The following is a 57,671-nucleotide window of genomic DNA, read 5'->3' as shown; positions in this document are numbered from 1 at the left end:
GCAAGTCCACGCTGTCCCCGGGCGTCCTCACCGTGAAGGCGCTCGGCACCACCACGACCTGCACCCCGGCCAAGACCCAGGTGTCCCTCGAACTCGACACGTCGGCGCAGCCGGGCGGCGCGTCCGGCGGCTCGTCGGGCAGCGGCACGGCGGGCGGCTCCGGTACGGCGGGCGGCTCCGCCTCCGGCTCGGCGGGCGGCGCGGCGGCGTCGGGCGGCGGCCTCGCCGACACCGGCGCCGAGGACAACGGGGCGCTGCGGGCGCTCGGCCTGGTCGCGGGCACGGCGATCCTGCTCGGCGGCGCGGTGTTCACGTTCCTGCCGCGTGGGCGCCGCAGGTGGCTGCGCTGAGCGGGGGCCGCTGGGCCAGGCTGAGCCGGGGCGGCTGAGCTACGGCTGTGGGCTGCGGGCGCCCGAGTGCGCCCGCAGCCACGCCAGTACGTCCCTGGCGAGCCCGGGCGCCTTCAGGAGCGGGCCGCCGTGGGCGGAGCCCGGCAGGGTCCGCACCGTCACGTCCCCGAGGCCCGCCCGGCGCTGGGCGGTAGCGAGTTCGGCGGAGTGCGCGGGCGGGACGAAGTCGCCGGCCGAGTGCACCAGGTACAGGGGTGCGTCCCGGGCGCCCGACGCGTGCGAGGCCGCGGCCAGGTCGCCCCAGCGCGCCCAGCAGCGCTGCCCCGACGTGTCCGGGTCGCATCCGGCGAGACGTTTCGCCGCCTGCCGCAGCGCCCGCTGCCGGGCCGGGGCGCCGGGGCGGGCCCCGTCCTGCCAGGCCCGGTAGGGCGAGGCGACGGGGGAGAGGGCGGCGACCCCGCGCACGTACGTGAGGCCGTCCCGGTACGCGCCCACGCTCACCGCGAGGTGCCCGCCCGCCGACGAGCCGAGCAGCAGCGGCCGGGGCGCGCCGGGGCCCTCGCGGCGGGCGATCCAGCGCAGGGCGGCGAGGACGTCGGTGCGCTGGGCGGGCCAGACGGCGTCCGACGAGAGCCGGTAGTCGGTCTCGTACACGGTGAAGCCCCGCGCCGCGAACCACCGCGACCAGCCGCTCCAGTCGGTGTCCCGGGCCCACGACCCGCCGTGCAGGACGACGAGGGACGGCTTCTTGCCGCCGCCGGACGGGCCGCCGTACACGGTCACCGTCTGGCGCGCGTGCTCGCCGTAGGAGAAGACGCGGCCGGGCGGGGGAGCCTCGGGCGAGGCCTCGGCGGCGACGCTCGCGGAAAGCAGCGTGCCGCACAGGGACAGGGTCAGGAGCGCGCGGCGCAGGTTCGCGGAGCGGTGGCGCGGGGCCGGACGGCGGTGGCGCGCGGTCGGGCGGCGATGGCGCACGGTCATGGGGCGATGGTCCACCGGGGCCCTCCGGCGCGCCCCGGGAAACGCCAAGGGCCACCGCACCGGGTGGTGCGGCGGCCCTCAGTTCGTACGAACGGCCTCAGGCGGGTGTCAGTTGACCTCGCCCATGAGTGCCTTGACCTTCTTGCGGTACATGTACACCGCGATACCCGCGACGACCGCGAGGGTGGCCTCCATCGCGACCACGCCGGTCTTGTTCAGGTCGACGCCGGCCGTGGACAGCAGGCCGGTGGTGCAGTCGCCCGCCGTGACGGCGAGGAACCAGACGCCGAGCATCTGCGAGGCGTACTTCGCCGGGGCCATCTTCGTCGTGACCGACAGGCCGACCGGGGAGACGCACAGCTCGCCGACGGTGTGCATGAAGTAGATCGCGACCATCCAGTACGCGCCGACCTTCTCGCCGTCGCCCGCCATGGACAGCGGCAGCAGGAAGACGAAGAATGAGGCACCGGTGATGACCAGGCCGATCGCGAACTTCACGACCGTGGTCGGCTCCTTGTCACGGCGGTTCAGCGCCATCCACAGGAAGGCGGCGACCGGCGCGAGGGCCATGATCAGGACCGGGTTGACCGACTGGTACCAGGAGACCGGGAAGTCGAAGCCGAAGATCGAGGTGTCCGTGGAGTTCTTGCCGAACAGGGCCACGGTGGAGGCGCCCTGGTCGTAGATCATCCAGAAGACCGCGGCGGCCACGAAGAACCAGATGTACGCCGTCATCCGGGACTGCTCGACGTCGGTGAGCTCCTTGTCCCGCTTGATCTTGGCGAGCACCCAGATCGGGATGACCAGGCCCGCGACGGTGATCGGGACGATGGCCCAGTTCAGGGTGTAGACGCCGGTGGCGATCGTGACGCCGTAGAAGACGACGGCGGCGATGATCCACAGCATCGCCTTGCGCAGCAGGCTCATCAGCTCCGGCCGCTCGACCGGCTTCGGGACGACGCTGCTGCGCTCGCTCAGGTGGCGGCCGCCGAGCAGGAACTGGGCGAGGCCGAGCGCCATGCCGAAGGCGGCGAGGGCGAAGCCCAGGTGCCAGTTGACCTTCTCGCCGACGGTGCCGATGGCCAGCGGGGCGAAGAAGGCACCCAGGTTGATGCCGATGTAGAAGACGGTGAAGCCGCCGTCGCGGCGCGGGTCGTCCGGGCCGTCGTAGAGGTGGCCGACCATCGTGGAGATGTTGGCCTTCAGGAGGCCGGAGCCCATGGCCACCAGGACCAGACCGAGGAAGAACACCGCCTTGCCGGGCAGGGCCAGGGTGATGTGCCCTGCCATGATCACCAGGGCGGCGATCGTGATCGTCTTGCGCGGGCCCCAGAGGCGGTCCGCGAACCAGCCGCCCGGCATGGCGAGCAGGTACACCATCGCCATGTAGATCGAGAAGATCGCCGTCGCCGTGGCGGCGTCCATGTCCATGCCGCCGGGGGCGACCAGATACAGGGGGAGCAGGGCCTTCATGCCGTAGAAGCTGAAGCGCTCCCACATCTCGGTCATGAAGAGAGTGGCCAGGCCGCGGGGGTGGCCGAAGAAGGTCTTCTCGGAACCAGGAGTGCTGGCCGAGTCCTTCGTCAGGCTGGACGCCATGGGTCGATCCTCGTGGTTCGGGACGCGGTGCGGCGGGGGACCGCGGGCGCGCCCGGTGGGGGGCGGTCGGCACCGGTGTCCTGCCGCTCACCCCGCACGCCTGAGGAGGGGTTGGTGCCACGGTGTCCGTGGAACACGAGGGACGGTGACACCGAGATCCACACCCCGGGACGCATCATCGCGTGCGGGGCCCGACCACAGGTCATTCCTTTCGAAGGCCGGTGAAGACAGCACCGGCCCACACACAAAAGCGACCCTTGGCGCGCAATAGCGGGCCAAAGGTCCTTGAGTAGTGCTACAGGCGTCTCGCCACCATACGCCACGACAGAGCGGGATTTGGAAGGACTTGAGACATGGATCACAGGTGACTCAGGAACCAACAGCCCACATTCCAAGGTGTACGCGAGACCAACCCAAGGATCTCACGTAGTGGACCCTGGAACGTGTTCCTCCGTTCCTGGGGGAGCGCGGGTGCGGACAGGGGCGCGGGGTCGTCCGGCGATCACCCTGCTGCGCTGGTCCGACGCGGACTACCATCACCCCATGACCCGTGTACTGCTCGCCGAGGACGACGCGTCCATCTCGGAGCCACTGGCCCGCGCACTGCGCCGCGAGGGCTACGAGGTCGAAGTGCGCGAGGACGGTCCCACCGCCCTCGACGCCGGGCTGCAGGGCAGCGTGGACCTGGTCGTGCTCGACCTGGGCCTGCCCGGCATGGACGGCCTCGAGGTCGCCCGCCGGCTCCGCGCCGAGGGCCACACGGTGCCGATCCTCATCCTCACCGCCCGCGCCGACGAGGTGGACACCGTCGTCGGGCTCGACGCCGGCGCCGACGACTACGTCACCAAGCCGTTCCGCCTCGCCGAACTGCTCGCCCGCGTCCGGGCCCTGCTCCGGCGCGGCGCCACCGAACCGGCCCAGCCGCCCGCCACCCACGGCGTCCGCATCGACGTCGAGTCCCACCGCGCCTGGATGGGCGAGGAGGAACTCCAGCTCACCGCCAAGGAGTTCGACCTCCTGCGCGTCCTCGTCCGCGACGCAGGACGCGTCGTCACCCGCGACCAGCTGATGCGCGAGGTCTGGGACACGACCTGGTGGTCCTCCACCAAGACCCTCGACATGCACATCTCCTGGCTCCGCAAGAAGCTGGGCGACGACGCGGCGAACCCTCGGTACATCGCTACGGTTCGGGGGGTCGGGTTCCGCTTCGAGAAGAGCTGAGCCTGGCCGGGGGGCCTGCACCATCGGGGCCCGCCCCGGTCGGCCGGGGCCCGCGGTGGCCCGGCCGACGGCAGGTGAGGGGCACACTGGGGTGGTCCGTCCCCCTGCCCGGCCGGAGGGCCCCGTGCGTCGTCGCCTCATCAACTCGACCCTCGCCGTAGTACTCGTGGTGATCGCCGTCTTCGGCGTCTCCCTGGTGATCGTCGAGACCCGCACGATCAGCAACAGCGCCCAGGAACGGGTGGACTCGGAGGCCCTGCGCCTCGCGGGCATCGTGGACAGCCGGCTGCTGAGCGACGAGCGGGTCAGCGGGGAGGTGCTGCGCAAGCAGGTCGACACCGACCGCTACGCCCGCATCGAGATCCCGGGCCGCGCCCCCATCGAGGTCGGCACCCGCCCCACGGGCGACGTGATCCGCGCCACCCGGGACGGGGAGGAGGGCGAGAAGGTCACGGTCGAGGAGCCCCGGACGGCCGTCACCCAGGAGGTCGGCCGGACCCTCCTCATCATCGGCGGCGTCGCCCTCCTCGCCATCGTCGCCGCGGTCCTCCTCGCCGTACGCCAGGCCAACCGCCTGACCTCCCCCCTCACCGACCTCGCGGAGACCGCGGAGCGCCTCGGCTCCGGCGACCCCCGCCCCCGCCACCGCCGCTACGGCGTCCCCGAGCTGGACCGCGTGGCCGACGTCCTGGACGGCAGCGCCGAACGCATCGCCCGCATGCTCACCGCGGAGCGGCGCCTCGCGGCCGACGCGTCGCACCAGCTCCGTACGCCCTTGACCGCCCTCTCCATGCGCCTGGAGGAGATCACCCTCACCGACGACCTGGACACGGTGAAGGAGGAGGCCACGGTCGCGCTCACGCAGGTCGAGCGCCTCACGGACGTCGTGGAGCGGCTGCTCACCAACTCCCGCGACCCCAGCACCGGCTCCGCCGTCACCTTCGACCTGGACGAGGTGATCAAGCAGCAGCTGGAGGAGTGGCGCCCCGCCTACCGCAGCGCGGGCCGCGCCATCGTCAGCTCCGGCAAACGCCATCTGCACGCCGTCGGCACTCCGGGCGCGGTCGCCCAGGTCCTGGCCGCGCTGATCGAGAACTCCCTGATGCACGGCGGCGGCACCGTCGCCCTGCGCACCCGTGTCACCGGCAACCAGGCCGTCGTGGAGGTCACGGACAGCGGCCCGGGCGTGCCCGCCGACCTCGGCGCGCGGATCTTCGAGCGGGCCATCAGTGGTCGCAATTCGACAGGAATCGGCCTCGCGGTGGCCCGGGATCTGGCCGAAGCGGACGGCGGCCGTCTGGAGATGCTCCAGGGCAAGCCGCCGGTGTTCGCGCTCTTCCTGTCCCGTACGCCGTCATACCGGGAGGGCAAGGAGGGCAGGGACGGTAAGGACGGCAGGGATGGCAGGGACGGTAAGCATCACGAAGCTTCGGACGCTTCCGGGGGCACGGTGCGCTGAGCCGACCCGAGCCCGGCCCCGCCGCTAGCGTCCGGCCCCGCCGCCCCGAGCCCCCGACGCCGTGCTCGGCCGCCCGTCGTCGCTTCCCGGCTCCCGCTCCTCCAGGAACGATTCCGCATGCGCCACGGCCTCGCGGGCGGGCAGGGTCCGGAACACCCAGGTGCGGTACGACCAGAAGCGGAACAGCGTCGCTATGCCCATGCCGACGAACTTGAAGACGTTGGACTGGAGCCTGCTGTCCCAGTCGAAGCCGTACGTCGCGACGTACAGGACGCCGTTCTCGATGACCAGGCCGACCGCGCTGAACAGCAGGAAGAGCGTCAGCTCCTTGGTGCGGCCGCTCTTGTCGCGGTCACGGTAGGTGAAGTACCGGAACCCCACGTAGTTGAAGGCGATGGCGACGACGGTCGCGATGACGCTCGCGCGCACCACCTGGAGGTCCGTGAGGTGCCGCACCAGGTTGAACACGGCGAAGTTGACCAGCGTTCCGACCGCCCCCACGGCCCCGAACTTGGCCACTTCACGTGCGAGTCGGTCGAACCGCACCCTCAGTGCGCCGCGCTCCGTCATGGTTGGTCGCCCCAGCCCCCGTCGATTGCGTGTGGTCCGTCGACGGGATCGAAGTCGAGCGGGTGGTGTGCGTGCGCATCGCCGGTCTGTTTCCCCAGTCGATCCGTCGTCTCTCCCGGTCGATCCGTCATTTCGTTCGCGTCAACCCAGCCATGCTAACCAGCGACCTCCGTCGGCGCTCGTGGACGACGTCACTCCGGTGCACCCCTGTGACGCCGGTGCACGGGATCGGGCCGCTCCCGGATGGCCGATACCCTGTGGGTGTGACGTTCCCGGTAGTCGGCATGGTCGGCGGGGGGCAGCTCGCTCGTATGACACACGAGGCGGGCATCCCGCTCGGCATCAGGTTCAAGCTCCTCAGTGACACCCCGCAGGATTCCGCGGCGCAGGTCGTCAGCGATGTCGTCATCGGCGACTATCGCGACCTCGACACGCTGCGTGACTTCGCGCGGGGCTGCGACGTGATCACCTTCGATCACGAACACGTACCCACCGAGCATCTACGGGCCCTGGAGGCGGACGGCATCCCCGTGCGCCCTGGGCCCGACGCGTTGGTGCACGCCCAGGACAAGGGGGTGATGCGCGCGAAGCTGGACGAGCTCGGGGTGCCCTGCCCCCGCCACCGCATCGTGAAGGACCCGGCGGACGTCGTGGCCTTCGCGGCCGAGGGGGCCACGGAGGGTGACGGCTTCCCGGTCGTCCTCAAGACCGTGCGCGGCGGGTACGACGGCAAGGGCGTGTGGGTGGTGCGCTCCGCGGACGAGGCCGCCGAGCCGTTCCGCGCGGGCGTCCCGGTCCTCGCCGAGGAGAAGGTCGCCTTCGTACGGGAGCTGGCGGCGAACGTCGTCCGGTCCCCGCACGGGCAGGCCGTGGCGTACCCCGTCGTGGAGTCCCGGCAGGTCGACGGCGTGTGCGACACGGTGATCGCGCCCGCGCCCGGGCTGAGCGAGGAGCTCGCCGGGCAGGCCCAGGAGCTGGCGCTGCGCGTGGCCAAGGAGCTGGGCGTGGTCGGGCACCTCGCGGTCGAGCTGTTCGAGACCGCCGACGGCCGTGTCCTGGTCAACGAACTGGCGATGCGACCGCACAATTCCGGCCACTGGAGCCAGGACGGCGCGGTCACCTCCCAGTTCGCCAACCACGTCCGCGCGGTCCTCGACCTGCCGCTCGGCGACCCCCGCCCGCGCGCGAAGTGGACGGTCATGGCGAACGTCCTCGGCGGCGACTACCCCGACATGTACACCGCGTACCTGCACTGCATGGCGCGCGACCCGCAGCTGAAGATCCACATGTACGGCAAGGACGTGAAGCCCGGCCGCAAGGTCGGTCACGTCAACACCTACGGCGACGACCTTGACGACGTGCTCGAGCGCGCCCGTCACGCGGCCGGCTACCTCAGAGGAACGATCACCGAATGACCGCACCTGTCGTTGGCATCGTCATGGGCTCCGACTCCGACTGGCCCGTGATGGAGGCCGCCGCGAAGGCCCTCGACGAGTTCGAGGTCCCCTACGAGGTCGACGTCGTCTCCGCGCACCGCATGCCGCGCGAGATGGTCGCGTACGGCGAGCAGGCCGCCGACCGCGGCCTGAAGGCGATCATCGCGGGCGCGGGCGGCGCCGCCCATCTGCCCGGCATGCTCGCCTCGGTCACGCCGCTGCCCGTCATCGGCGTCCCGGTGCCGCTGAAGTACCTGGACGGCATGGACTCCCTCCTGTCCATCGTGCAGATGCCCGCGGGCGTGCCCGTCGCCACGGTCTCGGTGGGCGGCGCCCGCAACGCCGGCCTGCTCGCGGCCCGCATGCTCGCCGCGCACGACGAGGAACTCCTCGGCCGGATGCGGGAGTTCCAGCAGGAGCTGAACGACCAGGCGACGGAGAAGGGCAAGCGCCTTCGCGCCAAGGTCGAGGGCGCGGGTTCCGGATTCGGCTTCGGCTCGGGAAAGTGAGCGCATGACCACGCTGCCCGAATCCCTGGCCGAAGCCCGTTCCCTGCTGGCGGAGTTCCCCGTCGTCGACGGTCACAACGACCTGCCGTGGGCGCTGCGCGAGAAGGCCGGGTACGACATCGACCGCCTGGACATCGCCGCCGACCAGACGGGCCGCCTGCACACGGACATCGGGCGGCTGCGGGCGGGCGGCGTCGGCGCGCAGTTCTGGTCGGTGTACGTCCGCACGGACATGGCGGGCGACACGGCGGTCAGCGCGACGCTCGAACAGATCGACTGCGTACGGCAGTTGCTCGCCCGCCACCCCGGGGACCTGCGCGCCGCGCTCACCGCCGCCGACATGGAGGCGGCCAGGAGCGAGGGCCGCATCGCCTCCCTGATGGGCGCCGAGGGCGGCCACTCCATCAACAACTCCCTGGCCACCCTGCGGGCGCTGCACACGCTCGGCGTGCGCTACATGACGCTCACGCACAACGACAACATCGCCTGGGCGGACTCGGCGACGGACGAGCCCGGCGTCGGCGGGCTCTCCCCGTTCGGCCACGAGGTGGTCCGGGAGATGAACCGCGTCGGCATGCTCGTGGACCTCTCGCACGTCGCGGCGACGACGATGCGGGCGGCCCTGGACACCTCGGTGGCGCCGGTGATCTTCTCGCACTCCTCCGCCCGCGCGGTGTGCGACCACCCGCGCAACATCCCGGACGACGTCCTGGAGCGGCTGCCCGCGAACGGCGGCGTGGCGATGGCGACCTTCGTGCCGAAGTTCGTGCTCCAGGCGGCGGTCGACTGGACCCTCGCGGCCGACGAGGACATGCGCGCGCACGGCTTCCACCACCTCGACACCACCCCCGAGGCGATGAAGGTGCACGCGGCCTTCGAGGAGTCCACCCCGCGCCCGGTCGCCACCGCCGCCACGGTCGCCGACCACCTCGACCACATGCGCGAGGTCGCGGGCATCGACCACATCGGCATCGGCGGCGACTACGACGGCACGGCCTTCACTCCGTCCGGCCTCGACGACGTCGCGGGCTATCCGAACCTGATCGCGGAACTGCTCACCCGCGGCTGGTCGAGGCCCGACCTCGCCAAGCTGACCTGGCAGAACGCCGTCCGGGTGCTCGGCGCGGCGGAGGACGTGGCCCGCGACGAGCAGTCCCGGCGCGGCCCGTCGATCGCGACGCTGGAGCGCCTTGACGGCTGACGCGGTCTCAGCTTGCTTGCGGGGCGCGGCCGTTGGGGCCGCGCCCCGCTCTCGTAGCGAGTTCTGGACTGATTGATCCAAATGGGTTAGCGTGGTCCGGGCCGAAGGGGGAGCGGGCATCCGCTCGCCCCGGTAATGGAACGCAGAGTCCATAACTCGACTGGGGGAGAACACCCATGACGACCGACGCACGACCGACGGACGCCGACCTCGCCCGCTCCCTGGCGGGCGGCTTCACCAGCGCGCACGCCGACGTGAACGGCACCACGCTGCACTACGTCACCGGCGGCAGCGGCGAACCCCTTGTACTGCTCGGCGGCTGGCCGCAGACCTGGTGGCAGTTCCACAAGATCATGCCGGAGCTGGCCCGCCGCCACCGCGTCATCGCCGTGGACCTGCGCGGCATGGGCGGCTCGGCGAAGCCGGAGGGCGGCTACGACAAGAAGACGATGGCCCGGGACGTCCACGAACTGATCCGCCACCTCGGCCACGACAGCGCCCACCTCGTCGGGCACGACATCGGCGCCATGGTCGCGTACGCCCACGCCGCCAACCACCCCGAGGCCACCCGCAAGGTGGCGCTCCTGGACGTGGCCCACCCCGACGAGAACATCCGGAAGTTCTCCCTGCTCCCCGCGGCCGAGGCCGGCACCGACTGGGAGACCGCCCCCGGCATCTACCTCTGGTGGTTCGCCTTCAACCAGGTCAAGGGCCTCCCGGAGCGACTGCTCGACGGCCGCGTGGACCTCCTCAACGACTGGCTGTTCGGCTACCTGCTCAAGGACCAGTCCTCGATCGACGACCACTCCCGCGCCGTGTACGCGGCGGCGTACGGCACACCGGACGCCGTCCGCGCGGGCAACGCCTGGTACCAGGCCTTCCGCCAGGACATCACCGACTTCGCGACGTACGAGCGGGTGGCGGCGCCGATCCTCGGCCTCGCCGGCGACCGCAACCTCGACTACCTGCGCGAGACCCTCGCCCGCCACGGCACGCACACGACGGTGCGCGCCGTGCCGGACTCCGGCCACTACCTGCCGGAGGAGCAGCCGGAGCGGGTCACGAAGGAACTCACGGAGTTCTTCGCCTGAAAGCCGTGCGCCGCCGGCCCGCGCCGGTGGTACGGCATTTCATTGAATACGCGACCTTCCTCGCAACTGTGGTCGAACAGTACGAGCCGTACTCGGCTTGGCCATATCTGCGCCTGTGCGCCGGCCCCCGCTGCCGTGATCGTGGGAGGTCTGTGCCGGGTGGCACCGATCAGCGGCTGATCGGTGCCACCCGGCCGTCCCGCTACGCGCTCCGTGAGAGAGGAAGTCCGTACATGGCTCCGATCCCGGTCAAGCCCGGCAAGTACAAGGTCCACGCCCACATCATCGGCCCGACGAGTCTGCTGACGGCGACCGAGTACGCCGTCAAGCACGGCGCCCCCGTCATCACCGACCGTTTCAACCCGCTCCCGATCGAGCAGGAGTGGATCATTGATCTCCCCGAGTCCGGCCAGGAGTCCGTGCCCGGGTCGCCGTACGTGATCCACCTCGCCTACCACCCCGCCGCGGGCCTCGTCGTGCCCGAGGACAAGCTCTTCGTGAACAGCGTGCCGCGCGCCGAGTGGGCGAAGTTCACCTTCGAGCGCGTCATCGGCGGCGTCAAGATCCTCTCGGACAAGGGCCTCGCCCTGCGCGCCGGGCACCGCGGTGCCCAGATCAACCTCGTGCCGCCCAAGCCCGAGTTCCAGGAGACGTGGACCCTGGAGTACGTCGGCCCGATCCCCTCCGAGGAGGAGTAGCGGGGGAGCGCGGGGTGGCCGTCGGCCACCCCGCCCATCCGCCTACGGCAGGTTGCGCGCCATCACGATGCGCTGAACCTGGTTCGTGCCCTCGTAGATCTGCGTGATCTTCGCGTCGCGCATCATGCGCTCGACCGGGTAGTCACGGGTGTAGCCGTAGCCGCCGAGGAGCTGGACGGCGTCCGTGGTGGCCTCCATGGCGATGTCGGAGGCGAAGCACTTGGCGGCGGCGCCGAGGTAGGTGAGGTCGGCGTCGCCGCGCTCGGAGGCGGCGGCGGCCTGGTACGTCAGGGCGCGGGCCGCGGAGATCTTCATGGCCATGTCCGCGAGCATGAACTGCACGCCCTGGAAGTCGCCGATCGGCTTGCCGAACTGCTTGCGCTCCTGGACGTAGCCCTTGGCGTAGTCGAGGGCGCCCTGCGCGATGCCGAGGGCCTGGGCCGCGATGGTGATGCGGGTGTGGTCCAGGGTCTTCATGGCGGTGGCGAAGCCGGTGCCCTCCTCGCCGATCATGCGGTCGGCGGGGATGCGGACGTTGTCGAGGTAGACCTCGCGGGTGGGGGAGCCCTTGATGCCGAGCTTCTTCTCCGGGGCGCCGAAGGACACGCCCTCGTCGCCCTTCTCGACGACGAAGGCCGAGATGCCCTTGGAGCGCTTCTCGGGGTCGGTCACGGCCATCACCGTGTAGTACTCGGAGACGCCCGCGTTGGTGATCCAGCGCTTCACGCCGTTCAGGACGTAGGAGTCGCCGTCGCGGACGGCCCGCGTCTTCATGCCCGCCGCGTCCGAACCGGCGTCCGGCTCGGAGAGGCAGTACGAGAACATGGCGTCGCCCTTGGCCAGCGGCGTCATGTACTTCTTCTTCAGGTCCTCGGAGCCGGAGAGGATCACGGGGAGCGAGCCGAGCTTGTTCACGGCCGGGATGAGGGAGGACGAGGCGCAGACGCGGGCCACCTCCTCGATCACGATGACCGTGGCGAGGGCGTCGGCGCCCGCGCCGCCGTAGCTCTCCGGTACGTGCACGGCGTGCAGGTCGGAGGAGACCAGGGCGTCGAGGGCCTCCTGCGGGAAGCGGGCCTCCTCGTCCACCGCGGCGGCGAACGGGGCGATCTTCGCCTCCGCCAGGGAACGGATCGCGTCGCGGAGCATGTCGTGCTCCTCGGACGGGCGGTACAGGTCGAAATCAGCCGATCCGGCCAAGGTATCTCACGCTCCAAGCACGCTGAGGACGCTAATTACCGTTAAGTAACCCAAATTTTAGGGGTCTGCTCACGCGAGGGATACGTGAGCTTGACGACAGCGGAAGATGTGCCCGGTGGGAGCCCCTGTTACGCCAGGACTATGCTCGGGCACCGCGCAGCCGTCGTACCCGATCCACTGGAGCACCGCATGGCCCTCAAGATCACCGTGATCGGCACCGGCTACCTCGGTGCCACCCACGCCGCGGCCATGGCCGAGCTCGGCTTCGAGGTCATCGGGCTCGACGTGGTGCCGGAGAAGATCGAGACGCTGCGCCGGGGCGAGGTCCCGATGTACGAGCCCGGCCTCGACGAGCTGCTTCGCAAGCACGTCGCGGGCATCGAGGGCTCCACCGGCCGGCTGCGCTTCACGATGGACTGGGCCGAGGCCGCGGACTTCGGCGACGTGCACTTCGTGTGCGTGAACACCCCGCAGAAGCACGGCGAGTACGCCTGCGACATGAGCTACGTCGACGCCGCCATGGAGTCGCTGGCCAAGCACCTCACCAAGCCCGCCCTGGTCGTCGGCAAGTCCACCGTGCCGGTGGGCAGCGCCGAGCGCATCGCCGCCAGGCTCGCCGAGCTCGCGCCCGCGGGCGGCGAGGTCGAGCTGGCCTGGAACCCGGAGTTCCTGCGCGAGGGCTTCGCCGTCAACGACACCCTGCACCCCGACCGGATCGTCGTCGGCGTCCGCAGCGAGCGCGCCGAGAAGATCCTGCGCGAGGTGTACGCGACGCCGGTCGCCGAGGGGTCCCCCTTCATCGTCACCGACTTCCCCACCGCCGAGCTGGTCAAGACCTCCGCCAACTCCTTCCTCGCCACGAAGATCTCCTTCATCAACGCCATGGCCGAGGTGTGCGAGGCCGCGGGCGGCGACGTGGTGAAGCTCGCCGAGGCGCTCGGCCACGACGACCGCATCGGCAAGAAGTTCCTGCGCGCCGGGATCGGCTTCGGCGGCGGCTGTCTGCCCAAGGACATCCGCGCCTTCATGGCCCGCGCCGGCGAGCTGGGCGCCGACCAGGCCCTGACCTTCCTGCGCGAGGTCGACTCGATCAACATGCGGCGCCGCGGCCACATGGTGGAGCTGGCCCGTGAGGCCGTGGGCGGCGGCTCCTTCCTGGGCAAGCGGGTCGCGGTCCTCGGCGCCGCCTTCAAGCCGGATTCGGACGACGTGCGCGACTCGCCCGCCCTGAACGTGGCCGGACAGATCCACCTCCAGGGCGGCCAGGTCACCGTGTACGACCCCAAGGGCATGGCCAACGCCCGCCGCCTCTTCCCGACCCTCGGGTACGCCGACACCGCCGAGGACGCCGTCCGCGGCGCCGACGTCGTCCTGCACCTCACGGAGTGGCAGGAGTTCCGCGACCTCGACCCCGAGGCCCTGGGCGCCGTGGTCGGCCGCCGGGTGCTCCTGGACGGCCGCAACGCGCTCGACCCGGAGCGGTGGCGCGCGGCGGGCTGGACCTACCGGGCGATGGGGCGGCCCGCGGCCTGAGCGCCGTCCGAGCGGGCGGCTAAGGCCTGCCCGGCGGGTCGGCCGACGGCTGCCCTGCGGGTCGGCCCCGGCGCGCCCGGTACGCGCGCATCTTGGCCCGCGCCCCGCACACCCCCATGTCGCACCAGCGGCCCCGGCCCCCCGGGCTGCGGTCGTAGTACGCCCAGCGGCAGGTCTCGGCCTCGCAGCCCTTGAGGCGGGACCAGGTGCCCGCCACGACGGCCTCCGCGACGGCCGCCGCCACCCGGGACACCAGCGGTTCCGGATCGGCGGGCGCCAGCGACGCGGCGCCGTCGGACCCGTCCACACGCACCAACAGGGGCGCCCCGGCCAGGAGTTCGCCGAGCGGGCGCACCTCCTGGTGCGGCGCGTGCCCGGCGTGGGCGAGGCAGACGGCCCGCAGTGACTCCCGCAGCTCCCGGGCCGCGTCCACGTCCGCCGGGGCGAGGCCGAACCGTTCCCGCCCCGCCTCGGTGTCGAGCTCGTCGGTGCGCGCCTCGATGTCCAGCGTGTTCACCAGGTCCTGGATCAGCGCGAGGCCCCCCGGCGCGGGCGCTCTGTCATTCATGGTTGCGACGTTACCCGTATGGGGCCACTATGGGGTAACCAGAGTGGTTACCAGAGAACGCCGAATACCGGTAACAGAGATTCCGACCGAGGAGAGCTCATGGCCACCCCTGTCGTCCGCCTGCGCACCGTCGCGCTCGACTGTCCCGATCCGCACGCCCTCGCCGCGTTCTACGCCGGGCTCATCGGCGGCACGATCCACGACTACGACGGCGACGGGGAGTGGGTCGAACTGCTCGCCCCCGGCCGCGTGCGGATCGCCTTCCAGCGCGCCGACGGCCACACCCCGCCCGAGTGGCCGCGCTCCGACACCAACGGCCAGCAGTTCCACCTGGACTTCGACGGGGGCTCGACCTGGGCCGAGATCGACGCGGCCCAGGAGCGCGCCTTCGCCCTCGGCGCCCGCCCGCTCGACCTGGACGACGGCGGCGGCAAGCGGGACTGGCGCGTGTACGCGGACCCGGCGGGGCACCCGTTCTGCTTCTGCCTGGTGGCGGAGGCTGACCGGGTCTGACCGGGTGTGACCGGGGCGGCGGGGGCGGGGCGGGCGACTCCCGGCCGCCCGCCCGACGAAAGCCGCCCTGGGCCCGCGCCCCCGCTCTCAGCCGTCGAGCCGCCCGATCGTCGCCGTCGACGCCCCCCGCCGCTCCCGCGCCGCCCGCGCCGTGAAGTCCGCGCCCCGCAGCACGCGCTGCACGTTGCCCCAGGTGAGCGCCGTGACGTCGGCCTCGGTCCAGCCCCGCCCGAACAGCTCGGCGACCAGCCGCGGGTAGCGCGAGGCGTCAGTCAGCTCCCCGGGGTGCCCGGACCTGGTGTCGTACATCCCGGAGATCCCGACGCACTCGGTCCCCGCCACCCGGCGCACATGCTCCAGGTGGTCGGCCACGTCCCCGAGCGTCGGGCCCGCCCGGTCGGCCGTGAGCGGCACCAGGCACAGGCCCTTCGCGGCGCCGACCGCGGCGAGCAGCTCGTCGCTGAGGTTCGCGGGGTGCTCGCGCAGGGCGCGGGCCCCGGAGCGGGTCCAGAGGGAGGGCGCCTTGGAGACGGCGAGGACGCGGTGGGCCGTCGCCTCGGAGGCCCCGGAGAGGTCCGCGAGGACGCCCAGCCGGTTCATCTCCCGCACCACCTCCTCGCCGAACGTGCTCAGCCCGTCCGCGCCCGCCCAGGAGGTGCCTGCCAGGGTGAGGGAGCTGAGGCCGAGGGTGTGCAGGGAGCGCAGGGCGCCGAGCGAGTCGCCGATGGCGCGGGCGCTCGCCGGGCCGATCAAGGTGGCGATGCGGCCGCAGTTGCGGGCGTCCGTGGTCTCGGAGGCGTCCCGGGCCACCCGCAGCCCGCCCGCGTACCGGGCGACCACGTGCTTGACCAGGTCGAGCTGTTCGAGGGCCGAGCTGACCGCGCGGTCGCCCTCGGGCTCGTCGTCCGGCATCTGGAGCGACCAGAACTGCATGCCGACCCGGCCCGCCCGCAGCCGCGGCAGGTCGGTCTGCAGCCCGCTGTCGCCCAACTCCAGGTCGTACCAGGGAAGTTCGCGCAGCGCGCCGGGCAGGCCGCTGTAACCGTCGGCCACGGGGTGCGCGGCGAGCAGGGCCTCGGCCCGCTCCAAGGCGTCCCGCAGCTCCGGCTCCAGGGGCTCCGGCGCGGGCTCGGGCGTTCGGTCGTCGTCGGTGGGGGCGGGCACCGGGCGCACGTCGTGGGTGGGCGCGGTGCGCTCGTCGTTCGCCCCTGCCTCGGCCGGGGAGTCGAGTTCGTCCTGGAGGTCCGCCATGGCAGGGCTCCGCTCGGTGGTGGCGCTTGTGGGTGGTGGTCGAACCACCGTGCCACGGGGTCCGCGCGGCTTCGCGGCGGACGAGGCGTTCGGGGTACGCCGGTGCTCGTACCCCCGAGAAGTCCGTGCTCCCCGACGCCGTGTCCCCGTGTCCCCGTGTCCCCGTGTCCCCGCGTCCCCGCGTCCCCGCGTCCCCGCGTCCCCGGACACGCCGACGGCCCCGGCGCCGCGTCGTCACGCGGTGCCGGGGCCGTCGGGGCGGTGCGCCGGACGGGTCGGCTAGTTGCCGGACACCGTCACCTTCTCGTCGTTGTTGAGCTGCGACACCAGCTGCTTGACCTTGGCCTTGTCCCAGACGAGGTTGCCGCCCGCGGAGCCGGAGATCGGCATGTTCATCGACTTGCCGTCGCCGCCGGTGACGCCCTTCATGGCCCAGAACATGGAGGCCACGTCCATCAGGTCCATGTCCTTGTCGACGACCAGGGTGTCCAGGCCCGCTCCCATCGTCGGGTACAGCTTGAACGGGTTCATGACCGTCCCCGGCGTCGCCGCCTGGTTGGCGAGGGCCGCGAGGAACTTCTGCTGGTTCTTGGTGCGGTCCAGGTCGCTGCCCGGCAGGGCGTAGCGGGTGCGGACGAAGGCCAGGGCCTCCTCGCCGTTCAGGGTCTGCTTGCCCGCCTCGAAGTCGGCGCCGGACTTCTTGTCCTTGAAGCCCTTGGGGATGTTCATCTCCACGCCGCCGACCGCGTCCACGATCTTGGCGAAGCCGCCGAAGCCGATCTCCGCGTAGTGGTCGATGCGCAGGCCGGTGTTGGCCTCGACGGTGCGCACGAGCAGCTCGGGGCCGTCCTCGCCGTACGCGGCGTTCAGCTTCTTGCAGACCTGGGTCGTCGTGTCGCAGTTCCGCGCGGGGTAGATCTTGCCGGAGTCCGAGCCCTTGAAGGAGGGGATCATGACGTTCGAGTCGCGCGGCAGCGAGATCATCGTGTTCCCGCCGTCGTCCGCGACGTGCAGGATCATCATCGAGTCGGTGCGCTTGCCGTCGGCAGAGCCGGTGTGGAGCTTCTTCTTCTCCTCGTCGGACATGCCCGCGCGGCTGTCCGAACCCACGATCAGGTAGTTCGTGCCCTTGCCGCCCTCGGGCCGCTCGATGACCTTCGACAGGTCGACCTCGCGCTTGAGCTTGGAGTCCGCCCAGAAGTACGTGCTCACGGAGACCACGATCAGCAGGGCGAGGAACGTCACCAGGCCCCAGGTGATGCGCTTCTTCCAGTTGACCGGCGGCTTGGGCGCGCGCGGCGGCGCAGGCGGGCCACCGGGGCCGCCGGGGCCCTGCGGACCGTCGGGGCGGCCCTGCGGCGAGCCGTACACCTGGCCGGTGTTGTAGCCGCTGTCGTAGCCGTCCTGCTGGTGGCCGTCCGGTCCGCCGGGACGGGCGTGCGGGTCCTGGCCGCGCTGGTCGCGGTAGAGGTCGTCGTAGACGTTGTCGTCGTACGAGGGCTGGCGAGGCTGGCGCGGGACCGAGCCGGGCTGGCCGGGGGCCGAGGGGCCGCCGCGCTGGACATGGCGCATCACACGGGCGCCCTCGGGCTGTGCGCCGTCGCTGCCGTACCCGTGGCGGTCACCGTTGCTGTTCCGCGCGTCTGGCCAATCGCTCATGTGGCTTAGTGTGCAGTGCCGTACCCCGCGCCTCACAGGGAGGGCGTTGTTTCGGGTCAGTGCTGTTGCAGAGCTGATGCAATGTGCCGCACGCCACTTCGGCCCCTCGGGCGGACCCGCGCGATCGTTTTCGGCCGACTGATGGCGCGTACCGGGCGTTTAGGCTTGTTCCATGACTGATCACGCCCCGATAGGGGCCGGAGACGACCTTCCCGGCAAGCCGACCTCGGCCTCCCGCACCACGCTGAGCCACATCATGACCGCGGGTGACACGAACCTCCTCGGCACGGTCCACGGCGGCGTGATCATGAAACTGGTGGACGACGCGGCGGGCGCCGTCGCGGGGCGCCACTCCGGGGGGCCCGCGGTCACCGCCTCCATGGACGAGATGGCGTTCCTGTCACCGGTCCGCGTCGGCGACCTGGTGCATGTGCACGCGCAAGTGAACTGGACGGGCCGCACGTCCATGGAGATCGGCGTCCGCGTGATGGCCGAGCGCTGGAACGAGTCCACCCCCGCGCAGCAGGTCGGCTCCGCCTACCTCGTCTTCGCCGCCGTCGACGCCGACGGCAAGCCGCGCACGGTGCCCCCGGTCCTCCCCGACTCCGAGCGCAACGAGCGCCGCTTCAAGGAGGCTCAAATTCGCCGTACGCACCGCCTGGCGCGCCGCCGCGCCATCAAGGAGCTGCGCGCCCAGGAGCCCGACGCGAGCTGAGCACGGCGGGGGCGGCGGGTCCCAGGGGATCTGGTGGCCCCGGGAACCCCGTCCTACGCTTGAGGCATGGCGGATGCGCAGCGGCACCCGAACATCGACACGGCGATCCGCTACCACCGGGCCGTCGCCCGCGGCGCCCTCGGTGAGGAGCTCGCCGGGTTCTTCCACGACGACGCCGTGCACCGCGAGTACCCCAACCCGTTCCTGCCGGACGGGGCGGTGCGCGACCTGACCGCCATCCTCAAGGCGGGCGAGCAGGGCGCCAACCTGCTCAGCAGGCAGACCTTCGACGTCCTCAACGCCGTCGCGGCGGGCGATCAGGTCGCGCTCGAGGTGACCTGGACCGGCGTCCTCGCCGTGCCGCTCGGCGATCTGCCCGTCGGCCAGGTCCTGCGCGCCCATATCGCCACGTTCCTGACCTTCCGCGACGGCAGGATCGTCGAGCAGCACAACTACGACTGCTACGAACGCACCGACGCCGTACGCGACGACGACCCGCCGGAGGGGCCCTAGCGCCGGGCCCCCGCCCCGCCGCCTACGGACACACCACCTGGTCCCCGGTCAGCGCCCCGTACTCGCCCTGGTGCGCGTCCTCCGCCCGCACCGGACGCACGCCCTTGAAGTCGCTGCCCGCGATGACCTTCAGCGTCGCGCCCTGCCCCTTCACCACCCGCATCTCGCAGCCGGGCAGCGCCGTGGCCAGGGACTTCGCCGAGCGGTCCCAGCGCGGGTCGTACGCGACCACGCTGCGCGTCACGGGCTTGGCGCCGGGCGGCGGCAGCGCGCTCCCCGGTGCCCGCGTGGTGCGGAACCCGGTGGTCCGCAGCGCCGCGTCGACCCGCTCGCCGAGGCCCGGCGTGCGCGTGCCGTTGTCCACCTGCACCCGGATCTGCTGCGGGGACACCGGCACCGTCGCGGGCTTCTGCTTGACCTGCGGGGCGAGCGGCTTGTCCTCGCGCAGGGCCTTGAACAGCTTCCCGGCCTTCACGGGGTCCCACTTCAGGGTGGAGCCGATGCCCGGCACCTTGAAGCCCATCTTGCCGATCGGCACCGTCGTGAACTCCGACGACGACGGCGAGAAGTTCCGCATCGCCCTCCCGAGGGTGAGCATCTCGGTCGTCCCGAAGCCCTTGTCGGCCCGCACCGATTCCAGGAGCGTCTTGGTGACGTCGTTGAACTTCACCGGGTTCAGGAGCACGCCGCTGCTCGTCGCCTTCGCGATGAGCGCCGCGAGGAAGCGCTGCTGGCGCTGCATCCGGCCGAGGTCGGACGCCCCGTCGACGTACCGCGAGCGGACGTACTGCAGTGCCTGGCCGCCGTTCAGCTCGTGCGTGCCGACGGGCAGGTTCAGGCCGGTGTGGGAGTCCTTCAGGGGGCGGGTGGTGCAGATCTCGACGCCGCCGAGGACGTCCACGGTCTTCATGAAGCTGGTGAAGTCGACCTCCAGATAGTGGTCGATCTTCACCTTCGTCATGTTCTCGACCGTGCGCACGGTCAGGTTCGGGCCGCCCTCCGCGTACGCCGCGTTCAGCTTCACGGGGTGCGCCCGGTGGTGCTTGCGGGAGTTCTGGTCGATGTGCTCGGGCATCTCGGCGTACGAGTCCCGGGGCAGGCTCACCACGCTCGCCCGGTCCCGGTCCTCCGAGATGTGCACGATCATGACCGTGTCCGTGCAGTGGCAGGGCGCTCCGCCGAGGCGGTACTTCCTGCGCTCGTCGCGGGTGATCCGGTCGCGGCCGTCGGTGCCCACGAGCAGCACGTTCATGCCGTTGCCCGCCTCGGGCCGGTTCTTCATGTCCTTGAAGGCGTCGACGCGGCTGATGCCGGTCTCCAGGCCCGAGACCACGGAGTGCCCGATCCCGGCGGCGGCGAGCACCCCGACGGACAGGGTGGTCGCCACCCGCATGGCCCAGCGGGGCCGCCGCACCCGCCGGCCCGCCCGGGGACCCCCCTTCGGGACCGGTCGCGGTGGTCGAGGGCGGCGCGGTGGGGTGGCGGGGGAGCGGGGCGGTGTGGGCACTGCGGGGCACCTCCGCGGTCGTGGCACTGGGCGGGGGACGCCAGAACCGTAGGCCCATACGATCTGCGGACCGGGGTAGCGACCCGGACGGCGCGCGCCCGTGTCCCCCGTTCGCGGTAACGTGACGCCCGATGCTCCACTTTCCCGGGGGCGACCCCCGGACTCCCGGCCGAGCGATGAAAAGGACCCCGCGCAGTTGAAGTCCGACGTGCATCCCCCCGCTGTCTCTGTGATCATGCCGGTCCTCAACGAGGAGCGGCACCTGCGTGAAGCCGTGCACGCGATCCTCCAGCAGGAGTACGCGGGCGAGATGGAGGTCGTGGTCGCGCTCGGCCCCTCCACCGACCGCACCGACGAGATCGCCGCGGAGCTGGTGAAGGAGGACCCGCGGGTGCACACGGTCCCGAACCCCACGGGACGCACGCCCGCCGCCCTGAACGCCGCGATCAAGGCCTCGCGCCACCCGATCGTGGTACGCGTCGACGGCCACGCCGCGCTCTCGCCGGGCTACATCACGACCGCCGTGCGCCTCCTGGAGGAGACCGGCGCGATGAACGTCGGCGGCATCATGCACGCCCAGGGCACCAACGCCTGGGAGCAGGCCGTCGCCGCCGCCATGACCTCGAAGATCGGCGTGGGCAACGCCGCCTTCCACACCGGTGGCGACGCACAGCAGGCCGAGACGGTCTACCTGGGCGTGTTCCGGCGCGAGGCCCTGGAGCAACAGGGCGGCTACAACGTCGAGTTCATCCGCGCCCAGGACTGGGAGCTGAACTTCCGGATCAGGGAGGCCGGGGGCCTCATCTGGTTCTCGCCGGAGCTGAAGGTGTCGTACCGCCCGCGCCCGAGCGTGAAGGCCCTCGCCAAGCAGTACAAGGACTACGGCCGCTGGCGCCACGTCGTCGCCCGCTACCACCAGGGCTCCATCAACCTGCGCTACCTCGCGCCGCCGGTCGCCGTCTGCGCCATCGCCGCGGGGCTCGTCGTGGGCGCGGCCCTCACGCCGTGGGGCCTGGTCGTGCCCGGCGGGTACCTCGCCGCCATCGTCGCGGGCTCCGTCCCGGCCGGCAAGGGCCTGCCCCTGAAGGCGCGCCTTCAGATCCCCGTGGCGCTCGCGACCATGCACATGTCGTGGGGCTGGGGCTTCCTCACCAGCCCGCGCTCGCTCGCCAAGCGGGTCATCGCCTCGCGCCGCCCGGCGGTCCTCGGGGAGACCCAGGAGGCCTGAACCCCGGCTCGCAGGACCACGGCCCGGAAGACCTGAAGAACCCCGAGGCCCAGAAGGCCTGAAAGAGCCCCCTGACCCCCCCTCCCGGGGGCCAGGGGGCTCTTCGGCTACCAGGTGAAGTTCGGGTCCACCTTCATGCAGGCCTTCTTGTCGGAGCCGCTCAGCGCGTCCGCCGAATCCGGCGTCGAGTCGTCCTGCTTCGCGGCCTTCTTCGGCCTGTCGCCCTCGCGCCAGTCGGCGCCGACGACCAGCGTGATGCCGGAGACGTCCGTGGACTTCTTCACCGAACTCAGCGGCATGCCCAGGGCCTTGGCGACCCGTTGCGCGTCACCCTCCAGTTCCACGCTCGGATAGCGGATGACCGTCTTGTCCTCGGTCACCGACGCCGACGTGTCCGGCGCCGCCTTCACGAAGCCGAGCCCGGCGAGGGACTGCGCGACGGCGCTCGCCCGGCCGCCGGCGGCGGGCTGGGTGGCCGTACGCGTGCCGTTCTGGACCTGCAGCGCGATCTCCCCGTCCGGCGCCGCCGGGTCGTCCGACAGCTTCTCCTTGGCGGGCTTGCGCTTGCCCTTGCCGTCGAGGGCGATGTCGTCCCGTACCAGCCGGAAGAGCTGCTCGGCGTCGCCCGGCTTCGGGACCACCCGGGATCCGGCGTACTCGAACGGCATGGTCGTCATCGTCGTGCGCTCCGGCGAGACCTTCTTCAGCTCGTTGCCGAGGCCGATGAGCTTCAAGGGGGAGCCGATGCCGGGGTCGACCTTCAGTGCCCTCGTCGCGTTCTCGGCGAGCTTGCGCAGCCGGTTGGGGCTGGTCAGGCCGGTGTTCTCACGCAGCGTGCGGACGAGCGAGTTCATGTACATGTGCTGGGCCTTGGCGCGGGATATGTCGGTGCCGCCCTCGAAGCCGTAGCGGGTGCGCAGCCACTGCAGGGCCTGCTCGCCCTTGATGTTCGTGGTGCCCTTCTCCAGCTTCAGGCCCGAGCCCTTGCCCTCGCTGGTGCGCGAGTGGATGTTCTTGTCCACGCAGACGGGCACACCGCCGATCGCGTCGGCCATCGACACCACACCCGAGAAGTCGACCATCATGAAGTGGTTGATATGGATGTTGGTCAGCTTCTCCCAGGTGGCGACCGTGCAGCCGGGGCCGCCGCGGCCCAGGGACTCGTTCGTCATCGTGCGCGGGCCGCTCTCCGGGTACACCTTGCCGTCGTCCGGGTCGGTGCACTTGGGGATGGTCAGGAGGGTGTCGCGCGGCATGCTGATGACGGACATGTTGCTGCGGTCCGCCGACAGGTGAAGGAGCATCTGTACGTCCGCGAGCGGCGGGCCGCCGAAGGTGTCCTTGGCGCCGCCGAGCTTCTGGTTCTCCTTGGAGTCCCGGGCGTCGGAGCCGATCAGGAGGATGTTCAGGGGCGTCTGACCCGCGGAGTTGGGCGTGGGCTCGGGGGCCCGGTGGTCGCCCAGGTTCAGGTCGTCCGTCTCCAGGTTGCCGTTCAGGTGCTGGTAGTAGAGGTAACCGGCGCCGGCCGTGCCGAGTATCAGGACCGAGAGGACGATCGCCGACCAGCGCAGGACACGGCGCTTGCGCGGGCGTCTCGGCTTGCCGCCGCCCCCGTCACCACCGCCCCGCGCGCCCTTGCCGGGCGGGCCCGACGTGCCGCCCTTGGCGGTGCCGTTCTTGGCCCGGCCGCCGCCGGTGCCTGCTCCTTTGGCACCCGCGCCACGCCCGGCCCGCGCCCCGTCGGCCCCCACCGCACGGGATCCCGCCGCCGCGGCGGCGTCGCTTGTGCCGGATTCCTCCGCCGTGCCCGAGTCCGCGTCGGGCGAAGTCCTCCGCGTCCCCGCCCCACCGGACGCTCCCTCCCCACGGACACTGTGCTGCCCCATCCCTGCCCCTCCCCGCCCTGCTTCACAAGTGCGGCCGCCCCACGGCGACTTGCGGCGCGGTGCCGCCGCCACACCCGGCGGCGGTCGCCGGCCCGCCGCCAGGTGTGGCGTTCTGTGAGACGTCAAACAACTGTCTCAGGTCACTTGGCACACACGGATTTGTCGGCACCGACCTTCTGGATGCCGTCCGGTGCCTTCGACGGAGCACTTATGGGCACCCCCGCGCCCTTGAAGTCGGCACCGAGGGTCAGCACCATCGCGGGCAGCCCCTGCGCGTTCTTCTCGCTCTCGCCCGGCTTCAGCGCCGACCCGGGCAGCCCCATCAGCTCGGCGAGCCGCCGCGCCTGGTCGGCCTCGCCCTTGCCGTACTCCAGGGTGGTCTTGCCCAGGTTCTTCGGCGCGTTGCCGAGCTGGCTGGACTTCGTCACGCCCTCGTTGTTCTGCAACCAGGCGAGGGTCGCCTGCGCGGCGCCCGTCTTGCCGCTGCCGTTGTAGATGTCGACGCGCACGTCGGCGGGGTCGGCCTTGGGGCCCTTGAGGCGGGCGGCCACCGCGGCCTTCTCCTTCTTCTCCTTCTTCTTGACCTCGGTCAGCGACACGTCCTCGCGCATCATCGAGAACAGCTCGTCGGACTTGGCCTTGTTGAGCACGACCGTGACGGGTGTCTTCTCGGCGGGGTTGTCCACCACCGGGGTCGTCGCGAAGGTCAGGTTCTTCATGTCGAGCTTGCCGAGCTCCATGCCGAGGTCACGGAGTTTCATTATGTCGGCGATCTTGGAGTCGACGGTGAGCGCCTTCGTGCCCGCCTCCGCCAGACTTATCATCTTCTTCGGGCTGGTCAGCGTGCCCCCAGACTTGAGCTTGCGCATCAGTGAGCTGAGGAACTGCTGCTGCAGCTCGATCCGGCTGAGGTCGCCGCCGTTGCCCACGGTGTGCCGGGTGCGGACGAAGGCCAGGGCCTCCTCGCCCTCGATCGTGTGCTTGCCCTTGGGCAGCTTCAGATGCGACTTGGGGTCGTCGATGTCCTTGGCGAGGCACACGTCCACGCCGTCGACCGCGCTGGACAGCGTCTTGACCGCGTTGAAGTCGGCCACCATGAAGTGGTCGAGCTTTATGCCGGTGATCTCGGTGACGGTGCGCATGACGCAGCTCGGCGTGCGCTCGCTCTGGCCGAGGCTCTCGTTGAAGCGGACCTGCTGCGAGCCCGGGATGGTCTTCATGGAGCCGTCGTCCTGCTTGGTGGGGCAGTCCGGAATGTCCGTGATCATGTCGCGCGGGATGCTCAACGCGGTCGCGTTGGAGCGGTCCTTGGAGACGTGCAGCAGGAGCGTGGTGTCCGCGTGGCCGACGCTGCCCTCGTCTCCGTAGCCCTTGTTGCCGTCGCCGCTGCGCTTGTCCGTGCCGACGAGCAGGATGTTGATGGCGCGGTCCTTGCTGAACCCGCCGGTGCCCGCGCCGTCGTCGGAGACGGCGGTGATGTTGTCGTTCAGGTGCTGGTAGTAGAGATAGCCGCCGACGGCGGCGACGACGACCACGAAGGCCACCGTGCCGCCCGTCCAGATGGCGATCTTCTTGCCGGTGTTCTTCTTCTTGGGCCGCCGGTTGCGCCGCCCGCCCGTGGCCGCCTCCGGCTGCGCGCCGCGCCGCCTGCGCTGGCCCGGCACCTGCTCGCGGCCGTGCTCCCTGCCGCCGGTGGAGCCGTGCTCGGACCCCTGGCGGCGGCCGTGGTCCCGGCCCTGGTCCCGCCCTTGGTCCCGGCCGCGCTCACGGCCGCCCGGGCGCTCGGAGCCCCGCCCCGGCGGCCGGGGCGCGGCGCCACGGGGTCCGGGAACTCCAGGCGGCGCCGACTGCCCTGCGGAAGGACTCAGTCGCAGTTCGTAGTCGCCGGTCTGCGGGTTCAGTACCCACTGGTCTGCGGGGTCGATGTCATCAGCCCGCCCACGGCCTTGCGCGTCCACGGTTGTTTGCGTCCTCCGTCAGGGCCACGCGGCGCCTTTCCCCCCTCAAGAAGGCGCTCGGTCAGTCGTACGACGGTGCGCGGTCGCGAAGACCGGGCACCGGATCGGCTCACACTATCCGCCCAGTTCAGCGTCCAACGACGCCGGTGACAAATTCCACTCCCCCTTGAGGCACCTACAACTGGGCAATCCACCCAATTTCTTTGCCGAGGTGCCCTTCCGGGCGCCGAGGGTTTTACTCGCAGCTGGTCCGGTCGGCCGTGTTGCCCCGGAATGTGGGCGCGGGGCTCGGCGTATGACTCGGGTCGTCCGGCTTCTCGTCGCTCTCGTCGTCGTAGCTCCCCGAGGAGCCGTCGTCGCCCCCGGAGTCTTCGGCGGCTTCGTCCGACGCGCCGTCCTCGTACGCGGATTCGCCTTCGTCGTACGTCTCTTCGGAGTCGTCCTCGTACGCCTTGGCGGCCGTCCGTTCGTACGCGGCCGCCGCGGCGTCGCGCGTCACGCGCACCGGCTCGTCCTTCCGCAGCCGCGTGAAGAGCTCGTCCGCGGCCGGCTCGACCAACTCGTCGCGATTCGCGTCATAGGTGTAGGAACGCCGCGGCACGGTGAGGAACTGAACCCGTTCCGTGGGGATATCGCGCACCCCGCGCACCAGTTCGTACAAACCGCGCAGACTCGCCAGGCCCGGGTCCGTCGTCAGCGAGGACGTGGCCGCGTCCAGAACGGGATAGAGCTTCACGGGATTCAGCAGGACGTCATTGCTGCGCACCTTGTTGACGAGCGCGGCGAGGAACTCCTGCTGGCGGTCCATGCGATCGGTGTCGCTGCCGTTTCCGATGGACTTGCGGGCGCGTACGTAGCCGAGGGCCTGCTCGCCGTCGAGGGTCTGCGGTCCCGCGGGCAGCCGCACCTTCGCCGCCCGGTCGTCGACGGGCTCCTTCAGGCAGACCCGCACCCCGTCGACGGCGTCCACCATGTCCTTGAACCCGGCGAAGTCCACGACCATGTGGTGGTCGATCCGGATGTCGGTGAGCTTCTCCACCGTGCGGATCGTGCAGGCCGTGCCGCCGAACTCGAACGCCCAGTTGAACTGGGCGAATTGGGCGCGGGTGCGGGAGCCGTCCGGGCGGCGGCAGCTCGGGATGTCCACCATCAGGTCGCGCGGCAGCGACACGGCGGTCGCGCTCTGCCGGTCCGCGGCCAGGTGCAGCAGGATCGTGGTGTCCGAGCGCTGGGTGCCGAGGTCGCGGCCGTACTTGCGGTTGTCGCGCCCGGAGCGGGAGTCGGAGCCGATGAGCAGGATGTTCTGGGCGTCGTGCACGAGCGGCGTCGGCCGCTCCTCCTCGTAGCGCGCGAGCTCGGCGGCGGCGCCGGTGTCCTTGGTGATGTTCCCGTTCAGCTTCGTGTACGCGGCCCAGCCGACGCCGCCCGCGGCGAGCACGAGGACGGCGGTGGCGAGCGCGGCCCAGCGCAGCCAGCGGAGCCTGCGGCGGCGCGGTCCGAACCCCGCGGGGCTCACGCCCGCCCCCGGCGCGTACGTGGCCTCGCGTGGCGCGGTCGCGGCCCCTGCCGCTTCCTCGCCCGGCTCGGACGGCGTGCGCGCGGTGTCGGTCACGTGGCGGTCCACCCCTCATGGCTGCGGTCGGTGCACGGTCGCTCTGCTCGCTCAGTGCGCTCTTACGACCATGGACCGGCGCGCGCCGGGGGGCCTGCGGGCCAGGGGCTCCGCTGGGCCGAACGGGGGAGGCGGGCGGGGCTCCGCCGGGACCTCGGCGGGACCTCAGCGGGCCGTCGCCGTCACCCGCTCGCTCTCAAGCCGCTTCTCCAGGCCGCCCTCGCCCAGCCGGTCGAGGTGGCGGCACAGGACCACCGAGCCGCCCGCGGCCAGCGGCGCGTACAGCCCGGCGCTCAGGCCGTCCCAGGTGTCGTACGGGCGGTCGGAGAGCAGCCGGGAGCCCGGGGCGAGGCCCAGCTCGGCGGCGTCGGCGCCGGCCCGCGCCACCAGCTCGGCACCGGTCAGCTCCAGGCCGCCGACGGCGAGCGCGGGCTCGTCGGGGTCCACGGGCGCGTACGGGGCGAAGCGGTCGCCCTGGCTCGGCACCTCCACGGCGTAGTCGGCGAAGCCCGCGGGGGCCTCGGGGAAGCGGCCGCCGAGGGGGCGCAGGGCGAGGGCCACGCGCTCGCCGGAGCAGGCCCGTCCTGCCTCAAGGGTGTCCGGGCCGCTGACGACGAGGTCGGCCGCCGCCGGGTCGCCGCCGACGTCCGCGACGACGCCCACGGAGGAGCAGGCGAGCAGCCACACCGCCGTCTGCCAGTGCGCGGGCAGGAGCAGCGCGACCCGGTCGCCGGGCTCGGCGGACAGTTCGCCCTGGAGGAGGTTGGAGGTCTTGGCCACCCAATTGGCGAAGGTGGCCACGGACAATTCGACGCGCTCGCCGGTCGCGTCGTCGTAGTACGTCACGAGCGGGCGCGCCGGGTCCGCGGCGAGCGCGGATCGCAGCAGGTCGGCAGGGGTGCGGTCGTTGGCGTTCACGGCCGCAAGGGTACGCGGCCGACGGCGTGTCGCCGTTGCGCGATGCCCAGTTGGGGCCGCCGGTCGGGCGGTCGTCGGGCCGACGGGCCGTCAGTTCCGGGCGTCTCCCGATGGACAGATATGTACTGCTATGTCAACTATCAGTTGTATGCGTGGATTCCTTGCTTCCTCGATCGGTGTCACCTGCGCCACGGCGCTCGCCCTCCCCCTCGCCCTGACGTCGTCCGATACCGCGGCCGTCACCCGGCCCGCCGCGGAGACGCTGCCCGGCAGCACCCAGTCGCTGTCCCTGGGACCGCTCGGCGCCGACCGCGCGGGCGGCGCCGGGTCCCGCGACCAGGGGCTCGCCCGCCGCGACGTACGCCCGTTCTCCCTGGTGGGTGTCGTCTGGGACGACCCGGACGTCGAACTGCACGGCCGGGTCCAGGTCCGCACCCGCGCGACCGGCACCACGAGCTGGTCCTCCTGGCAGGAGGTCGAGACGCACAACCACGAACACGCCGCCGACCCCGGCACGGCCGAGGGCGACTCGGGCCGCGTCCGCGGCTCGACGGCGCCCCTGTGGGTCGGGGACTCCGACGGGGTCGAACTGCGGGTCCGGGCCGAGACCGAGGGCGGCCCCGGGCGGGCCACCGGACGGGCCGGGCGCGCGCTGCCGGAGACGGAGGCGGCCCTGCCCGCTGGCCTGCGCCTCGAACTCGTCGACCCCGGCGAGCACCCGGCTCCGCCCGCCGACCAGTACGAGGGCGGGGCGCCGCAGGGAGCCCCGGCGAAGGCCGACGGCGTCCAGGCCGGGCTGCCGGACGCGGCCGGTGGCCTCATGACCGCCGAGTCCGCCGCCGCGTCCGCCGTGAACGCCGACCTCGCCCCGCTCGGCGCCACCGCCGTCACCCCGCTCGACCGGGCCCACACCCAGGCGGACCTCGTCGCCGCGCAGGGCGGTGACCTCACCAGGGCCAGGCCGTACGTCGGGCCGCGCCCGCGCATCGTCACCCGGCGCGGCTGGGGCGCCGACGAGGGCCTGCGCGAGCGGAACTTCGCGTACACGAGGACCGTCAAGGCGGCCTTCGTGCACCACAGCGCCACCGGCAACAACTACGGCTGCTCGCAGGCACCCTCCGTCCTGCGCAGTATCTACCGCTACCACGTCAAGAGCAGCGGCTGGCGCGACTTCGGCTACAACTTCGCCGTCGACAAGTGCGGAAACATCTACGAAGGCCGTGCCGGGGGAGTGGCCAAGGCGGTCCTCGGCGCGCACACTCTCGGTTTCAACAGCAACAGCATGGGCATCGCCGTCCTCGGCACGTTCACCAGCGCCGGCCCGCCCAAGGCGGCGGTGACCGCGGTCGCGAAGCTCACCGCGTGGAAGCTCGGCCTGTTCGGCGCGAATCCCCGCGGCAAGACGTATCTGAAGTCGGGCGGTGGCAACCTCTACCGGAAGGGCAGCAACGTCAGGCTCAACGTGATCTCCGGCCACCGGGACGGGTTCGCCACGGAGTGCCCCGGTCGGCTGCTGTACAAGAAGCTCGGCACGGCCCGGTCCGCGTCGGCCCGCTACCAGGGCCGCTGAGGTCGTCCCACCGGGGCCGCCGAGGTCCGTCCACCGGGGCCCTGGGGTCCCTCGCCCCGCGGACCGGCTCATCCATCTGCATACACTGGCCGGCCGACACGAAACCTCGGCCGGCCCCAGCAGGAAGCAGAGACGACAGGTGACAGAAGCGATCCTCCTGGTCGGCGGCAAGGGCACCCGGCTGCGTCCGCTCACGGTGAACACACCCAAGCCGATGGTCCCGGCGGCGGGTGTCCCCTTCCTCACCCACCAGCTGGCCCGCGCCCGCGCGGCGGGCGTCGACCACATCGTGCTCGCCACCTCCTACCTCGCGGAGGTGTTCGAGCCGTACTTCGGCGACGGCTCGGCGCTCGGCCTCCACATCGAGTACGTGACCGAGGAGGAACCCCTCGGCACCGGCGGCGCCATCCGCAACGTCGCCTCGCGGCTGCGCTCCGGGCCCGAGGACCCCGTCCTGGTCTTCAACGGCGACATCCTCACCGGCCTGGACATCCGCGCCCTCGTCGCCGAGCACCGGCGCGTCGACGCGGACGTCTCCCTGCACCTCACCAAGGTCGCCGACCCGCGGGCGTACGGCCTGGTCCCCACCGACCCGACCGGGCGCGTCACCGCCTTCCTGGAGAAGCCGCAGACGCCGCAGGAGATCGTCACCGACCAGATCAACGCGGGCGCGTACGTCTTCCGGCGCTCCGTCATCGACACGATCCCCGCGGGGCGGCCCGTCTCCGTCGAACGCGAGACCTTCCCCGACCTGCTCGCCTCCGGAGCCCATCTCCAGGGCATGGTCGACTCCACCTACTGGCTCGACCTCGGCACCCCGCAGGCCTTCGTACGCGGCTCCGCCGACCTCGTCCTCGGCCGCGCGCCGTCCCCCGCCGTGCCCGGGCGCTGCGGCGACCGGCTCGTCCTGCCCTCCGCCCGGGTCGCCTCCGGCGCGAAGCTCACCGGTGGCACGGTGATCGGGGAGGACGCCTTCGTCGGCGAGGGCGCCCGGCTGGTCGGCAGCACGGTCCTCTCCGGCGCGGTCATCGAGCCCGGGGCCGTCATCACCGACTCGCTCATCGGGGCGCGGGCCTCGGTCGGGGCCCGCTCGGTCCTCACCGGGGCGGTCGTCGGAGACGGGGCGTTCGTCGGCGCCGACAACGAACTGCGGGACGGGGTCCGTGTCTGGTGCGAGGCCCGCCTCCCGGCGGGCGCGGTCCGCTTCTCCTCCGACCAGTAGCCGCCGGGCGCGGGCCCCTTCCCACCCACCCGCCCCGACTCGTCCTCCGCCCGGGCAGTCGGCACTGCCTGCCCGCCGACCGCCACCCCGCCACGGCGCTCCGCGCCTCGCCCTCAGTCGCCGGACAGGCTCTCTCCCACCCACCCGCCCAAACCTGCACTCTGCTGCGCAACAGCCCGGCACCCTCAGCCCCGCCGGGCTCACCCTCGCTATCGGCGCTCCGCGCCTCGTCCTCAATCGCCGGACAGGCTCTCTCCCACCCACCCGCCCCCACCATTCGTCCGACCGGGCAGTCGGCACCATCAGGCCCGCCCTACGACACCTCTCCGCCACGCCCCGCGACACCTCTCCGCCTTGCCCCGCGGCACACTTCCGCCCCGCCCCGCAGCACACTTCCGCCCCGTCCCGCGGCACTTTTCCGGCCCGCCCCGCAGCACACTTCCACCCCGCCCCGGGGAAGTTTTCAGCCCGTCGTGGGGGTCCCCCCTGCTCCTTAAGAGCTTGGGGGGAGTTTGAGGACGAGGCCGCAGGCCGATCGGGGGCGGACTGTCCCACCCGCACGGGAAACCCACCCCCGGGGGCCCGGGGCGAAGCCCCGGTTTCGGGAAGGGGCGGGATTGGGGAGCCCCCGGCAGGGACACCACGTACCCTCGACGGATGTCGTCCCGTTTCGTCCCCCACCCCACCCGCACCACCGTGCGCGGCGGCGAAACGACGATCCCCCGAGGCACCCCCCGCCAGAACACCGCAGCGGCAACCCGCACCTGGAAACCCCCGGCCCCCCTGAACCTGAGCCTCACCCTCGGCCCCCTCCGCAGAGGCCCCGCGGACCCCACCTTCCGCACCACCCCCGACGGCTCCGTCTGGCGAGCCACCCGCACCCCCCAGGGCCCGGCCACCCTCCGCGTCGCCCTGCGCACGGGCGAGGCGGAGGCGGAGGCCTGGGGCGAGGGCGCGGACTGGCTGCTCGACCGCCTCCCGGACCTCCTCGGCGCCGCCGACGACCCGACGGCGTTCGTACCCCGCCACCGCCTGGTCGCGCAGACCGAACGCCGCCGCCAGGGCCTCCGCCTGCTCCGCACGGGCCTGGTGATGGAGACCCTGATCCCGTCGATCCTGGAGCAGAAGGTCACGACGGACGAGGCGTACCGCGCCTGGCGCCTCCTCGTCCGCAAGTACGGCGAACCGGCCCCGGGCCCCACCCCCGCCCAGGCCCACATGTACGTGATGCCGGACCCGCGCACGTGGTCACGCGTCCCGTCCTGGGAGTGGCACAAGGCGGGCGTGGACAACAAGCGCGCGTCGACGATCCTGCGCGCGGCCCGGGTGGCCCCCCGTCTGGAGGAGGCCGCGGCGATGGACCCGGTGGCGGCCCGCACCCGCCTCGAACTGATCCCCGGCATCGGCCCCTGGACCTCCGCCGAGACCGTCCAGCGCAGCAACGGCGCCCCCGACGAGGTGACGGTCGGCGACCTCCACCTCCCCGGCATCATCGGCTACGCCCTCGCAGGCGACCGCACAGCCGACGACACCCGCATGCTCGAACTCCTGGCCCCCTACGAGGGCCAACGCCACCGAGCAGCCCGCCTCATCCTCCTCAGCGGCCACACCCCACCCCGCCGCACCCCGAAAATGCCCAAGGCGAACATCGCAGCACTCTGAGCCTCCGAGGCGGCACCTTCAGGCCCGCCTCGGGGCAGTGGTATTCAGCCGGTCCGGCGTTTGAGGACGAGGCGCGGAGCGCCGATTCGAGGGAGGACTGTCCCACCCGCCACGGGACGCCTGCCTACGGGGTCCAGGGGCGCAGCCCCCCACGCGGCGGAGCCGCAAATTGTCACAGCCGGGAAGGGGCGGGACTGGGGCGCCCCCGCGAGGCAACCGCTACCGCACAGCCACGAACCCCTCAACCCCCCGCTCCCCCCGCGGCGCCGCAGGCGAAGCCGCATGCCCCACAGCAACGGCCCCCATCGGATCCCAGTCCCCAGGAAGCTCAAGAGCCCCCCGCACGACATCCCGACAGAACATCGTCGAAGACACCCACGCCGACCCGAGCCGCTCCCCGGCCAGCGCGACCAGGAAGTTCTGCACCCCGGCCCCGGCGGCGACGACGAACATCTCCCGCTCGGCCCCGTCCCGCCGAGCGTCCCCGTAGGTGTGCGCCCCGTCCATGACGAGGCACGGCACCACGAGGTAGGGGGCGTTGCGCAGCACGTCCCCGCGCCGCACCCGCCGCGCGATGGCGTCCTCGGACTTTCCGTCCCGCCGCAGATCGGCGATCCAGGCGTCCCGCATGGCGTCGAGCAGCCGCACCCGCGACTCCTCGGACTCCAGGAGCACGAACCGCCAGGGGGTGGTGTGGTGGGGCGCGGGCGCGATGACGGCGGCGGCGACGGCGCGTCGTACGGCTCCGGGGTCGACGGGCTCGTCGGTGAACTCCCGTACGGTCCGCCGCAGCGACAGCGCCTCGCGCACGGCCTCGGACGTACCGAGCCGGAACATGTCGTCCCGGGCGTCGCGCACGAGAGCCCGAGCCCCGACCTCAACACCCTCGGCCTCGAAGCCGCCCCGCGAACCCTCCGACCCCCCCGAACCCTCCGAACTCCCCGAACTCTCGGGCCCTTCCGATCCCCCCGCACCCGACACAGCCGACACACCCGACGTACCTGCCGCCCCCGCCGCCCCCCGGGTGACCACATGCCCCAGCCCCCGCACAACGGCGACCGGCAGCCCCGCGGTCTTCCCCTTGACGAGGTCCCCGGCGGCAGCCAACTCATCGGCGGTGGCGACGACGGTGGCGACGAGCGGATTCCCGAACGCGTCCGTGCCACCGCGCAGGTCGTCGAGGACCCGCACGCCCGCGGCGCCGATGGCGACGTCGGTGAGCCCGGCCCGCCAGGGCCGTCCGAAGGTGTCGGTGACGATGACGCCGACGTCGACGCCGAGCGCGTCCCGCAGGCCCTGGCGGATGGCGCGGGCGGAGGCGTCGGGGTCCTCGGGGAGCAACAGGACGGTCCCGGCGGGCGTGTTGGAGGCGTCGACGCCGGCGGCGGCCATCACGAGGCCCTGCCGGTTCTCGACGATGCGCAGGGTCCCGCGCCGGGCCACGACGCGTACGGTCTCCGCGTCGATGGCCGCTTCCCGGTCGGCGGCCGCGACGACGCGCCCCTCGGCCTTGCTGACGATCTTCGAGGTGACGAGCACGACGTCCCCGTCGGCGAGCGCGGGCTCGGCGACGGCGATCAGCTTCGCGACGTCGTCACCGCGCCGCACCTCGGGCAGCCCGCCCACGGCCCACACCCGGAACCCGGGCACGTCCCCGGCGGCCGGGGCCCCCACGGCACCCGCCCCTACGGAGCCTGCCGCACCCGCCCCCGCGGAACCCACGGAGCCCGCCGCACCACCCCCGGAGGAACCCCTCACGCCCGCACCTCCTCGGCCAGCGCCAGCGCCTCCCGCGCCATCGCCGTGGTGGCGTCCTCGTCCGTCATGAGCAGGGGGATGGCCCGGCACCGGATCCCGGCGGACTCGACGCGCTCGACGGTGGCCGCGTCCACCGTGTCGACGAGCCAGCCGTCGAGGAGCCCGCTGCCGTAGTGCTCGGCGACGGCGGCGGCCGTGGTCTCCACGCCGACGGCGGCGAGGACCTTGTCGGCCATGCCGCGCACGGGCGCGTCGCCGACGATGGGGGAGAGGCCGACGACGGGGACCCCGGCCTCGGCGATGGCCTCGCGGATGCCGGGCACGGCGAGGATCGTGCCGACGCTCACGACGGGGTTGGACGGCGGGAACAGCACGACGTCGGCCTCGGCGATGGCTTCGAGGACGCCGGGCGCGGGCTTGGCCTGCTCGGCGCCGACGGGCACGATCGCGTGCGCGTCGACGGAGGCGCGCAGCCGCACCCAGTACTCCTGGAAGTGCACGGCCTTGCGCTCGCCGTCGAGCTCGATGCCGACGTGCGTCTCGACGCGGTCGTCGGACATGGGGATGAGCCGCACGCCGGGCTGCCAGCGCTCGCACAGCGCCTCGGTGACGGCGCTGAGCGGATAGCCGGCCGCGAGCATCTGTGTGCGCACGATGTGCGTGGCGAAGTCCCGGTCGCCGAGCCCGAACCAGTCGGGTCCGACGCCGTACGCCCCGAGTTCCTCCTTGACCTTGAAGGTCTCGTCGGCCCGCCCCCAGCCCTGCTCCTCGTTGATGCCGCCCCCGAGCGTGTACATCACCGTGTCCAGGTCGGGGCAGACCTTCAGGCCGAACAGGTGGATGTCGTCACCGGTGTTGCCGATGACCGTGATCGCCGCGTCGGGCGCGGCCTTCTTGAGGCCGCGGAGGAAACGGGCGCCGCCGATGCCGCCGGCCAGAACCACAATGCGCATGCGCCCAGCATCGCAGGCGGGTACGACATCGTGTCAGGCGGTCACGGGATTCAGGCGGTCACGGGATCGTGCGGCGCGCGGGCCTCGCACCGGGCGGTGTGCATCGGCATCTCGGTGAGTCCGGGGTAGTACACGTGCAGGCTGACGGCCGGTTCCAGGGAGTCGTTGACGACCTCGTGGACGTACCCGGGCGCGAAGACGCGCTGCGCGCCGGAGCCCAGGGCGCGGGTGCCGCGCTCCGTACGCTCCGTCAGTTCGCCCTCAAGGACGGTCAGTACGCCGCTGGAGCGCCCGTGGTCGTGGGATCCGCTGCCCTGTCCGGGCACCCACGACAGGAGCCACACCTCGTAGCCGGGCCCGGTGCGCAGGCGGTGGTACCAGCGGGTGGCGGCGTCGTACTGGACGAGGTGGGCCCACTGGGAGCGGTCGGCGGCGATGCCGCGGGCGAGGCCCGCGAACTCGGCGACGGTGACGGGGTGCTCGCGCGCGGGCTGGAGGAGGTGCGGGACTTCGAGGATGTCGCCGGCGATCTGGAGGTCGCTGTCGCTGTTCATGGTGCGGTGGTTCCTCAACGTATGAGTGCTGGGGTGTCGCAGGATGGGGTCGTACGAAGCCGTGCGTTTCGGGCGAGCTGTACGAAGCGGTACGACGCGGTGCGAGAAGGTCGTACGAGGGGGAGTGGCTCAACAGCCGGAGGCGTGCCTCAACAGCTGGAACAGATGCCCGTACAGCGACAGCGCGCGGGGGCAGCACCGGAAGACCCGCCAGTGCGGGTCACGGGAAGCGCCAAGTTCGCGAGCATGCCCACCAGGACAGCGGCTCACACCCTTGGTGTCAACTCGACGTCCGAATTGTGGACAATGTTTCACCTCATCCGGTTCCCCTGAGCGGCGAAAGGTTTGTGCAGTCGCCCCTGGGACACATGCCGCATCAACCAGCGCTCGCGGGCGCGTCAACCGGCGCGTCAACCGGCGCTCGTCCGCCGTTGTGATCCTGTGATCCGAATGTGATCCGGTTCGCTTCGGTTTCGTCCGATGCAACGGGAGTGGGTGCCGTGGCGTCCCTGTCGTTGAGGTCACTGAGTGCCCATGACAGGGCGGGCGGTGGATCGGCCGCTGGCAAGTGTCACGTTTTAGGTAGATTTGAACACTTTCCGCAAAGCCTTGGTTCCGCAGAGTGAATAAGGGGCCCAATAGCAGATCTCGGCTTGACTGGCCCGGATCGGCACACTTGTAATTTCACTCGTGTCGTTCAGCCGAAATCGGTAACGGCAGCACCACGGGGACGCGAAGACAGACGAGGGGCGCACATGACCGAGCTGGTTCAGGAACTGCTGGTCGAGGACGCGGACGAAGAAATCGGCTGGCAGGAGCGCGCACTCTGCGCCCAGACCGACCCCGAGTCCTTTTTTCCCGAGAAGGGCGGCTCCACGCGCGAGGCCAAGAAGGTCTGTCTCGCCTGCGAGGTCCGCTCCGAATGCCTTGAGTACGCGCTTGCGAACGACGAACGCTTCGGCATCTGGGGCGGCCTCTCGGAACGCGAACGCCGCCGCCTGAAGAAGGCGGCCGTCTAGCCCGGTGGCCGTCCGCCCCCGCCCCGGGGCCGTACGACCGCCGGCGCCCGATCCTCCGCATTGCCCCCTTCGAGCGGCACTCATACCCCTTGTCGCCGCTCGTCGCCGCACAACGAACAGCCCGTCGCCCAAGGGTTATCCACAGGCGGCGGGCTGTTGTGGTGCCAGCCGTTAGTGTGGGGCCCCGTCCGAGACGCCGCAGCGCCCCCACGGGGCGCGGGCGTCCACCGCAGTCCAGCGAACCGGGGCCCGTACCTCGATGTCCGTGCACAGCCACCCGGCAGCCCACGAAGGCGCTGCCGCCGGGTTCGACCCGTCCCGCGCGGCCGGCTTCGACCCGGCAAGCCCACCCGAGTTCCCGCGGCATGTCGTCACCGCCGTGCTCGTCTCCCACGACGGCGCCCGCTGGCTGCCCGACGCCGTCGCCGGACTCCTCGGCCAGGACCGCCCCGTGCAGAACGCGATCGCGGCCGACACCGGCAGCGCCGACGACTCCGCGCGCCTGCTCACCGAGGCCCTCGGCCCCGACCGCGTGCTGCACCTGGCCCGCCGCTCCGGCTTCGGCACCGCCGTCGACGAGGCGGTCCGCACGGCACCCGTGCTCACCCCCGAGGACCTGCCGTACCTCAAGCGCCCCAGCGGCTGGGACCCGGTGAGCCGCAGCTGGCGCGACGAGACGTACGACATGCCGGAGCTGCCGCACGGCGAGCCCGAGCAGTGGCTGTGGCTCCTGCACGACGACTGCGCGCCCGAGCCCGGCGCCCTCGCCGAGATGCTGCGCGCCGTCGAGAACGAACGCGAGCTCGGCCAGGACACCCAGGACATCGCGATCGTCGGCCCCAAGCTCCGCGGCTGGTACGACCGCAGGCAGCTGCTCGAGGTCGGCGTCTCCATCGCCCACTCCGGCCGCCGCTGGACCGGCCTCGACCGGCGCGAGCAGGACCAGGGCCAGCACGACCACGTGCGGCCCGTCCTCGCCGTGTCCACCGCCGGGATGCTCATCCGGCGCGAGGTCTTCGAGCAGCTCGGCGGCTTCGACCGGCGCCTGCCCCTGATGCGCGACGACGTCGACCTGTGCTGGCGCGCGCACACCGCGGGACTGCGCGTCCTGGTCGCCCCCGACGCCGTCGTGCGGCACGCCGAGGCCTCCTCGCGCGAGCGCCGCACCGTCGACTGCGTGGGCCGCACGGCCACCTCGCCGCACCGCGTGGACAAGGCCGGCGCGGCGTACACCCTCCTCGTGAACTCCCGCACGGCGGTGCTGCCCTGGGTCGTCGTGCGGCTCGTCGTCGGCACGGTCCTGCGCACCCTCGCCTACCTGCTCGGCAAGGCCCCCGGGCAGGCGCTCGACGAGGTCGCCGGGCTCTTCGGCACCCTGCTGCGGCCCGAGCGGATCCTCGCCGGACGCAGGAAGCGCGGCAAGCCGGTCGTCGAGGCGAGCGAGACCCGGCCGCTGTTCCCGCCGCCCGGCGCCACGGTCCGCGCCACCGTCGAGCAGGTCGCGAGCAACCTGGTCGGCCGCTCCGACCCCGAGGTCTCCGCCGCCGGACGGCACGGCGCCGTCGAGTCGGGACCCGGCGGCGACGACGCCGACTTCCTGGAGATCGAGCAGTTCGCCAGGGTCAAGCGCGTCGCCCGCAAGCCCGGGCCCGTGCTCTTCGTGGTGCTGCTCTTCGTCTCGCTCATCGCCTGCCGTGCCCTGCTCGGCGGCGGCGCGCTCGCGGGCGGAGCGCTGCTCCCCGCGCCCGCCGACGCCTCCGGGCTGTGGTCGCGGTTCCTGGACGGCTGGCATCCGGTGGGCGTCGGCGGCACCGAGACCGCGCCGCCCTACCTGGCGTTCCTCGGCCTCCTCTCCACCCTCCTGCTCGGCTCCAGCGGCCTCGCCGTCACGGTGCTCCTGGTCGGCTCCGTGCCCCTCGCGGGCTTCACGGCGTACTTCGCGTCCCGGCCGCTGGTCCAGTCCCGCCTCCTGCGCGCGTGGGCGTCCGTCGCGTACGCCTTCCTGCCCGCCGCCACGGGCGCGCTCGCGGGCGGGCGCATCGGCACCGCCGTCCTCGCGATCCTGCTGCCGCTCATCGCCCGCGCGGCCGTCTCGGCCGGCGGCCTCGCCGCGACCGACGGCGCCCGCGGCAGCTGGCGCGCCACCTGGGCGTACGCGCTCCTGCTCACTGTCACGACCGCCTTCACGCCGATCGTGTGGCCCATCGCGCTCGTCCTCGGCCTCGCGCTGCTCGCGGTGCGCCGCCGTGACCTCGCCGCGTACGGCCCCCGGTTCCTCGCCGCGCTCGGCACACCCCTGCTCGTGCTCGCGCCCTGGTCGCTCTCGCTGCTGCCGTTCGGCTTCTTCAAGGAGGCCGGGCTCGAGTACGGCACGGGGGCCGCGTCGGCGCTCGACCTGCTCGGCGCCAGCCCCGGCGGGCCCGGCACCGTCAGCGGGCTGCTGCTCATCGGCGTCGTCCTCGCCGCGCTCGGCGCCCTGCTGCGCGGCCAGCGGCAGGCGGCGATCCGCACGGCCTGGGCCGTCGCCCTGGTGGCGCTGGTCTTCGCGGCCCTGTCGAACGGCTCGGCGTGGGCGGGCCCGGCCACGCTCGCGTACGGCATCGCGCTGCTCGCCGCCGCCGCGCTCGGCGCCGACGGGGCCCGCGCGCGGGTCGCCGAGCAGAGCTTCGGCTGGCGGCAGCCGGTGGCCGCGCTCATCGCCTTCGCCGCGGCCGCGGGCCCGCTGCTCGCCGCCGCCGGGTGGATGATCGGCGGCGCCGACGGCCCCCTGGAGCGGCGCGACCCGGTGCAGGTGCCCGCGTTCGTCGCCGAGGAGAGCGGCACCCAGGACCAGGCCCGCACCCTCGTCCTGGACAGCTCCACGGCCGCCGAGGTGTCGTACACCCTCGTCCGCGGCTCCGGCGCCCGCCTGGGCGACGCCGAACTCGCCGCGGCCGACGGCACCCACGAGCGCCTCGACCGGATCGTCGGCCGCCTCCTCGCGGGCTCCGGCGCCGACCAGGCCGACCAGCTCGGCGGCTACGCCGTGCGGTACGTCCTCGTCCGCGACGGCGCCCCCCGCCAGCTGAGCCGCACCCTCGACACCACCCCCGGCCTGACCCGGCTCAGCCAGGAGGACGGCAGCGCCCTGTGGCGCGTGGACCGGCAGGTCGCCCGCGCCGCCATCGTGCCGAGGACCGGCGACCCGGAGCCGGTGGCCGCGGGCCCCGTCGAGCTGCACACCCGCATCCCCGCGGGCAAGGAGGGCCGCGTCCTGCGCCTCGCCGACTCGGCCGACCCGGGCTGGACGGCCACCCTGGACGGCCGCGCGCTGACCCGGACGACGGTCGACGGCTGGGCGCAGGGCTTCGAGCTGCCCCCGACCGCCGGCCGCCTCGACGTCACGTACGAGCCGACGGCGGGACACACGGGCTGGCTGTGGGCGCAGGGCGCGCTCGCCGTGGTCCTGGTGGTCCTCGCGCTGCCCGGGCGGCGCAGGGACGTCGACGACGACCTGCCCGAGGAGCCCGTGCTTCCCGCCCAGGCGGTCACGGGCGAGGGCCGCAGGGCGCGCAGGCTGCGGGCCCAGGGCGAGGGCGCCCCCGACGGCCCTGACGGCACCGACGGCACTGGTGGCGCTGGCGCCGGGGCTCCGGGGCAGGAGGGCCTGGGCGGCGTCCCGCCCCAGCACACCCCGGAGCAGGCTTCCGGGTACGACGGGTGGCAGACCCCCGCCCCCGCGGGCGCCGACCACGGCGCGTACGGCGGCGAACAGGCCTACCAGGGCGGGCGGTACGGCTCCTACGAGCAGCCGTACCAGGCCGATCCCTACCAGGCGGGCCCCGGCGCCGCGCCCGGCGGCCAGTACGACCCGTACGCCTACGGCGGGTCCTACGGAGGCGATCAGCCGGGCTACGGACAGACGTACGACCCGGCGGGCGGCACCGGGAGCGTCCCCGGGCCGGCCGACCCCGCCGATCCCGCGGACCCCGGCTACGGCCGGCAGCTCCCGCCGCTGCCCCCGCAGTCCCCGCCGATGCCGCCGCGGCCCCCGCGCGGCCCCGACAGTGAGCGTCCCGACGGGAGCCAGCAGTGAACCGCACCACCGTGTCCCTGATCGCCGCGACCGCCGCCCTGGCCGCCGTCACCGGCTTCGCCTCGGTCAACGCCCCCGACGGCGGCGACGACGCGGCGAAGACCGCGAAGCGGCTGCCCGTGGAGCGCACCAGCCTGCTGTGCCCCGAGCCCAGCACGTCCGACCTCGCGGAGACGAGCTACACCGCCTTCACGCCCTCCTCCGAGGGCGCGGGGAGCGGCGGCAAGGCCGAACTCCTGCCGGCCCCCAAGGTCCTGACGGACACCGCCAAGAAACGCACGAAGGGCCTCAAGCCGTTCCTGACCCAGAAGTCCCCGGGCAAGCCCGTGACGGGCGAGGAGTCGGGCGCCGAGGCGCCCGCGCTGGTGGGCAGCGCCGACGGCGCCCTCGCGCCGGGCTGGACCGTCCAGCAGACCACCACGGTCAGCGCGGGCTCGGGTCGCGGCGTCCAGGGCGCCAACTGCGTCGCCCCCGACACCGAGTTCTGGTTCCCGGGCGCCAGCACCGCCAAGGGCCGCAGCGACTACATCCACCTGACCAACCCGGACGACTCGGCGGCCGTCGTGGACGTCGAGCTGTACGGCCGCGACGGGAGCATCAAGGCCGACGTCGGCCAGTCCATCCAGATCCAGCCGCACTCCAGCGTCCCCGTGCTGCTGTCCACGCTCACCGGCAAGCCGTACACGAACATCACGATGCACGTCGCCGCGCGCAGCGGGCGCGTGGCCGCGGCCGTGCACTCCTCGGACGACAAGCTCGGCGGCGACTGGCTGCCCGCCTCCACCGACCCCGCCCCCAGCCTGGTCATGCCCGGCATCCCCAAGGACGCCACGTCGGTGCGCCTGGTCGCCTTCGCGCCCGGCTCCGACGACGCGGACCTGAAGGTGCGCCTGGCCTCGCCGACGGGCGCGATCACCCCGGCGGGGCACGAGACGCTGCACGTGAAGTCCGGCATGACGGCCGCCGTCGACCTGGGCGACGTCACCAGGGGGGAGGCCGGTTCGCTGCTCCTGACGCCCACCGAGGACGCGGTGCCGGTGGTCGCGGGTCTGCGCGTCACCCGCGGCAAGGGCGACAAGCAGGAGACGGCGTTCATCCCGGCGACGAGCGCCGTCGGCGCCCGCGCCACGGTCGCCGACAACCGCGCCAAGGGCTCCACGCTCTCCCTGGTGGCCCCCGGGGAGACGGGCCGCGTGAAGGTGACGGCGTCGGCGGGCTCGGAGGCGGGGGAGCCCGTCTCGAAGACGTACACGGTCAAGGGCGGTACGACCCTCGCGGTCGACCCGCCGGTCCCGTCCGGCCTCAAGGGGTCCTACGCCCTCACCCTGGAGACCGGGTCCGGCGGCCCCGTGCACGCCGCCCGGATGCTGGAGCTCCCGGAGAACGGCATCCCCATGTTCACGATCCAGACAGTGCCGGACGACCGGGGGATGGTGGCCGTCCCGAAGGCCGAGCAGGACCTCGAAGTGCTGCAGAAGTGAGGGCGGGGGGCCGGGGGTGCGCGGCCCGGGGCCGGGGCGGCGCGGCCGGGGCTCGGGGCTCCTCGCGGGCCCCGGTCTACTCCTCGCCGTAGCGCGGGTCCACGGACTCCGGCGAGAGGCCGAGCAGCTCCGCCACCTGCTCCACGACGACCTCGTGGACCAGCGCGGCCCGCTCGTCGCGGCCCTTGGTGCGGATCTCGACCGGCCGCCGGTAGATGACGACCCGCGCGGGCCGTCCTTCGGAGGCCGAGATCGTCCCGCCGAGCGGCACCGTCCCGGCAGCCCACTCCTCGTCACCGGCGTCACCGCCGATGGTCGGCGGTACGTCGAGCACCAGGAAGTCGATCTCGGTGAGCTGCGGCCAGCGCCGCTCGAGGCGCTCCACGGAGTCCTGCACGAGGTCCGTGAACGCCTCCGCGCGGCTGGCGGAGAGCGGCACCTGGGGAGGCGCCACGGGGCCGCGCATGCCCCTGCCGTGACGGTCGCGTCGGCGGGGCCTCGGCTCACTGGAGCGGGGTTGTACGGGGTCGTCCATCACTGGGGAAGCGTAGTCCTCGAGATCGCCCTTTCCGCACGGAGCACGGCATGTCGCTTCCTGACCATTCCAGCCAAGCTTGGGCTCGATTGCGTATCTCTCCGGGACCGTCGATCTCGCGACGATTGGCCGCATTTGTACCGAGTGGTGACCGCGTTCAACACCGCAGGCCCCTCTGGTCCCTTGCGTCTTTGCAGGTCAACGGCGCGCCCGCGGGGAGCCCTGTGCGCGGGATCACAGCACGACACGGGGGAGTGACCTCATGGAGAGTCGTCGCGGCCCGCTCAAGAGTGCGGTACCGTCCAACGTCGTGAGCCCTGTACGTCGCTGTTCGCGCACCGCTTGCGGCCGTCCCGCCGTCGCGACGCTGACGTACGTCTACGCCGACTCGACCGCGGTCCTCGGCCCCCTCGCCACGTACGCCGAACCCCACTGCTACGACCTGTGCGCCGAGCACTCCGAGCGCCTCACCGCGCCGCGCGGCTGGGAGGTCGTCCGCCTCGCCGACGGCTCAGGACCGGCCCGGCCCAGCGGCGACGACCTGGAAGCGCTCGCCAACGCCGTGCGGGAGGCGGCGCGGCCGCAGGAGCGGGCCGCGGGAGCCGGTGGGGGCGGGGCGCGCTCGGCCGACCCGATGGAGGTCGGACGCCGGGGGCACCTGCGGGTGCTGCGCTCGCCGGAGTCCTGAAGCGCCTCTCCGTGGAAGGCTGTTCTCCGTAGACGGGCGTTATTCACCCTTGAACAACCCGCCCCGCACGCCCCATTGACGTGACGTTGGCGCGGACACGACCATTCCCCCCAGTTGCGAGAGATCGCATTCCGCATCGCGGAACCGGGAGGCGTGGTGTACGTCCAGGAACTGGAGCCCGTGGCCGACTCGCTCGGCCTGTCCGCCCTCGTCGCGACCCTGCCCCTGCTCACCGTCCTCGTCCTGCTCGGCGCTGTCCGCATGAAGGCCCACCGCGCGGGACTCATCGGCCTCGCGGTCGCCGCAGCCGTCGCCTGGCTCGCCTACGGCATGCCGCTCGGCCAGACCGCGTCCAGCGCCGCCCAGGGAGCCGTCTTCGGGCTCTTCCCCATCCTGTGGATCGTCGTCAACGCCCTGTGGGTGTACCGGATGACCGTCCGCACCCGGCACTTCGACATCCTGCGCCGCTCCTTCGGACGACTCTCCGACGACCCGCGCATCCAGGCGCTCGTGGTCGCCTTCTGCTTCGGCGCGCTTCTGGAAGCGCTCGCGGGCTTCGGCGCGCCCGTCGCGATCTGCTCGGTGATGCTGGTCGCGCTCGGCTTCGACCCGGTGCGCGCCGCCGTCGTCGCCCTCGTCGCCAACACCGCGCCAGTGGCCTTCGGCGCCATGGGCACCCCCGTCGTGACGCTCGCCCAGGTCACCGGCATCCCGCTGGACACCGTCGCCACCGTCGTCGGCCGCCAGACCCCGCTGCTCGCCCTCGTCGTACCGCTGCTCCTGGTCGCCCTCGTGGACGGCCGCCGGGGTCTGCGCGAGACCTGGATGCCCGCCGCGGCCTGCGGATTCGCCTTCGCCGCCGCCCAGTTCGCGGCCTCCAACTACGTCTCCGCGCAACTGGCCGACATCGGTGCCGCCTTGGCGGGCGCGGGCGCCCTCGTCGCCGTCCCCGGCGCCCGCAAGCCGGCCGCCGAGCCCGTCCGCGCCGCCGTCCTGACCGGCGCCCGCAGCACCGACCTGGACCACGACGACCCGCGCCCCGACGTGCTGCGCGCCTACGCCCCGTACGCCCTCATCGTCGCGATCTTCTCCGTCGCCCAGATCCCGCCCGTGAAGGACTTCCTCGCCGAGGCGACCCGCACCTTCGACTGGCCCTTCCTGAACGTCGGCGACCCGGCGGGCGACCCCGTCGGCGGGAACGTCTTCTCGCTGCCGGTCGTTTCCACCGGTGGCACGCTCGTGCTCCTCGCGGGCGTCGGCACGGCGGCCGTCCTTCGCGTCCCCGCGCGCGTGGCGGCGCGCGAGTGGCTGGCGACCGTGCACGAACTGCGGTTCGCGATCCTCACCGTGACGAGCGTGCTCGGGCTCGCGTACGTCATGAACCTGTCCGGACAGGCCGCCACCATCGGGCACTTCGTGGCCGACGCGGGCGCGGGCCTCGCCTTCCTCTCGCCGGTGCTCGGCTGGTTCGGCGTCGCCGTGTCCGGATCCGACACCTCCGCCAACGCGCTGTTCGGCTCGCTCCAGGTGACGGCCGCCGAGCAGTCGGGCCTCTCGCCCGAACTCCTCGCCGCCGCGAACAGCTCGGGCGGCGTCCTCGGCAAGATGATCTCCCCGCAGAACCTGACGATCGCCTGCGCGGCCGTCGGGCTCGCGGGCAAGGAGGGCGACCTGCTGCGCAAGGTGCTGCCCTGGAGCATCGGGCTGCTCCTGGTGATGTGCCTCATCGTGGTCGGGCAGAGCACCGCGGTCCTCGGGTGGATGCTGCCCTGACGCGGCTTCCGACTCGGCGGTGCGGGTAGTTTGTTGCCACCGACGAGGGCTTGCCGAGCTCCCTGAACCTTGCAGAGAGGGTTGCCGTGACTGCTGATCTGTCCCAGCTCGTGAAGGCGTACGACGTGCGCGGGGTGGTCCCGGACCAGTGGGACGAGTCCCTGGCGGAGTTGTTCGGCGCGGCCTTCGTGAGCGTGACGGGAGCGGACGCGATCGTCGTCGGGCACGACATGCGCCCCTCGTCGCCCGGTCTGTCCCGCGCCTTCGCGCGAGGGGCCGCGGCGCGCGGCGTCGACGTCACCGAGATCGGCCTGTGCTCGACGGACCAGCTGTACTACGCCTCGGGCGCGCTGAACCTGCCCGGCGCGATGTTCACGGCCTCGCACAACCCGGCGCAGTACAACGGCATCAAGATGTGCCGCGCGGGCGCCGCACCCGTCGGCCAGGACACCGGCCTCGCCGACATCCGCGCCCTGGTCGAGCGCTGGTCGGACGAGGGCGCCCCCGCCCCCGACCCGGCGGTGACCCCCGGCACGCTCACGCGCCGCGACACCCTCAAGGACTACGCGGCGCACCTGCGCTCCCTGGTGGACCTCACCACCATCCGCCCCCTGAAGGTCGTCGTCGACGCGGGCAACGGCATGGGCGGCCACACCGTCCCCACCGTCTTCGAAGGCCTGCCCCTCGAACTCGTCCCGATGTACTTCGAGCTGGACGGCACCTTCCCCAACCACGAGGCCAACCCGCTGGACCCGGCCAACATCGTCGACCTCCAGGCGCGCGTCCGCGAGGAGGGCGCCGACCTCGGCATCGCCTTCGACGGCGACGCCGACCGCTGCTTCGTCGTCGACGAGAACGGCGGCCCCGTCTCCCCGTCGGCGATCACCGCCCTGGTCGCCGCACGCGAACTCGCCAAGCACGGCGGCTCCGGCACGGTCATCCACAACCTGATCACCTCCTGGTCGGTCCCGGAGGTCGTCCGCGAGAACGGCGGCACGCCCGTGCGCACGCGCGTGGGTCACTCCTTCATCAAGGAGGAGATGGCCAAGTCGGGCGCCATCTTCGGCGGCGAGCACTCCGCGCACTACTACTTCAAGGACTTCTGGAACGCCGACACCGGCATGCTGGCCGCCCTGCACGTCCTCGCGGCCCTCGGCGGCCAGGACGGCCCGCTCTCCGGCCTCGTCGAGCAGTACGACCGCTACGCGGGCTCCGGCGAGATCAACTCCACGGTCGACGACCAGAAGGCACGCCTCGCGGCCATCCGGTCCGCGTACGAGGGCCAGGACGGCGTCACCATCGACGAACTCGACGGCCTGACCGTCACGTCCACGGACTGGTGGTTCAACGTCCGCGCCTCCAACACGGAGCCCCTCCTCCGCCTGAACGCGGAGGCCCGTGACGAGAAGACGATGACCCGGGTACGGGACGAGGCACTGGCGATCATCCGAGCCTGAGCCGGGCTCACGCCGCACGCTGTGGCTGTCGGCGCACCCACGCACAAGTGGGTGCGCCGACAGCACGGCAGGCTTGCGGGTGCGGGTGCGGGTGCGGGTGCGGGTGCGGACTGGCGTCCTGCCCAGCGCTCGCGGTCACACACCCTGCGGCGAGCTGGCGTCCTGCCTCGCCTTTCGCGGTCACACACGCCCCAGGGCGAGTCGACATCCAGCCGCGTTTGTGGGCAGGCGTTCCGCCCGGCGATAGGGGTCTCCCCTGCTCGAGCGAAGCCGAGAGCTTGGGGAAGGGTGGGCACGAACGCACCACGGGCCGCACCCGAGAAACAAGCGTCCGCCCCACCGGGGCATCCGGGGCGAAGCCCCGCCTCGACCCCGCCCAAGGCCCCTGCCCAGCGGTACCCTGACCAGGCCACACACCCACGTACCAGCACGTTCGAAAGGACCCGCACCATGCCGCTCGAAGCCGGCCTCCTGGAGATCCTCGCCTGCCCGGCCTGCCACGCCCCCCTCAAGGAGACGGACACGGAACTGGTCTGCACGGCGAACGGCACGGACTGCGGCCTGGCCTACCCGGTCCGCGACGGCATCCCCGTCCTCCTGGTCGACGAGGCCCGCCGCCCCGCGTAACGATCGAAGAGGCGCACCGTACGAAGCCGCGACCGGCACCCCGTACGACCACCCAGCCCGCCACCCGCCGTCGCACGGCGATCGGAGGCCGCCCTCATGCTCGACGACTCGCTCCTTGACGCTCCCGAGGCCCTGGCCCGGGCCGACCTGCACGATCTGCTGCGCGGCGCCGCCGAGGCGGGCGCCCGGGTGCGGACCGCGCTCCGGCACGCCACGGAGTCCGGCCTCACGGAACTCAAGCCGGACGGCCGCCCCCGCGCCGTCCTGATCGCGGGCCCGGGCACCGCGGCGACCGGCGTGGCCGACCTCATCACCGCGCTCGCGGGCACCGGCTGCCCCGTCGTGCGCCTCGCGCCCACCGGGGTCGCCCCGGCCGCGGGCGCCCTGCGCTGGTCCCTGCCCGGCTGGACGGGCCCCGTCGACCTGCTGCTCATCGTCACCCCGGACGGCACGGAGCCCGGCCTGACGCTCCTCGCCGAGCAGGCCTACCGCCGCGGCTGCACCGTCGTCGCGGTGGCCCCGTCCCGCACCCCGCTGGCGGAGAGCGTGGACGGCTCGCACGGCCTGACGGTCCCGATGGCGATGTCACCCGTGGCGGCGTACGGGACGACGTACGGCGAGGCGGAAAGCCGCGTCGGCACGCGCCAGGAGCCCACCACCCCCGGCCGCCCGGACCCCACGGACCCCGCCCAGCCGGACCCCACCGGCCCCGGAAGCCCCGACACCCTCGGCCACCCCGGCGCGGCCCACGGCGTACCGGAGGACCGCGGCCCCCTGACCGCCCCGCACCACGATCCGCCGGAGGCCCCCGCGGCCGCCCCCGGCACCCTCTGGGCCCTGCTCACCCCGCTGCTCGTCCTCCTGGACCGCACCGGCCTGATCGCCGCCCCCGTGGACACCCTGCAGAAGGTCGCCGACCGCCTGGACGACGTCGCCGAGCGCTGCGGCCCGGCCATCACGACGTACAGCAATCCCGCGAAGACCCTCGCCGTGGAGCTGTCCGAGTCGCTGCCGCTGATCTGGAGCGAGGGCCAGGCCGCGGGCATGGCGGGCCGCCGCTTCGCCGCCGCCCTCGCCGAACTCGCGGGCCACGCCGCGCTCGCCGCCGAGCTGCCCGAGGCCCTGCCCGCGCACGCCGCGCTGCTCGCGGGCGGCGGGGCGGGCGGCGCCGACAGCGACGACTTCTTCCGCGACCGCACCGAGGAACCGGCCGTGCTGCGCGCCCGCGTGATCATGCTCCGCGAGCGCCCGTCCGACGCCGGCGGCCTGACCGCGGCGCCCGCCGCCCGCGAGCTCGCCCACAGCCACGACACCCCGCTCAGCGAGCTGGAACCGGAGGACGGCAGCGACCTGGAACGCCTCGCCGAGCTGATCGCCATCACGGATTTCGCGGCCGTTTACCTGACGCTCGCCTCCGGGGGCCGATCATGACCGCAGGCCGACCGTGCCGGGTGCCCCACGTGACCGCGCGCCGACCGCGTGTCCGACGTGACCGCACGCCGACCAGGACCGCACGCCGACCACGGGTGACCGCCCCGGCCGGGGCGACCGCACCCGCGTACCCGCACCATCCGTAAGGGAGACCTCCCCCGTGGACCGCCTCACCAACACCATCCGCCCCTACGCCTGGGGCTCCACCACCGCCATCGCGGAGCTGACCGGCGCCGAGCCGACCGGCGAGCCGCAGGCCGAGATGTGGATGGGCGCCCACCCCGGCGCACCCTCGCGCACCGAGCGCGGCCCGCTCAACGAGGTGATCGACGAAGACCCGGCGCGCGAGCTGGGCCCGCGCGCCGTCGCCAAGTTCGGCCCGCGCCTGCCCTTCCTCCTGAAGATCCTCGCCGCCGGCGCCCCCCTCTCCCTCCAGGTCCACCCGAACCTGGAAGAGGCCAAGGAGGGGTACGCCGACGAGGAGCGCCGCGGCGTCCCCGTCGACGCCCCGCACCGCAACTACAAGGACGCCAACCACAAGCCCGAACTGATCTGCGCGCTCACGCCCTTCGACGGGCTCTGCGGCTTCCGCGCCCCCGCCGAGGCCGCCGACCTGCTCGCGGGCCTCGGCGTCGACTCCCTCAAGCCGTACGTCGACCTGCTGCACGCCAAGCCCGAGGAGGCCGCGCTGCGCGAGGTCCTGACGGCCGTCCTCACCGCCGACCCGGACGACATGGCGCGGACCGTCACCGAGGCCGCGGCCGCCGCCGAACGCCTCGGCGGCGACTACGCCCCGTACGCCGCCGTCGCCCGCCACTACCCCGGCGACCCCGGCGTCATCGCCGCCATGCTCCTCAACCACGTCCAACTCCAGCCCGGCGAGGCCATGTTCCTCGGCGCCGGCGTCCCGCACGCCTACATCCAGGGCCTGGGCGTGGAGATCATGGCCAACTCCGACAACGTGCTGCGCTGCGGCCTCACCCCCAAGCACGTCGACGTACCCGAACTCCTGCGCGTCGTACGCTTCGAGGCCACCGACCCCGGAGTCCTGCGCCCCGAGGCCTCGGCCGACGGCGAAGAGGTCTACGAGACGCCGATCGACGAGTTCCGCCTCTCCCGCTTCGTCCTGCCCGCGGGCGGCGCCGCCCACGACCTCACCGCCGACACCCCGCAGGTCCTGCTCTGCACGGCGGGCACGGTCCGCGCGGGCGACCTCGCCCTGACGCCCGGACAGTCCGCGTTCGTCCCCGCCGGTGAAAAGGCCGAAGTGTCCGGGACCGGCACGGTTTTCCGCGCCACTGTGGTCGCCTGACCCGCCGCACGCCTCCAGTGCTGCAACAATGACCCACCGCAAAGGCCGGGCCGCGCAGCGCCCGGGCGTGGGCAACGCGTAGTGACGCAGGCGAAGGGACATCGGGCACACATGAGTGCGTCAGGCGGAACAAAGGCGATCGTGGCGGCACTCGCCGCCAATCTCGCGATCGCGGTGGCGAAGTTCGTGGCGTTCCTCTTCAGTGGCTCGTCCTCGATGCTCGCCGAGAGCGTCCACTCGCTCGCCGACTCCGGCAACCAGGGCCTGCTGCTCCTCGGCGGCAAGAAGGCCCAGCGCGAGGCGACCCCGCAACACCCCTTCGGCTACGGCCGCGAGCGCTACATCTACGCGTTCCTGGTCTCCATCGTGCTCTTCTCCGTCGGCGGCATGTTCGCCATCTACGAGGGCTACGAGAAGATCAAGCACCCGCACGAGATCGAGCACTGGTACTGGCCGGTGGGCGTCCTGGTCTTCGCGATCATCGCGGAGTCCTTCTCCTTCCGTACGGCCATCAAGGAGTCCAACGCCCTGCGCGGCAAGCTCACCTGGACCCAGTTCGTGCGCCGCGCCAAGGCCCCCGAGCTGCCCGTCGTGCTCCTGGAGGACCTCGGCGCCCTCGTCGGCCTGGTGCTCGCGCTCGGCGGCGTCGGCCTCGCCCTCGCCACCGGCGACGGCGTCTGGGACGGCATCGGCACCCTCTGCATCGGCGTCCTGCTCATCCTCATCGCGATCGTCCTCGCCGCCGAGACCAAGTCGCTGCTCCTCGGCGAGGCCGCGGGCACCGAAGAGGTCGCGAAGATCGAGCAGGCCCTGGTCGACGGCGACACCGTCACCGGCGTCATCCACATGCGCACGCTCCACCTCGGCCCCGAGGAACTCCTCGTCGCCGCCAAGATCGCCGTCCAGCACGACGACACGGCCCGCGAGGTCTCCGAAGCGATCAACGCCGCCGAGGCCCGCATCCGCACCGCCGTCCCCATCGCCCGGGTCATCTACTTGGAGCCGGACATCTACAACGCGGAAGCGGCAGCGACGGGCACGAACCCGGCGAAGTCCCCGGGCGGCCACTGACGGCAAGGGCCCCGCACCAGTCCGGTGCGGGGCCCTTCAACGTACGGCCTGCGTACGGGCGTACCGGCCCTCACCGCACCTCGCGCAGCACCTCCAGCACAGCCCTCTCATCCGGCGCGGCCTCAAGCCGCTCCCGGAACCCCCCGTCCATCAACTTCCGCGAGAGCATCGCCAGAATCCGCAGATGCTCATCACCCGCCGAAGCCTCCGGCACGGAGATCATGAAGATCAGCTTGGCCTTCGTACCGTCGAGCGCCCCCCACTCGATCCCCTCAGCGGACCGAGCGAACCCCACGACCGGCGAGGTCACCGCATCCGTCTTGGCATGCGGAATGGCGATCTCCTCCCCGAGCCCGGTGGTGCCCTGAGCCTCCCGCCGCAGCGCGGTCCGCACCAACTCCTCCACGTCGACGACCTTCCCGGTCCGCGCGAGCAGCTCGGCCATCTCCCGGATCGCGGCCTCCTTCTCGTCGGCGTCGAGCTGAACCTTGACGGTCTGCTCGGTCAGATACCCGGAGAGAACATCCGCAGGTGCCGCTTGCACCGGAGTCGAAGCGGCAGGCGCGGCAGGGGACTTCCGCAGCGGTGCCGCCGAAGAGGCAGCTCCGGCCCCGACTCCGGCCCCGACACCCGCGAGCACCGGCTCAGCACCCCCACTCCCCGCACCGACCACCGGCTCCCCCCGCCGCTTCCGCTCACTGATGTCCACCAACGCCACAGTCGTCAGCGCCGTGACCACCGTGCCGATGGCCACAGCCACGAAGAACATCGGCACACCACCGACAGCCCCGAGCACAGCCACGATCGGCCCACCGTGCGGCACCGCGTCCTTCACGTCAGCGAGCCCGGCGACCGCGCCGGCCACCGCTCCGCCCAGCATGTTCGCCGGAATGACCTGCGCGGGCCGCGCCGCCGCGAACGGAATCGCGCCCTCCGAGATCCCGAACAAGCCCATGAACAAGGCCGCGAGCCCGGTCTCCCGCTCCTGCTCGCTGTAGAGCCGCTTGCGGATCAGCGTCGCGAGGCCCTGCCCGAGCGGCATCACCGGAATCGCCGCGGCACACATGCCCATGACGGTCTGGTTGCCGGTGGCGATGAGCCCCGCACCGAACAGGAACGCCGTCTTGTTGACCGGCCCGCCCATGTCGAACGCGATCATCAGCCCCAGGATCGCGCCGAGCAGGATCGCGCTCGTCCCGGTCATCCCGCTGAGCCAGTCCGTCAGATGCTCGAACACCCACGAGATCGGCTTGCCGATGACGTAGATGAAGAAGAGCCCGAGCGCGCTCGTCGCCAGGATCGGGATCACGATGATCGGCATGATCGGCTGGACGAACTTCGGGACCTTGACCTTCTTGATCCACAGCACCAGATACCCGGCCAGGAACCCGGTCACGATCGCCCCGATGAACCCCGCCCCCGCCTTGGAGTCGTACAGCTCACCGGTGTTGGCGATCCACCCGCCGATCATGCCCGGCACGAGGGCCGGCCGGTCCCCGATCGCGTACGCGATGTACCCCGACAGGATCGGCACCATCAGCGTGAACCCGATGACCCCGATCTGGTTCACATGCATCCAGAACGAGTCGTCGGGGATGACCAGACCCCCCTTGGGGTCGGTGTGCCCGCCGAGCGACAGCGAGATCGCGATCAGCAGCCCGCCGACCACGACGAACGGGATCATGTACGAGACGCCGTTCATCAGCGCCTTGTACGCGACGCTCCGCTCCCGGCCGCCGCCCGCGCCCCCGCCGCCGCTCGTCGTCGCGGCCCCACCGGCGCCGCCCCCGCCCCCGTGCACGGGCGCGCTCTGCACCTGCTCGATCAGGCGCTCCGGGTGGCTGATGCCCTCGGAGACCCCGACGGACAGCACCCGCTTGCCCGCGAACCTCGCCAGGTCCACATCCTTGTCGGCCGCGACGATGATGCCGTCGGCATCTCTGACATCGTTGTCAGTCAATACATTTTCGGCCCCGATGGAGCCCTGCGTCTCCACCTTCATCTCGATGCCCTGGCTGTCGGCGGCCTGCTGGAGCTTCTCCGCCGCCATGTACGTGTGGGCGATGCCCGTCGGACAGGCGGTCACCGCGAGCAGCTTCAGGCGTGGGTGCCCACTGGGGTCCCCGCCTGCCACGGGGTCGGCCGGACTGGTCACGTGGATCTCCTAACGCCTTGGCCAAAATCGATCGCGCGCATGCTCCCGATCTCCAGGCATCCTGCAACAGACGCGGACCGGTTCCAAAGCGCAAAGGTCCCGGTTCGGCGGGGTCTCAGGACCTTTGTTCCTTCCTCGATTCGGCCACAGTCCCGCACGAGGCGGGCTGGGGCGCGCTGGGCCAATCGGTGTAGATTCGTGACAGTGCCAGACGTCGCTGCTGATGGCGGTCGGGCGGTCCGCTCCTGGACCGGCCGAGGGAGAGAGGGCCTCCGACGGACTGCGCTGCGTGCGGCGGTGCACCTCTGTGCCCCGACGCCGCAGGTCAGCCATGCCCACCCTCGACCCAATCACGAGGAGCAGCTCAGAATGACTGCCGCCAACGGCCACGACTTCAAGGTCGCCGACATCTCCCTCGCCGACTACGGCCGCAAGGAGATCACCCTCGCCGAGCACGAGATGCCCGGCCTGATGGCGATCCGCAAGGAGTTCGCCGCCAGCCAGCCCCTCGCCGGCGCCCGCATCATGGGCTCGCTGCACATGACCGTGCAGACCGCCGTCCTCATCGAGACCCTGGTCGCCCTCGGCGCCGACGTCCGCTGGGTGTCCTGCAACATCTTCTCGACCCAGGACCACGCCGCCGCGGCCATCGCCGTCGGCCCGAACGGCACCCCGGACAACCCCCAGGGCATCCCGGTCTTCGCCTGGAAGGGCGAGACCCTGGAGGAGTACTGGTGGTGCACGGAGCAGGCCCTGACCTGGCCGAACACGCCCACCGGCGGCCCGAACATGATCCTGGACGACGGCGGCGACGCCACCCTCCTCGTCCACAAGGGCGTCGAGTACGAGAAGGACGGCAAGGTCCCGGCGATCGAGACCGCCGAGTCCGACGAGCACCGCGTCATCCTGCAGACCCTGCACCGCACGCTCGCCGAGAACCCGCAGAAGTGGACCCAGCTCGCCTCGGAGATCCGCGGCGTCACGGAGGAGACCACGACCGGCGTCCACCGGCTGTACGAGATGCACCGCGACGGGCAGCTCCTGTTCCCGGCGATCAACGTCAACGACGCCGTCACCAAGTCGAAGTTCGACAACAAGTACGGCTGCCGCCACTCCCTCATCGACGGCATCAACCGCGCCACCGACGTCCTCATCGGCGGCAAGACCGCGGTCGTCTGCGGCTACGGCGACGTGGGCAAGGGCTGCGCCGAGTCCCTGCGCGGCCAGGGCGCCCGCGTGATCATCACCGAGATCGACCCGATCTGCGCCCTGCAGGCCGCGATGGACGGCTACCAGGTCACGACGCTCGACGAGGTCGTCGAGACGGCCGACATCTTCATCACCACGACCGGCAACAAGGACATCATCATGGCCGCGGACATGGCCAAGATGAAGCACCAGGCGATCGTGGGCAACATCGGCCACTTCGACAACGAGCTCGACATGGCCGGCCTCGCGAAGCTCCCGGGCATCGTCAAGGACGAGGTCAAGCCGCAGGTCCACACCTGGACGCACCCCGACGGCAAGGTCCTCATCGTCCTGTCCGAGGGCCGCCTGCTGAACCTGGGCAACGCCACCGGCCACCCGTCCTTCGTGATGTCCAACTCGTTCGCGGACCAGACCCTGGCCCAGATCGAGCTGTTCACCAAGCCCGACGAGTACCCGACCGACGTCTACGTGCTCCCCAAGCACCTCGACGAGAAGGTCGCCCGCCTGCACCTGGACTCGCTCGGCGTGAAGCTCACGACGCTCCGCCCCGAGCAGGCCTCGTACATCGGCGTCGAGGTCGAGGGCCCGTACAAGCCGGACCACTACCGCTACTGATCCCGGCCCCGGCCGCCACCGCGACCGCCCCGCCACGGGACACCCCGACACGGGACCCGGTCACATCCGGCGGCCGCCCGGCAGTACGCCTCCAGCAGGCCCTCGCCCACCGGGGCGGGGGCCTGCCTCCGTAGCGGCGCCCGCCGGGACGATCTGCCCCACGCCCGACAAGGACCACGCACCATGCCCCGCGGCCGATATTCGCTTCACGATCCGCACGATCACACCCCCCTTGGTGAAGAACACTTCCACTGCGCGCCCGGCCCTTCCGGCTGGCGCTACGTCGCCCAGCGCACCACCCCCTCGGGCGACCACGCGGGCTCCGTCGACCTGGCCATCGACGAACTCGGCCGCCCCATCCGACTCGAACTGCACGCTTCCGGCTGGCAGGTGCGCGCCGCCGCCCTGGACGGCGTCACCTGGGTCCGGACCGACGCCACCGGCGCACACGCCGACGAACACAACGCCCCCGCTCACGCCATCACCGGCACATCCCCCGCCTTCCTCGTCGCCACCGCCCGGCTGCTGCGGCTCGCCCCCGCTTCCCCCGCGACCCGCGTCCGCCTGGTCGCCTTCACGGACCCGGTCCTCGCCCCCCGCACCCTCGACCAGTCCTGGGCCCTGCTGAAAAGCGAAGCACACGCCACTGACAACGGCCCGCTGACCGTGGACGAATACCAGGTCACAGCCCTGGACACGGGCGAACAGCACACCATCCACCTCACCGGCGACGTCGTCCTCGCGGCCCCCGGCGTCGAGCTGGAGAACCTGGAGACGCCGCCGTCGGTGTTCGGCTGAGGCTCGGGCATTCGGCGAGGCCGAGGCATGCGGCGGCGCGGCCTCGGGCGGGTGCGGCCCTACGCCGGACGCCGGTGCCGGTTCACGCGGGCGGCACGAAGCCCGTCGAGGGCCGGGCGGGCTCGTCGGGCGCCGGGGGAGCAGAGGGAGGAGGGGGAGTGGGCCCGGCGGCGGGCTGCGGCGGCTGCGCGGGCGCCGACAAGGCCGCAGGCGTACCGGGCGCACCCGGCACACCAGACCCAGGAGCCACCCCCACCCCTTGCTCCCCGAACGCCCGCCGGGCCTCCCGCGCCTGCCGCTCCTGCACAACGGCGGCGAGGAAGGCCGCCGGGGGCACGCCCTCCGGAGCGGGAGCCCCGGTCCGCGCCACCACATCGTTGGCGAGACGTTCCGCCATCGCCCAGCCGACCTGTGGATCCAACTGCCCCATCCGCGTCAGGTACTGGCGAACGGCCAGCCACAGCCCGTCCGGCACCGCGGACAGATCCAGCTCCGAGAACCGCCCCACGAGCCATGGCGGCGGTGCGGGCACATACTCGGTACGCCCCGCCGGCACCCGCTCCCGTACGACAAGCGTCCCCGCGAAGACGTCCCCGAGCCGCCGCCCGCGTTCCGACACCAGCGAGGCGATGCACGCGACGACCCCGAACGTCATGAGGATCTCCACGACCCCGACCGCCCCGCGCACCAGCGCGTGCCGGAACCGGATCGGCCCGCCGTCGTCCCGCACCACCCGCAGCCCGCACGCCAGCTTCCCGAGCGACCGCCCGTGGCTGAGGGTCTCCACGGCGATCGGCACACCCACGAGCACCAGCACGAACGTCGCCACCGCGATCGCCGCCACCGCCGCGTCGTCGAGCGACCCCGCCGCGGCCAGCAACCCCAAGGTCACGGCCAAGTACGCCGACCACGCCACGACCATGTCGATGAGCACCGCCAGCGCACGACTCGGCAACTTCGCGGGACGCAGTTCCAGCGCCACCGCCTCGCCCGTCACCAGCTCACTCACGCCTGCCGCCCTTCCCTTCGCTGCCCCCGGAACCGCCAGTCTGCCAAGCTGACTATCGATCGCGCCGCACCACGAGAGCCGCAGTACGAGAAGCCGAGGAGCAGCCAACCGATGGACCTCGACGTCTTCGTGTCCGCACACCGGGCCGAATGGGACCGTCTGGACACCCTGCTGCGGCGCCAACGCCGACTCACCGGCCCCGAGGTCGACGAGCTCGTCGTCCTCTACCAGCGCACGGCCACGCACCTCTCGCTGATCCAGTCCAGCGCCCCGGATCCGCAGCTGACCGGCCGCCTCACCCAGCTGGTGGCACGCGCGCGCAGTGCCGTGACAGGCACGCGCCGCGCCTCCTGGAGAGACGCCACCCGCTTCCTGACGCACGGCTTCCCCGCCGCGGTCTACCGCACCCGCCACTGGTGGGTACCCACAGCCCTGCTCTCCATAGCCCTGGCCGCCGTGATCGGCTGGTGGATCGGCACCCACCCCGAAGTCCAGTCCTCGATCGCGGCCCCCTCGGAACT

Annotated in this window: 47 protein-coding genes (2 of these 47 only partly in view); 29 read left to right on the top strand and 18 right to left on the bottom strand. The window is 72.4% G+C overall.

The features are described 5' to 3' along the window. A protein-coding gene (locus AB6L24_RS20485; RefSeq protein ID WP_405663174.1) for a hypothetical protein crosses the window boundary here: on the top strand, positions 1-350 show its 3' end. It extends 1,036 nt beyond the left edge of the window; the window shows 350 of its 1,386 coding nt (coding positions 1,037-1,386); its start codon lies beyond the left edge, outside the window; its stop codon occupies positions 348-350. Between the two features lie 39 nt (positions 351-389). Here AB6L24_RS20485 and AB6L24_RS20480 read toward each other — a convergent pair whose 3' ends face one another. Both AB6L24_RS20480 and AB6L24_RS20475 read right to left on the bottom strand, forming a co-directional pair. Then, positions 390-1,331, bottom strand: a complete 942-nt coding sequence (locus AB6L24_RS20480; protein WP_405657313.1) for an alpha/beta hydrolase family protein — start codon at positions 1,329-1,331, stop codon at positions 390-392. A 108-nt stretch (positions 1,332-1,439) separates the two neighbouring features. Beyond that, positions 1,440-2,930, bottom strand: a complete 1,491-nt coding sequence (locus AB6L24_RS20475; RefSeq protein ID WP_405657312.1) for a peptide MFS transporter — start codon at positions 2,928-2,930, stop codon at positions 1,440-1,442. A 543-nt stretch (positions 2,931-3,473) separates the two neighbouring features. Here AB6L24_RS20475 and AB6L24_RS20470 point away from each other — a divergent pair. Both AB6L24_RS20470 and AB6L24_RS20465 read left to right on the top strand, forming a co-directional pair. After that, positions 3,474-4,151, top strand: a complete 678-nt coding sequence (locus AB6L24_RS20470) for a response regulator transcription factor (RefSeq protein WP_016644465.1) — start codon at positions 3,474-3,476, stop codon at positions 4,149-4,151. A 124-nt stretch (positions 4,152-4,275) separates the two neighbouring features. Further along, on the top strand, positions 4,276-5,610 hold the full coding sequence (locus AB6L24_RS20465; protein WP_405657311.1) for an ATP-binding protein: 1,335 nt from the start codon (positions 4,276-4,278) through the stop codon (positions 5,608-5,610). A 24-nt stretch (positions 5,611-5,634) separates the two neighbouring features. Here AB6L24_RS20465 and AB6L24_RS20460 read toward each other — a convergent pair whose 3' ends face one another. After that, a complete protein-coding gene (locus AB6L24_RS20460; RefSeq protein ID WP_405657310.1) occupies positions 5,635-6,180 on the bottom strand; it encodes a GtrA family protein in 546 nt (181 codons plus the stop codon). Between the two features lie 263 nt (positions 6,181-6,443). Here AB6L24_RS20460 and AB6L24_RS20455 point away from each other — a divergent pair, with 263 nt between their 5' ends. The 5 genes from AB6L24_RS20455 to AB6L24_RS20435 all read left to right on the top strand — a co-directional run bounded on the left by AB6L24_RS20455 (position 6,444) and on the right by AB6L24_RS20435 (position 11,115). Then, positions 6,444-7,595, top strand: coding sequence for a 5-(carboxyamino)imidazole ribonucleotide synthase (locus AB6L24_RS20455; RefSeq protein ID WP_380845221.1), 1,152 nt, complete (start codon positions 6,444-6,446; stop codon positions 7,593-7,595). Beyond that, entirely contained in the window at positions 7,592-8,125 is a 534-nt protein-coding gene (gene purE / locus AB6L24_RS20450; protein WP_405657309.1) for a 5-(carboxyamino)imidazole ribonucleotide mutase, read from the top strand. Before AB6L24_RS20455 ends, purE begins: the two co-directional genes overlap by 4 nt. 4 nt (positions 8,126-8,129) lie before the next feature. After that, positions 8,130-9,326, top strand: coding sequence for a dipeptidase (locus tag AB6L24_RS20445; RefSeq protein WP_405657308.1), 1,197 nt, complete (start codon positions 8,130-8,132; stop codon positions 9,324-9,326). Positions 9,327-9,502: 176 nt separating this feature from the next. Then, a complete protein-coding gene (locus AB6L24_RS20440) occupies positions 9,503-10,417 on the top strand; it encodes an alpha/beta fold hydrolase (RefSeq protein ID WP_405657306.1) in 915 nt (304 codons plus the stop codon). 233 nt (positions 10,418-10,650) lie between these two features. Continuing rightward, a complete protein-coding gene (locus tag AB6L24_RS20435; protein WP_405657305.1) occupies positions 10,651-11,115 on the top strand; it encodes a hypothetical protein in 465 nt (154 codons plus the stop codon). A 42-nt stretch (positions 11,116-11,157) separates the two neighbouring features. Here AB6L24_RS20435 and AB6L24_RS20430 read toward each other — a convergent pair whose 3' ends face one another. After that, positions 11,158-12,315 (bottom strand): acyl-CoA dehydrogenase family protein, encoded by a 1,158-nt coding sequence (locus AB6L24_RS20430; protein ID WP_380845206.1) that lies wholly within the window; start codon positions 12,313-12,315, stop codon positions 11,158-11,160. Positions 12,316-12,504: 189 nt separating this feature from the next. Between AB6L24_RS20430 and AB6L24_RS20425 the strand changes: the two genes are divergently transcribed. Further along, positions 12,505-13,848 (top strand): UDP-glucose dehydrogenase family protein, encoded by a 1,344-nt coding sequence (locus AB6L24_RS20425; RefSeq protein ID WP_380846685.1) that lies wholly within the window; start codon positions 12,505-12,507, stop codon positions 13,846-13,848. A gap of 19 nt (positions 13,849-13,867) precedes the next feature. Here AB6L24_RS20425 and AB6L24_RS20420 read toward each other — a convergent pair whose 3' ends face one another. Continuing rightward, complete coding sequence (locus tag AB6L24_RS20420; protein WP_405657302.1) at positions 13,868-14,416, bottom strand: CGNR zinc finger domain-containing protein; 549 nt, start codon at positions 14,414-14,416, stop codon at positions 13,868-13,870. A gap of 99 nt (positions 14,417-14,515) precedes the next feature. Between AB6L24_RS20420 and AB6L24_RS20415 the strand changes: the two genes are divergently transcribed. Beyond that, positions 14,516-14,929 (top strand): VOC family protein, encoded by a 414-nt coding sequence (locus AB6L24_RS20415; RefSeq protein ID WP_405657301.1) that lies wholly within the window; start codon positions 14,516-14,518, stop codon positions 14,927-14,929. 87 nt (positions 14,930-15,016) lie between these two features. Here the strand turns inward: AB6L24_RS20415 and AB6L24_RS20410 are convergent, their stop codons facing one another. Next, positions 15,017-16,180: a dipeptidase gene (locus AB6L24_RS20410; protein WP_405657300.1), complete on the bottom strand. Its 1,164-nt coding sequence runs from the start codon at positions 16,178-16,180 to the stop codon at positions 15,017-15,019. Positions 16,181-16,459: 279 nt separating this feature from the next. Continuing rightward, positions 16,460-17,839, bottom strand: a complete 1,380-nt coding sequence (locus tag AB6L24_RS20405) for an LCP family protein (protein WP_405657299.1) — start codon at positions 17,837-17,839, stop codon at positions 16,460-16,462. 172 nt (positions 17,840-18,011) lie between these two features. On the opposite strand from AB6L24_RS20405, the gene AB6L24_RS20400 reads away from it, so the two are divergent. Both AB6L24_RS20400 and AB6L24_RS20395 read left to right on the top strand, forming a co-directional pair. Next, positions 18,012-18,554: an acyl-CoA thioesterase gene (locus AB6L24_RS20400; protein ID WP_405657298.1), complete on the top strand. Its 543-nt coding sequence runs from the start codon at positions 18,012-18,014 to the stop codon at positions 18,552-18,554. A gap of 66 nt (positions 18,555-18,620) precedes the next feature. After that, entirely contained in the window at positions 18,621-19,067 is a 447-nt protein-coding gene (locus tag AB6L24_RS20395) for a nuclear transport factor 2 family protein (protein ID WP_405657297.1), read from the top strand. A gap of 22 nt (positions 19,068-19,089) precedes the next feature. Here AB6L24_RS20395 and AB6L24_RS20390 read toward each other — a convergent pair whose 3' ends face one another. After that, positions 19,090-20,460 (bottom strand): LCP family protein, encoded by a 1,371-nt coding sequence (locus AB6L24_RS20390; RefSeq protein WP_405657295.1) that lies wholly within the window; start codon positions 20,458-20,460, stop codon positions 19,090-19,092. A gap of 310 nt (positions 20,461-20,770) precedes the next feature. Here AB6L24_RS20390 and AB6L24_RS20385 point away from each other — a divergent pair, with 310 nt between their 5' ends. Continuing rightward, positions 20,771-21,802 carry a glycosyltransferase family 2 protein gene (locus AB6L24_RS20385; protein WP_405657294.1) on the top strand — a complete coding sequence of 344 codons (1,032 nt, stop codon included), beginning with the start codon at positions 20,771-20,773 and terminating at the stop codon, positions 21,800-21,802. Between the two features lie 107 nt (positions 21,803-21,909). On the opposite strand, the gene AB6L24_RS20380 is transcribed toward AB6L24_RS20385, so the two are convergent. From AB6L24_RS20380 to AB6L24_RS20365, 4 genes are all read right to left on the bottom strand, one after another. Next, positions 21,910-23,688, bottom strand: coding sequence for an LCP family protein (locus AB6L24_RS20380; protein ID WP_405657293.1), 1,779 nt, complete (start codon positions 23,686-23,688; stop codon positions 21,910-21,912). A gap of 140 nt (positions 23,689-23,828) precedes the next feature. Further along, positions 23,829-25,646, bottom strand: coding sequence for an LCP family protein (locus tag AB6L24_RS20375; protein ID WP_405657291.1), 1,818 nt, complete (start codon positions 25,644-25,646; stop codon positions 23,829-23,831). A gap of 235 nt (positions 25,647-25,881) precedes the next feature. Next, on the bottom strand, positions 25,882-27,258 hold the full coding sequence (locus AB6L24_RS20370; protein ID WP_405657290.1) for an LCP family protein: 1,377 nt from the start codon (positions 27,256-27,258) through the stop codon (positions 25,882-25,884). Between the two features lie 165 nt (positions 27,259-27,423). After that, positions 27,424-28,176: a TIGR03089 family protein gene (locus tag AB6L24_RS20365; protein WP_405657288.1), complete on the bottom strand. Its 753-nt coding sequence runs from the start codon at positions 28,174-28,176 to the stop codon at positions 27,424-27,426. Positions 28,177-28,324: 148 nt separating this feature from the next. Here AB6L24_RS20365 and AB6L24_RS20360 point away from each other — a divergent pair, with 148 nt between their 5' ends. The 3 genes from AB6L24_RS20360 (at position 28,325) to AB6L24_RS20350 (ending at position 32,630) form a co-directional block, all read left to right on the top strand. After that, entirely contained in the window at positions 28,325-29,746 is a 1,422-nt protein-coding gene (locus tag AB6L24_RS20360) for an N-acetylmuramoyl-L-alanine amidase (protein ID WP_405657286.1), read from the top strand. A gap of 139 nt (positions 29,747-29,885) precedes the next feature. Beyond that, positions 29,886-30,968: a sugar phosphate nucleotidyltransferase gene (locus AB6L24_RS20355; RefSeq protein WP_380845167.1), complete on the top strand. Its 1,083-nt coding sequence runs from the start codon at positions 29,886-29,888 to the stop codon at positions 30,966-30,968. Between the two features lie 657 nt (positions 30,969-31,625). Beyond that, complete coding sequence (locus AB6L24_RS20350; RefSeq protein WP_405657285.1) at positions 31,626-32,630, top strand: DNA-3-methyladenine glycosylase family protein; 1,005 nt, start codon at positions 31,626-31,628, stop codon at positions 32,628-32,630. Between the two features lie 219 nt (positions 32,631-32,849). On the opposite strand, the gene AB6L24_RS20345 is transcribed toward AB6L24_RS20350, so the two are convergent. From AB6L24_RS20345 to AB6L24_RS20335, 3 genes are all read right to left on the bottom strand, one after another. Beyond that, the gene (locus tag AB6L24_RS20345; RefSeq protein WP_405663172.1) at positions 32,850-34,304 is read right to left on the bottom strand and encodes a coenzyme F420-0:L-glutamate ligase; all 1,455 of its coding nucleotides are present in this window, start codon (positions 34,302-34,304) and stop codon (positions 32,850-32,852) included. Between the two features lie 80 nt (positions 34,305-34,384). Continuing rightward, positions 34,385-35,341, bottom strand: a complete 957-nt coding sequence (gene cofD / locus AB6L24_RS20340) for a 2-phospho-L-lactate transferase (RefSeq protein WP_380845161.1) — start codon at positions 35,339-35,341, stop codon at positions 34,385-34,387. A gap of 50 nt (positions 35,342-35,391) precedes the next feature. Continuing rightward, positions 35,392-35,895: a cysteine dioxygenase gene (locus tag AB6L24_RS20335; protein WP_405657284.1), complete on the bottom strand. Its 504-nt coding sequence runs from the start codon at positions 35,893-35,895 to the stop codon at positions 35,392-35,394. A 755-nt stretch (positions 35,896-36,650) separates the two neighbouring features. Between AB6L24_RS20335 and AB6L24_RS20330 the strand changes: the two genes are divergently transcribed. The 3 genes from AB6L24_RS20330 (at position 36,651) to AB6L24_RS20320 (ending at position 42,470) form a co-directional block, all read left to right on the top strand. Beyond that, complete coding sequence (locus AB6L24_RS20330) at positions 36,651-36,914, top strand: WhiB family transcriptional regulator (protein ID WP_030363272.1); 264 nt, start codon at positions 36,651-36,653, stop codon at positions 36,912-36,914. Positions 36,915-37,173: 259 nt separating this feature from the next. Beyond that, on the top strand, positions 37,174-40,989 hold the full coding sequence (locus tag AB6L24_RS20325) for a glycosyltransferase (RefSeq protein WP_405657283.1): 3,816 nt from the start codon (positions 37,174-37,176) through the stop codon (positions 40,987-40,989). Further along, positions 40,986-42,470: a DUF5719 family protein gene (locus tag AB6L24_RS20320; protein ID WP_405657281.1), complete on the top strand. Its 1,485-nt coding sequence runs from the start codon at positions 40,986-40,988 to the stop codon at positions 42,468-42,470. Before AB6L24_RS20325 ends, AB6L24_RS20320 begins: the two co-directional genes overlap by 4 nt. 76 nt (positions 42,471-42,546) lie before the next feature. On the opposite strand, the gene AB6L24_RS20315 is transcribed toward AB6L24_RS20320, so the two are convergent. Beyond that, positions 42,547-43,005 (bottom strand): metallopeptidase family protein, encoded by a 459-nt coding sequence (locus AB6L24_RS20315; RefSeq protein WP_405657279.1) that lies wholly within the window; start codon positions 43,003-43,005, stop codon positions 42,547-42,549. A gap of 262 nt (positions 43,006-43,267) precedes the next feature. On the opposite strand from AB6L24_RS20315, the gene AB6L24_RS20310 reads away from it, so the two are divergent. The 7 genes from AB6L24_RS20310 to AB6L24_RS20280 all read left to right on the top strand — a co-directional run bounded on the left by AB6L24_RS20310 (position 43,268) and on the right by AB6L24_RS20280 (position 51,364). Continuing rightward, positions 43,268-43,693, top strand: coding sequence for a DUF3499 domain-containing protein (locus AB6L24_RS20310; protein WP_030363268.1), 426 nt, complete (start codon positions 43,268-43,270; stop codon positions 43,691-43,693). 156 nt (positions 43,694-43,849) lie between these two features. Beyond that, positions 43,850-45,466: an L-lactate permease gene (locus tag AB6L24_RS20305; RefSeq protein WP_405663170.1), complete on the top strand. Its 1,617-nt coding sequence runs from the start codon at positions 43,850-43,852 to the stop codon at positions 45,464-45,466. An 86-nt stretch (positions 45,467-45,552) separates the two neighbouring features. Further along, positions 45,553-46,923 (top strand): phosphomannomutase/phosphoglucomutase, encoded by a 1,371-nt coding sequence (locus AB6L24_RS20300; protein WP_405657278.1) that lies wholly within the window; start codon positions 45,553-45,555, stop codon positions 46,921-46,923. A 450-nt stretch (positions 46,924-47,373) separates the two neighbouring features. After that, complete coding sequence (locus tag AB6L24_RS20295) at positions 47,374-47,550, top strand: Trm112 family protein (RefSeq protein WP_078619623.1); 177 nt, start codon at positions 47,374-47,376, stop codon at positions 47,548-47,550. Between the two features lie 96 nt (positions 47,551-47,646). Next, positions 47,647-48,981: an SIS domain-containing protein gene (locus AB6L24_RS20290; protein ID WP_405657277.1), complete on the top strand. Its 1,335-nt coding sequence runs from the start codon at positions 47,647-47,649 to the stop codon at positions 48,979-48,981. Between the two features lie 160 nt (positions 48,982-49,141). After that, entirely contained in the window at positions 49,142-50,293 is a 1,152-nt protein-coding gene (manA, locus tag AB6L24_RS20285) for a mannose-6-phosphate isomerase, class I (RefSeq protein ID WP_405657276.1), read from the top strand. A gap of 111 nt (positions 50,294-50,404) precedes the next feature. Next, on the top strand, positions 50,405-51,364 hold the full coding sequence (locus AB6L24_RS20280; RefSeq protein WP_405657275.1) for a cation diffusion facilitator family transporter: 960 nt from the start codon (positions 50,405-50,407) through the stop codon (positions 51,362-51,364). 70 nt (positions 51,365-51,434) lie between these two features. Here the strand turns inward: AB6L24_RS20280 and AB6L24_RS20275 are convergent, their stop codons facing one another. After that, positions 51,435-53,519, bottom strand: a complete 2,085-nt coding sequence (locus AB6L24_RS20275) for a fructose-specific PTS transporter subunit EIIC (protein ID WP_405657274.1) — start codon at positions 53,517-53,519, stop codon at positions 51,435-51,437. 369 nt (positions 53,520-53,888) lie between these two features. On the opposite strand from AB6L24_RS20275, the gene ahcY reads away from it, so the two are divergent. Next, positions 53,889-55,343 (top strand): adenosylhomocysteinase, encoded by a 1,455-nt coding sequence (gene ahcY / locus AB6L24_RS20270; protein ID WP_380845133.1) that lies wholly within the window; start codon positions 53,889-53,891, stop codon positions 55,341-55,343. Between the two features lie 183 nt (positions 55,344-55,526). After that, the gene (locus tag AB6L24_RS20265; protein WP_405657272.1) at positions 55,527-56,141 is read left to right on the top strand and encodes a hypothetical protein; all 615 of its coding nucleotides are present in this window, start codon (positions 55,527-55,529) and stop codon (positions 56,139-56,141) included. 82 nt (positions 56,142-56,223) lie between these two features. Here the strand turns inward: AB6L24_RS20265 and AB6L24_RS20260 are convergent, their stop codons facing one another. Next, positions 56,224-57,150 (bottom strand): RDD family protein, encoded by a 927-nt coding sequence (locus AB6L24_RS20260; RefSeq protein WP_405657271.1) that lies wholly within the window; start codon positions 57,148-57,150, stop codon positions 56,224-56,226. A gap of 111 nt (positions 57,151-57,261) precedes the next feature. Between AB6L24_RS20260 and AB6L24_RS20255 the strand changes: the two genes are divergently transcribed. Further along, positions 57,262-57,671 carry the beginning of a stage II sporulation protein M gene (locus tag AB6L24_RS20255; RefSeq protein ID WP_405657270.1) on the top strand. 598 nt of this gene lie beyond the right edge of the window, so only the first 410 of its 1,008 coding nucleotides appear in the window; its start codon is at positions 57,262-57,264; its stop codon lies off the right edge, out of view.

This window comes from Streptomyces sp. RK9 (assembly GCF_045070545.1).
In the GTDB taxonomy this organism is placed as follows: Bacteria; Actinomycetota; Actinomycetes; order Streptomycetales; family Streptomycetaceae; genus Streptomyces; species Streptomyces alboflavus.
This window is presented reverse-complemented; position numbering and strand designations above follow the sequence as displayed.

What these genes read in the sequence shown, in the direction of transcription:
- AB6L24_RS20480 (WP_405657313.1), bottom strand. Translation starts at nt 1,331, where the DNA reads ATGACCGTGCGCCATCGCCGCCCGACCGCGCGCCACCGCCGTCCGGCC.
- AB6L24_RS20475 (WP_405657312.1), bottom strand. Translation starts at nt 2,930, where the DNA reads ATGGCGTCCAGCCTGACGAAGGACTCGGCCAGCACTCCTGGTTCCGAG.
- AB6L24_RS20470 (WP_016644465.1), top strand. Translation starts at nt 3,474, where the DNA reads ATGACCCGTGTACTGCTCGCCGAGGACGACGCGTCCATCTCGGAGCCA.
- AB6L24_RS20460 (WP_405657310.1), bottom strand. Translation starts at nt 6,180, where the DNA reads ATGACGGAGCGCGGCGCACTGAGGGTGCGGTTCGACCGACTCGCACGT.
- purE (WP_405657309.1), top strand. Translation starts at nt 7,592, where the DNA reads ATGACCGCACCTGTCGTTGGCATCGTCATGGGCTCCGACTCCGACTGG.
- AB6L24_RS20445 (WP_405657308.1), top strand. Translation starts at nt 8,130, where the DNA reads ATGACCACGCTGCCCGAATCCCTGGCCGAAGCCCGTTCCCTGCTGGCG.
- AB6L24_RS20440 (WP_405657306.1), top strand. Translation starts at nt 9,503, where the DNA reads ATGACGACCGACGCACGACCGACGGACGCCGACCTCGCCCGCTCCCTG.
- AB6L24_RS20435 (WP_405657305.1), top strand. Translation starts at nt 10,651, where the DNA reads ATGGCTCCGATCCCGGTCAAGCCCGGCAAGTACAAGGTCCACGCCCAC.
- AB6L24_RS20425 (WP_380846685.1), top strand. Translation starts at nt 12,505, where the DNA reads ATGGCCCTCAAGATCACCGTGATCGGCACCGGCTACCTCGGTGCCACC.
- AB6L24_RS20420 (WP_405657302.1), bottom strand. Translation starts at nt 14,416, where the DNA reads ATGAATGACAGAGCGCCCGCGCCGGGGGGCCTCGCGCTGATCCAGGAC.
- AB6L24_RS20415 (WP_405657301.1), top strand. Translation starts at nt 14,516, where the DNA reads ATGGCCACCCCTGTCGTCCGCCTGCGCACCGTCGCGCTCGACTGTCCC.
- AB6L24_RS20410 (WP_405657300.1), bottom strand. Translation starts at nt 16,180, where the DNA reads ATGGCGGACCTCCAGGACGAACTCGACTCCCCGGCCGAGGCAGGGGCG.
- AB6L24_RS20405 (WP_405657299.1), bottom strand. Translation starts at nt 17,839, where the DNA reads ATGAGCGATTGGCCAGACGCGCGGAACAGCAACGGTGACCGCCACGGG.
- AB6L24_RS20400 (WP_405657298.1), top strand. Translation starts at nt 18,012, where the DNA reads ATGACTGATCACGCCCCGATAGGGGCCGGAGACGACCTTCCCGGCAAG.
- AB6L24_RS20395 (WP_405657297.1), top strand. Translation starts at nt 18,621, where the DNA reads ATGGCGGATGCGCAGCGGCACCCGAACATCGACACGGCGATCCGCTAC.
- AB6L24_RS20390 (WP_405657295.1), bottom strand. Translation starts at nt 20,460, where the DNA reads ATGCGGGTGGCGACCACCCTGTCCGTCGGGGTGCTCGCCGCCGCCGGG.
- AB6L24_RS20380 (WP_405657293.1), bottom strand. Translation starts at nt 23,688, where the DNA reads ATGGGGCAGCACAGTGTCCGTGGGGAGGGAGCGTCCGGTGGGGCGGGG.
- AB6L24_RS20360 (WP_405657286.1), top strand. Translation starts at nt 28,325, where the DNA reads ATGCGTGGATTCCTTGCTTCCTCGATCGGTGTCACCTGCGCCACGGCG.
- AB6L24_RS20350 (WP_405657285.1), top strand. Translation starts at nt 31,626, where the DNA reads ATGTCGTCCCGTTTCGTCCCCCACCCCACCCGCACCACCGTGCGCGGC.
- cofD (WP_380845161.1), bottom strand. Translation starts at nt 35,341, where the DNA reads ATGCGCATTGTGGTTCTGGCCGGCGGCATCGGCGGCGCCCGTTTCCTC.
- AB6L24_RS20335 (WP_405657284.1), bottom strand. Translation starts at nt 35,895, where the DNA reads ATGAACAGCGACAGCGACCTCCAGATCGCCGGCGACATCCTCGAAGTC.
- AB6L24_RS20330 (WP_030363272.1), top strand. Translation starts at nt 36,651, where the DNA reads ATGACCGAGCTGGTTCAGGAACTGCTGGTCGAGGACGCGGACGAAGAA.
- AB6L24_RS20325 (WP_405657283.1), top strand. Translation starts at nt 37,174, where the DNA reads ATGTCCGTGCACAGCCACCCGGCAGCCCACGAAGGCGCTGCCGCCGGG.
- AB6L24_RS20315 (WP_405657279.1), bottom strand. Translation starts at nt 43,005, where the DNA reads ATGGACGACCCCGTACAACCCCGCTCCAGTGAGCCGAGGCCCCGCCGA.
- AB6L24_RS20310 (WP_030363268.1), top strand. Translation starts at nt 43,268, where the DNA reads ATGGAGAGTCGTCGCGGCCCGCTCAAGAGTGCGGTACCGTCCAACGTC.
- AB6L24_RS20295 (WP_078619623.1), top strand. Translation starts at nt 47,374, where the DNA reads ATGCCGCTCGAAGCCGGCCTCCTGGAGATCCTCGCCTGCCCGGCCTGC.
- AB6L24_RS20290 (WP_405657277.1), top strand. Translation starts at nt 47,647, where the DNA reads ATGCTCGACGACTCGCTCCTTGACGCTCCCGAGGCCCTGGCCCGGGCC.
- AB6L24_RS20280 (WP_405657275.1), top strand. Translation starts at nt 50,405, where the DNA reads ATGAGTGCGTCAGGCGGAACAAAGGCGATCGTGGCGGCACTCGCCGCC.
- ahcY (WP_380845133.1), top strand. Translation starts at nt 53,889, where the DNA reads ATGACTGCCGCCAACGGCCACGACTTCAAGGTCGCCGACATCTCCCTC.
- AB6L24_RS20265 (WP_405657272.1), top strand. Translation starts at nt 55,527, where the DNA reads ATGCCCCGCGGCCGATATTCGCTTCACGATCCGCACGATCACACCCCC.